The organism is Roseovarius spongiae, from assembly GCF_003651245.1.
In the GTDB taxonomy this organism is placed as follows: Bacteria; Pseudomonadota; Alphaproteobacteria; order Rhodobacterales; family Rhodobacteraceae; genus Roseovarius; species Roseovarius spongiae.
This window is the reverse complement of record NZ_RAPE01000006.1, coordinates 114,402-171,367: the sequence shown is the minus strand read 5'-3', so window position 1 is coordinate 171,367 and position 56,966 is coordinate 114,402. Positions and strand designations below refer to the sequence as shown.

Here is a 56,966-nt window from a genome sequence, read left to right as displayed (position 1 = left end):
ATGACGACGAAGACCCAGAAGGTCGCGCCGATCCCGCGCGGCTTCCGCTCGCTGACCCCGCATGTGCTGGTGGCTGACGTAAGCGCCGCCGCGGCTCTCTACCAGCGCGCATTCGGCGCTGTCGAGGTGGCCGTGGAAACCGCGCCGGGCGCCGACCGCGTGGCGTTCGCGCATCTGCGCATCGGCAATTCCGCCCTGACGCTGGGGCAGGGCGACATGCCTGACCCCGGCCAGATCGGCCTGCATCATTATGTCGAGGATTTCGAGGCCGCATGGGACAGCGCCGTGAAGGCCGGCTTCATCGTGATGCAGCCGCCGCACGAAACCTATTGGGGCGACCGCATGGGGATCCTGATCGACCCTATGGGCGTCCGCTGGAGCCTGGCGCAGCGCGTGGCCCGGGTCACCCCCCAGGAACGCGCCGCGCGCGCGCTCGAGGCGGCGGGCTTCCCCGCCGATCCGGCCCCGCTGAATGAACCTGTAATCCCTTCGGACGAGCCGATCGCCGCCGAACGGGGCTGATCCGCCTCCTTGCCGGGGCCGTATCGCGGCGCCTCCGGGATGACCCGGGGGCGCCGATTTCGTTTCGCGTCAATGCAGGCGCGTGGCGGCGCTCAGAACAGCAGGCTCGGCAGCCACAGCGCGATCTGCGGGAAGAGGAACACCAGCGTTAGCCCGAGGATTTGCAGCGCGACAAACGGGATCGCCGCCCAGTAGATGTCGTTCATGGTGATGTCCGGCGGCACCACCGATCGCATGTAGAACAGGTTGTAGCCGAAGGGCGGCGTCAGATAGGCCGACTGCATGCTGAGGATGAACAGCACCGCGAACCACGTCGAATCGAATCCCAGCTCGGTGATGATCGGCACGTAGAGCGGCACGGTGATGAAGACGATGGCGAAGTCGTCGAGGAACATGCCGAGTACGAAATAGGTGACCAGCATGGCGATCACCACGGTGTTGGGCGACAGCTCGAAATCCTCGATCAACTCGCCCACGACCATGCCGGCGCCGACGCCGACATAGATCTTGGAAAAGAAAACCGCGGCGATGGTGATCCACATCAGCATTCCCATCAGCTTGGCGGTGGATAGCATCACATAGCGCAGCATGTCCCAACTGAGCCGGCGCTGCAGCCCGGCGATCAGCAGCGCGCCGAAGGCGCCGATGGCGGACGCCTCGGAGGGCGAGGTGACGCCGCCGATGATGCAGCCCAGCACCGTCACGATCAGCAGGCCCGGCGCGATCAGGAAGCGCAGCGACTTGATCTTCTCGACCGCGCTGAACTGTTCCTCGGCGGGCGGACCGAGGCGCGGATCGATGCGGCAGCGGATCAGGATGTAGCAGATGTAGATCCCCGCCAGCATAAGCCCCGGCATCAGCCCCGCGGCGAACAGCTTGCCCACCGAATCGCGCGACAGGAAGGCGTAGATGATCATCAGCACGCTGGGCGGGATGAGAAACCCGAGCGCCCCGCCGGCCATGATCGTCCCTGTCACCAGACGCTTGTCGTAGCCGCGTTTCAGCATGGCGGGCAGGGCGATGATGCCGAGACTCACGGTAGCGGCGCCCGAAACGCCGGCCATGGCGGCGATGAGCGCGCAGATCACCACCGTTCCGATGCCCAGCCCCCCGGGCAGGCGGCCCATCAGCTTGTGGATCATCTCGAACAGGTCGTCGGTGATGCCCGAGCGTTGCAGCACCAGCCCCATGAAAATGAACATAGGCAGCGCCACCAGCAGGAAATTGTCCATCGCGCCGTAGGTGGCGGAGATCAGCAGGTCCAGCCCGCCATGGCCGAAGATCATGTAGGCGCTGCCCATGCCGCTGATCAGCAGCGCCCAGGCCAGCGGCGCGCCAAGCGCCATCAGCGCCAGCATCGACAGGAACATGATGCTGGTGATGGTCAGCGGATCGAGGTCTTGCATCTGGGTGTTTCCCTGTCTTGGATCCGGCTCCGGGGTCTGCAGCCCGGCTCAGCGTTGCGGCGGATGATCGTCGCCCACCATCTCTTCGGCATCCGCGTCGAGCAATTCCGGCAGCAGCTCGGGATCGATGTCCGAGGCGCTTTCGCCCGTGCGCGGATCGTCGAAATCGACGCCCAGCAGGGTGAGCGCGGCCCGCAGCAGCTCCGCGATGTTCTGCAACAGCACGAGGCCCACGGCGACCGGTATGACGGTCTTGATCGGATAGACGGCGGGCTGCCAGACGCTCTTGTTGGAATATTCGCGCACCGCCCAGCTCTGGGCGGCGAAATCGAAGGCCATCTTGAAGAAAATCGCCAGCACGATCAGCCCGACCGAAAAGATGATGGTGTCGCAAAAGGCCTGGCCGCGCTTGGGCAGCGCGCCCCAGATCACCTCGCTGCGGACATGGCCGCGATGGCGCAGCGTGTAGGTTCCGGCCAGCATGCAGAACGCGCCGTAGAGCATGGTGCTGGTCTCGTGCGCCCATATGGTCGGCGAGTTGAGAAAATAGCGGGCGACGATCTCGATCATCAGGATCCCGATCATCCCCAGCGAAAGCCACATGATGATCTGCCCGACAAGGTCGGACAGACCATCCTGTAGCTTCAGGTAGCGCGTGACCGCCGCCATCAGAGGCGGCCCTGGGCCTTCGCGTTCTCCTCGATGATCTCGATGAGCCTCTTGGCGCGGTCCGAACGGGCGGCCTCCTCGGACCAGACCACGTCCTTGGCGGCCCTGGTCATCGCCTTGGAATCCTCGGCCGGCAGTTCGGAGAACTCGAACACGTCACCCTTCTCGGCGACGGCGGCGTTGTTCTCGTCCAGCCAGTCGTAGATATCCTGCGCATAGACCGCGAGCGCGTCCTCGAGGATCTTCTTGTGCTCGTCGGACAGCTCGGCCCAGGTGTCCTTGTTCGCGAGGTAGCTGTCGGTCCAGCCCGGCATCAGGACGTTGAGATAGGTGTAGTATTTCGCCGTCTCGTTCAGCTTGAGCTGCTCGTACTCCACCGGGCCGCCGTAGATGGCGCCGTCGATCACCCCTGTCGAGAGACCGATATAGAGCTCCTGCGCGGGCAGGAAGACGGTGGGGATGTCGAATTTCTCAAGCACTTTCGCCACGGCGGAAGTGGCGCGGATCTTGCGCGTCTTGAGATCCTCGAGCGAATTCACCGGCTCCTTGGTCAGCAGGTCGTAGTCGTGGCCATAGCCCTTCTGGATGAAATGCGCGCCGGCGTCGCTGTAGGCGTCGGTCAGGATCTGCTGGACCTCTTCCTTGCCGAACAGCTCCTTGGCCTCTTCCACGCTGGTCCAGAACCCCGGCAGCCCCGCGTCGATGTTGCCAATGTCCACCTGGCCCGACCAGTAGCCGCCGGTGCCGTGCACGATGTCCACGGTGCCGGACTTGACCGCGTCGAGCAACTGATCGGTGGGGACCAGTTCGCCGCCGCGGAAATACTGGATGCGCAATTCGCCGTTCGACTTCTCCTTGACCGTATCGCGGAGCTTCTTGGCGATATCGTCGATCTCGGTTCCGTAATAGGTGTGCATGCGCAGCCGCGTGGTGTCCGCGGTCGCCGCGCTCGCCAGGCCGAGCGCCGCCCCAGTCATCGCCGCGAGCGCCGCGCGACGGGACAGAAATCCGTTGAGCATGTGAAATCTCCTCCACTGTTCGGAAGACCGGCCGACACCCGCATTCATCCTGCGGTTGTTCGACTCCTCCATCTTTTCCCGCACCGAAGCGACGGGCGGCCCCGAGGTTAGCGCAGATTTTGCGGACGATGCAAGCGCTTATCGGCGTCCGATGCGGGCGCGAAAGACGGTCGTATTCGACAGCCGCCGGCAACGCAGAGGCTGCATCCCGATGCCGGGGTCGCCCGGGACGGGGACGTGCGCGACGCCAAGGCTGCGAGACGTCGTCTGACAAGGCTGATCGACCGGTGAACCCCCGGGCGTCTTCATGGATAGGCCACGATGCTGTGGGGCTGAACCGGCTCAATATCGCGGGTTTGCGAGGAGCAAATCGAGGTGGCTCAGCTTTGCCCTCGCAAACCTTTCAGCCACGTCTTCTTCTGCGCAGCCCCGGAGCTTTCGCCGCCCGGCGCCTCTGGTGGATTGGACACGTCCGAGCCATTTTCCAGCCCGTCCTTCAGGCGGGCGAAGAACTGATCCGCCATTTTCTTGGCGAATCCTTCGATCAGGCGGTTCCCAAGTTGCGCCAGTTTGCCGCCAACCTTGGCTTCGACCTCGTAACTTAGAAGCGTGCCGCCCTCGGGGCTTGGGTCGAGCACCACATTTGCTGCGCCCTTGGCGAAACCGGCGACACCGCCCTTGCCCTCGCCGGCCAGGGTCATCGATCTGTTCTCGACCATATCGGACATGGTCACATGCCCCGTGAATGTGGCCTTGACCGGCCCGACCTTCTGAACCACCGTCGCGGTATACCCGTCCTGCGGAGTGCCGGTGACCTCGGTGGCGCCCGCGATACAGGCCTTCAGCGTCTCGGGATCCTGGATCGCGGCATAGACGATGGCCGGGGCGGCCTGGATTTCACGAGTATCGCTCATCTGCATGGCATGAAGTCCTCTGGGAGAAGGGAAAGGCGTGATCGTCGGTCAGGATGTGCGGGGTGTCGCCCTTGCCGCGTTGATGGCGCTCCAGATCCTGTCAGGTGTTGCCGGCATGTCGATGCTGTCGACGCCAACGGGCCGCAACGCGTCTATGACCGCATTGATGATTGCTGGCGGAACGCCGACCGAGCCGACCTCGGCGCATCCTTTCGACCCCAACGGATTATGCGTGCAGAGCGTTTCGTGGGTCGAAACCTCGAAAATCGGCATGTCGGCGGCGCGCGGCATGGCGTAATCCATGAAGGACGCGCTGAGCAACTGGCCCGTTTCATTATCGTAGCGCGTGGATTCAAGCAGCGCCTGGCCGATCCCCTGCGCCAGCCCGCCGTGCAACTGACCGTGCACGACCATTGGATTGATGACGCGCCCGACATCGTCCACCGCCACCACGCGCAGAATCTGCACAGTGCCCAGGTCCGGGTCGATCTCAAGTTCGCAGATGTGGCAGCCGCCGGGATAGGTCCAGTTTTCCGGATCGTAATAGGCCGTTGCCGTCAGTCCCGGTTCGATCTCGTCGGTCGGGAAATCGGCCGCCAGATATGCCTTGCCACACAACTCGTCGAAGGGAACGACCTGATTAGTGCCCGCGACGGAGAAAACGCCGTCGTGGAATTCTATGTCATTGCGGTTGACATCAAGGCTGTAGGCGAGGATGGATTTTCCCTTTTCGATGATCTTGTCCAGCGCCTTGACGATCGCCGTGCCGCCGATGACCAACGAACGTGACGCAGCGGTGCCGCGCCCGTAATGCACGCGATCCGTGTCGCCCTGAACGAAAGCCACCTTGTCATAGGCGATGCCCAGCTTGTCGCAGACCAGTTGCGGAAAGGTCGTCTCATGGCTCTGACCGTGGCTATGGGTGCCGCAGAGTATCGTGACTTGCCCCTTGGCCGACACCCGGACCTCGACCGCCTCGAACCGCGCCCCGCGCGCGCCGAGTTGCGCGCTGATGCGAGAGGGAACACCCCCCGCAACCTCGACATAAGTGGACAGGCCCAGACCGCGCAGCTTGCCGTTCTCTGCGGATATCCTGCGGCGTTCCTCAAAGCCAGTATAGTCGATCTTCTCCAGCGCGATATCGAGCGTCGCATGGTGGTCCCCGACATCATAGGTCAGCCCCACCGGGGTTTCATAGGGGAAGGCATCGGGCGGAATGAAATTGCGGCGCCGGATTTCCGCGCGGTCCATGCCGAGGTGGTGGGCGGCCTTGTCGACCAGACGTTCCAGCAGATAGCTGGCCTCGGGGCGCCCCGCCCCGCGATAGGCGTCGACCGGGGTGGTATTGGTGAAGACCACGCGGACGTTGCAGTAGATTTCGGGGATACGGTAGACGCCCGACAGCAACGGAGCGTAGTAGAATGTCGGGATCGCCGTGGCGCCTTGGGACAGATAGGCGCCGACATTCGCGATCGTATCCACCCACAAGCCTTTGAACAGACCATCATCATCCAGCGCCAGCCTGGCCTTGCTGACATGGTCCCGTCCCTGCGCGTCTGTCATGAACCCTTCGGAGCGGTCGCTCGTCCAGCGGATCGGTCGGTCATGGTGCCTTGCGGCCCATGTCACGACCACTTCTTCGGGATAGAGGAAGATCTTGGTTCCGAAGCCGCCTCCCACGTCCGGCGATATGACCCGGAGATCGTGTTCGGGAATATCGAGCACGCCGCCGCACAGCGCGTTCTTGATGGTATGGGGGTTTTGGCTCGTGGTGTAGAGCGTATAGCGACCGCTGGATTTGTCGCGGAAGGCGCGCGCGGCCCGAGGTTCCATCGGGTTGGCGACCAGGCGATTGTTGACGATCTCGATCTCGACGACGTGAGGCGCAGCATCCAGGGTGGCGCGGGTGGCTTCGGAATTCCCGATTTCCCAGTCCGCACAGGTGTTCCGCGCTGCCTCAGGCCAGACCTGCGGCGCGGTATCGGATGGTGCGGCGGCGGTGTCGACGATCGCGTCGAGCTCCTCGTAGTCTATGTCGACGGCCTCTGCGGCATCCTTCGCAAGCGCGGTGCTGTCGGCGATGACGACCGCCACGGGGTCGCCGACATGCCGTACCGTATCGATGCAGAGCGGGAAATGCGGCGGCTCCGCCATCGGGCTGCCGTCCTTGCTATGCAGTAACCAGCCGCAACCGATCGATCCGACGCCGCTCTCCTGCAAGTCGCGCCCGACATAGACTGCATGCACCCCCGGCATCGCTACGGCGGCCGATGTGTCGACCGACGTGATCCTGGCGTGGGCATAGGGGCTGCGCACGAAAATTGCCCGGAGATCCCCGGCTTCACCGAAATCGGCGACATACCGCCCCTTGCCTTTCAGGAAGCGTTCATCCTCGCGCCGCTTGACAGACTTGCCAATCGAAAAGGCATCACTCTTAAACTGTTCCATCTGGCAGGTTCCCTCGACATGGTTATGCGGACCTCGGATGAACGGGCTTCCCTGCGGAATTCCGGGCGCTCATCACTCGATCAGCAGGTTCTCTGCACGCAGTTGTTCCTTGAACTGCGAAAGATCCCCTTCGTAGTCCCAGACCTGTACCGTCTCATGCGGGCAGGCAATGAATATATGATCCTCGGTAAAGGACAAGATACGGTCGATCTTGATCACTTTCTCCACGAACTCGCGCGGTTCGAACTTCTTCGTGCGAAGCTCACCCTGCTCGTCATAGCCGAGGTGAACATGTCTGGGCCGGATACGTGCGACGATGTATTTCATGATGTGTTCCTTCATTGTTGGTAGTGCATCGATTTTGGTTGTCTGATGTCGGCGCCGATGTCGGGGCCGGTCCGGTCAGGGGCTGTTGACCAGATGGCATGAAACGCGCGTTCCGGCGCGCCCCGCGGGTTCCTTGAGGGCGGGTTTCTGCTCGGCGCAAATCGGCATCGCGAAGGGGCAGCGCGACCGGAACCGGCACCCCGACGGGGGATTGATGGCGCTGGGAATATCACCCTCGATGGGCACCCTCTTGCGCCGTGGAACGCTGGGCGGATCGGGTTGGGCAATCGCTGAAAACAGGGCCTGCGTATAGGGATGCAGCGGCTCTTTCCACAGCGCGGCCTTCGGTGCGTCCTCGACGATTTCGCCGAGATACATGACCGCGATCCGGTCCGCCATGTATCCGATGACCGAAAGATCATGCGAAATGAACAGGTAAGCGGCGCCGCTGCTGGTCTGGAGGCGGCGCATCAGGTTGATGATCTGCGCCTGGACCGAAACATCGAGCGCCGAAACCGGCTCATCGCAGACCACGACATTCGGATCCAGCGCTATGGCGCGGGCGATGGCGATCCTCTGGCGCTGCCCGCCCGAGATTTCATGCGGGTAGCGTTCCGCGAAATCGCTGTGCAGGCCGACCTTCTCAATCAGATCATCCACGATCTGCCGCCGCTCCTTGCGGGTCCCGATACCATGGACCGAGAACGGCTCGGTCAGGATCTGGCGGATCGAGCGGCGCGGGTTGAGCGAGGCGAACGGATCCTGAAACACCATCTGAAGGTCGCCCCGCAGCGGGCGCAATTCCTTGCGATTGAGATGTGCGATGTCCCTTTCGCCGTAGCGGATGCTGCCCTCATCGGGTTCATGGAGGCGGATCAATGTCCGCCCCAACGTGGATTTGCCACAGCCCGATTCCCCGACCAGCCCCAGCGTTTCGCCGCGCCGGATGCTCAGATCGATCCCGTCGACAGCGCGCACCACGCCGCCCGCCGTATGATGCAGTTTGGTCAGGTCGCGGGCCTCGATCAGAACGTCGTCGGTCATGACAGGTCTCCTGCATTGATACAGGCGACACCTCGACCGGGCGCGACCTTGACAAAGTCGGGCACCGCCTGCGTGCAGTCCGCGGTCCGGTAAACGCAGCGGTCCGCAAAGGCGCAACCCGGCCCCAGCTTGTCCAGCGGCGGCACGGTGCCTGGGATTTCGACCAGCGGTGCGAACTCGCCGCTGTCGATCTGGGCGTCCGGCCGGGGAACGCTGCCCAAGAGCGCACGGCTGTAGGGGTGTGCCGGCCCTTGGAAGAACGTCTCGGCATCGGCCTCCTCGACCTTGCGCCCGGCATACATGATCATCACGCGCTGCGCCCATTCCGCGACCACCCCGAGGTCATGGGTGATCAGAATGACCCCCATGCCGATCTCGGTCTTGAGATCGTCGATCAGCCTGAGCACCTGCGCTTGTATGGTCACGTCCAGCGCCGTAGTCGGTTCGTCCGCGATCAGCACCTTGGGCCTGCACGCCAGCGCGATGGCGATCACGATCCGCTGCCGCAATCCGCCGGACAGTTGGAAAGGGTAGTGATGCGCGCGCACCGCCGGTTCGGATATCCCGACGAGGTCCATCAGTTCGACGCTGCGCCGTTTCGCGTCGGCGATGCTGATATCCTCATGCTCGAGGATGCTCTCGGCGATCTGATCTCCGACGGTCATCAGCGGATTGAGGCTCGTCATCGGCTCCTGGAAGACCATTGAAATGTCGTTCCCGCGAACCTGGCGCATTTTCACATCTGAAAGTGCGGTCAGATCCTGGTCTCCCAACAGGACCTGGCCGTCTCTCAGGCGCGAGATCTTCTTGGGCAGCAGTCGCAGGACCGAATGGGCCAACATGCTCTTGCCGCAGCCGGATTCCCCGACTACCGCCAGCGTTTCTCCCGGTGCGACCTCCAGATCGACGCCGTTGACGACCGGGAACCAGGTCTTGTCGGACGCAAGGAATTCCGTGCGCAGACCCCTGACGGAGAGGACACTCGAATTTGTCGTCATCGCTTGGACCTCGGATTGAGTGCTTCGTTGAAGGCGTCACCAAGCAGGTTGATCGCCAGCACGGTGAACAGGATGGCGAGGCCGGGAATGGTGACCATCCACCACGCCGTGCGGATCGCGGCCCGGCCTGCACCGACCATGAAGCCCCATGTCATGATATTGGGATCACCCAGCCCGAGAAAGGACAGGCCGGATTCGAACAGGATAGCGGTCGCCACCATCAGCGATCCCGCGACCACTACGGTCGACAGGACGTTGGGGAGGACCTGCACGATCAGGATCCTGATATCGCTCATCCCAAGGGCGACGCAGGCTTCGATATATTCTAGGTTCACCGTTTTCTTGACTTCGGCGCGCACCAACCGCGCGAGCGGCGCCCAGGACACGATGGCGATCGCACCGATAACGTTCGGCAGGGTCGGCCCGAGAATGGCGACGATGACGATCGCACCGATGAAGGTGGGAATGGTCTGGAAGAATTCAGTCACGCGCATCATCAGGGTATCCACCCAGCCGCCGTAGTAGCCCGCTAGCCCCCCGATCACCGTCCCCAGCAGGACGATGATAAAGGTGGCGACCAGCCCGACCAGCAGCGAAATCCGCGCGCCATATGCGATGCCCGCGGCGATGTCGCGGCCCAGCATATCGGTGCCGAAAATGAACTCGCCGAAGGGCGGCATGAAGGGATTGCCGACCATTTCAAACGGTCCGTCGGGATAGATCACCGGCGCGAAGATCGCCAAAATGACGATGATACCGAGGATAACCAGGCTGATCACGCCCGACACGTTCGTGAGGATCTTCCGCGGCACCGAATTCTTGCTCAGCAAATCAGCCATTGCGCGTCTTGCTCCTCAGTTGAATTCGCGGGTCGACCATCGTGTAGATCACGTCGACGATGGCATTGGTGATCACCACCAGGATGGAACTAAGAAAGAAAATCCCCAGCAATAGATTGAGATCGCGTGCGAAAAGGGATTCGAATGCCAACAGGCCGAGCCCGGGCCAGCCAAAGACGGATTCGATGATCACCGATCCACCCAGCATCGCCGAGACCTGCACCCCGGCCATCGTCAGGACAGGCATGATCGCGTTGCGCAAGGCGTGTTTCTGCACGATCCGGCCTTCGCTGATTCCCTTGGCTCGGGCGGTCTTGATGAAATCCTGGCCCAGCGTCTCGAGCATCGAGGCGCGCATGAGGCGCGTGTAGAGCGCCATATAGAAGAACGACAGCGACAGCGCCGGCAGCACCAGGTGATGCGCGACATCCACCGCGCTGTCCCAGAAACCCATAGGTGCGCCGATCGTCGCCATCCCGCTGGTCGGGAACCACCCGAGGTTCAGCGAAAAGACGATGATCAACATCAGGCCGACCCAGAACAGCGGCGTCGCGTAAGAGACGATCGCGAGGATCATGATCATGTTGCTCAGGAACGTGCCGTCCCGGATCGCGGCGATGGCCCCGAGAAGTATTCCGAACCCGACCGACAGCACCATCGACGCCCCCATCAGCAGGGCAGTGGCGCCAAGACGTTCGACAATCAGCGCCGAAACTTCGCGGCCATGGCGGAAGGAGTAGCCCAGGTCGAAGAACACCAAATTCTTCATGTAGCTCAAGAATTGGACGTAAAGCGGCTGGTCCAATCCGAACTGTTGCCGAATCTGGCGCATGTATTCCTCGGTCGCGGCGCCGGACTCACCCGCAAGCACCTGCGCCGCATCACCCGGCGCGAGCCGGACGAGAAAGAAGTTCACGACCACGATCGCGAAGATGATCGGCAGACCGTGCAAGACACGGCTAAACACATATCTGATCCGTGCGCCCCACATCATCCCGTCCCTTCATTGTTATTCCAGCGCAGCACCGGCCAATGACTGATGGCCGGTGCTGCAGTGCGTGGTTATTCGGAGACCCACATATCGTAGACGCCATCGCGAATTCCGAGCGGCGACGTGATCAGGTTCTGCACCCGGTCGTTGTTCACCGCCACGAGGTCCATCTCCATCAACCAGATCAGGGGGCTGTCCTCGACCAGCTGGCGTTGGAGGTTGTGGAAAATCTCGTTCCGCTTTTCAGGATCGGCCTCGGTTTGCGCTGCTTCCCACAGGGCGTCGGCTTCGGGACTGCTGTAGCCGGAAGCGTTCCCATAGGGCACCTTGGGGTTGATCATCTGCGACCAGGTATTGCGCTGCACGCCAAGCGTCGGATCCGCCATGCCGATATACCACGAAGAAGTCATGTCGAAATCGTACTCGCCATGCACCATCCGCACGAAGGTCGGATAATCACGATTGCGAAGCTCAACCTCGATGCCGACTTTCGAAAGCGCCTGCTTGAGATACTCACCCATGCGACGCCAGTCTTCGCCGAACGGGCCGATATCATGCACGATCTTCAAGCGGACGCCGTCTTCGTCGGGGGTATAGCCGGCTTCGTCGAGGAGCCTTTTGGCGATGTCGAGACGGTCCTCGACCGTGAAGTCGACAACCCCCTCCTTGGTGAACACACCGCTTCCCTCAAGCGCCGAGGAGATCGGACCGACGGCAGGTTTGCCGAAGCCATACCAGATTCGGTCGGTCAGGAACTGGCGATCGATCGCGTAGGCGACGGCCTGGCGCACGCGCTTGTCGTCGAACGGCGCGCGCCGGTTGTTCAGCTCAAGCAGCATCATCGGGGTGATGGCCTCGTAGCCGCCGGGCGTGATGGAGATGTTCGACAGGCCTTCCAGACGCCGCATCTCGACAGGGTTGATCGAGCCGAACGTGGCGACATCGATCTCACCGCTTTCGATTCCGGCGGCCCGCGTCGCCGCGTCGGCGATGAAGCGGAAGATGAGACCGTCCAGATAGGGCATGCCCTCTCGCCAGTAATTCTCGTTGCGCTCGAGCCGGATATGGCTGCCCTTCCTCCATTCGACGAACTTGAACGGGCCGGTGCCGATCGGATCGTTGACCGCAGGGTTGTTGCGGAAATCTGTCCCCTCGTAGATGTGGCGCGGGATGATGGGCGCCTCCAGGCTGGACAGCGCGCGCATCAGGGGCACATAGGGATGCTCAAGATGGAACACGGCAGTGTAATCGTCCGGCGTTTCGATGGATTCGAGCGGGCCGAGGTTGCTCTTGCCGCGCGGGTGATGGGACTTGACCACTTCCATCAGCGAGAACTGGACATCGGCCGAGGTAAACGGCTCTCCGTCATGCCAGGTCACGTCATCGCGCAGATTGAACGTCACCGTCTTCCCGTCATCGCTGATGTCCCAGGATGTCGCCAGGGACGGCTGCGGATTGAGGTCCATGTCATATTCGAGCAGACCATCGAAGATCTTGGTGGCCACTTCGTTGGTTACCGGGGCCGAACTCATCGCGTTGGTGAGGATCGGCGGCTCGGGCGTCGATGCGATCACGACGGTGCCGCCGCGCTTGGGTTCTGCCGCCACCGGTAGGGCGAGCATGGCCGCACTCGCGAGGCCGGCAATCGCCGCCTTGCAGAGCGCCCTTCTTCTCATGGTAAACATTTCAACCTCCTGTGGTTTTCCAAATAGCCGAGAATTTTCACTATCAATGAAATCGCGATCCGCCGCCGATTCTCGAGAACAATGCCAGGATGCTAAATATTACAGCAAAATCGCATATTTCTCTTCATCGCAGAGCAAGAACGAGTCCTTTGACGTTCCTCGTCGCTCACTATTTTCTCATATGGATATAAATTTCAAGAAAAATATTGTTAATCTGATGATAAATCCTGTATCACCACATGATAAAGGTAGACCATCAGGTATCGAGCCATACCATTACTTACAAGTGATACGACGCCCCATGACCCAGACACAGGACGATTTCAACGCCGAGACCTTGCGCGGCATAGGCGACCGGATACGCGCGCTCAGGACCGGCCGCGGGCTGACGCTCAGCGCACTGTCCAAGCAGAGCCAGGTTTCCGTCGCGATGTTGAGCCACATCGAACGCGGTCGCACATCGCCATCCATCAAGGTGCTCGACCGGCTGCGGATCGCCCTTGGCGTCCCGCTCGCGGATTTCTTCAGCGACGCGGAGCCGCGCACCGGCGAACAGAACGTGGTGACGCGCCGGCACAAGCGCCCTGTGCTGGATTTCGACGCGGTCGGGCTCACGAAGGAGTTGCTGTCGCCCGAACGAAACTCGGAACTGGAATTTTTCCTGCTTAAGCTCGAGCCCGGGGGCAACTCGGGGCCCGAGCCGTTTCACCGTATCGGCGAAAAGTGCGGCATGGTCCTTTCAGGACGATTCGAGTTGATGATCGGGGATCATTATCATGACCTTGAAGCCGGTGACGCCTTTCAGTTCGATAGCAGCCAGCCCCATTCGTTTCGCAATCTGGCCGAGGGTGAGACCCAGATCATCTGGGTGATCCGGTCGCGCGAGATCGGATGAGGTCAGGAAAGACGGCACCATAGCAGGAAGCGAGAGGCGCACATGAACAAGCTAAGCATGACCGTGAACGGCAAGCCGGTGACGGGCGAGGTCGAGGGGCGCAAGCTTCTGGTCGAGTTTCTGCGCGAGGACCTCGGGCTGACCGGCACACACGTGGGTTGCGACACCAGCCAATGCGGCGCCTGCGTGGTGCACGTGAACGGAAAGGCCGTGAAATCCTGCACCATGTTCGCCCTGGAGGCCGAGAACGCCGATGTCGCCACCATAGAAGGTCAGGCCGCCGAGGATGGGACGCTGAACACGATCCAACAGGCGTTTCAGGACCATCACGGGCTGCAATGCGGCTACTGCACTCCGGGCATGGTCATGAGCGCAGCGGCATTGCTGCGCGACAACCCCAGGCCGGACGCCGACGAGATTCGCGAATATCTTGCGGGGAATCTCTGCCGCTGCACGGGGTATCACAACATCATCCGCGCCATCCTCGCCGCCTCCGGGCAGGAGGTCGCGCCGCTCGCAGCCGAGTGACAGGGCCGAAGAGACGCAGACAATCCGCTGTTTCACGTTTGACCGATGGAGAGAAGTGAGATGTACGATTTCGAGTTCGACCGACCCCGAACCATTGCGGAGGCCGTCGATGCGCTCAGGCAGGAGGACGCGCAAGCGCTGGGAGGTGGGCAAACCCTGATCCCGACGATGAAACAACGCCTCGCGATGCCGTCGCGGCTCGTATCCGTGCGGGAGATCGCGGAGATGCGTTTTGTCAGGCCCGCTGACGGGATGATCTGCATCGGCGGCGCGACGGCGCACGCCACGGTTGCCGCGGAGGTTGCCGCAGTCTTTCCCGCCCTGGCCGCTCTGGCAGGGCAAATAGGCGACCCTGCCGTCCGAAACCGGGGAACGATCGGCGGCAGTCTGGCCAACAACGATCCCAGCGCCTGCTATCCGGCTGCCGTTCTGGCGAGCGACGCCATCATCGCGACCGATCGGCGGGAAATCGCGGCAGACGACTATTTCCAGGGGATGTTCACGACGGCGCTGGATGAAGGCGAACTGATCACCGAAATCCGGTTTCCCGTGCCCGAGCGCGCAAACTACCAGAAGTTCGAGCAACCTGCCTCGCGGTTCGCACTGGTCGGGGTCTTTGTCGCACAACGCGCGGGCGGCGTCCGAGTGGCTGTGACGGGTGCGTCGGATGACGGCGTCTACCGCTGGGTCGAGGCCGAAGAGGCCCTTACGCAGCGGTTCCATGGCGACGCCATCAAGGGGATTACCGTGCCTGAGGACGGCATGATTTCGGATCTGCACGGGTCTGCAGCCTACCGCGCACATCTGGTCGCTGTTCTGACAGCGCAAGCCGTCGCCGCCGCAGGCTAGCATCTTTGCGGATGGGTGGATGTCATTGCCCGGACGTCATGCCCGCAATCCCTGCGGGCTGCGAGGAAAAGACATGAAGACCGAATTGCATAACCCGTTGCCCTTCCCTGACGCCGAGTATCAGCAGCGTGTTGCGAAGATCAGAGCGCAGATGCGCGAACGCGGCCTCGATGCGCTGCTTATCTGCGTGCCACAAAACTATTACTACCTGACCGGGTTCCTCACGGGCTGCGCGCATTCGCTCATGTTTCTGGTGCTGCCGCTCAAGGGTGATCCGTTGTGGATCACGCGCAAGACGGAGATGAGCAACGTCCGGGCGCTGGCTCCTCATATGTGGGCGAAACAGGGAATCGGCGTCGCCGACTCCGAGGATCCGATCGCGGTCTTGGCCCAAAGCCTGCGGGACATGGGATTTGATCGGGCGCGGCTCGGAATCGAAAAGGCGGCGCTGTTCTTCACCATCGCGCAATATGAACAACTGACGGCGTTGCTTCCCGACGCGACGTTCCACGATATCACTGGTCTGATCGAGTACGAAAGACAGGTGAAAAGCGACCGCGAGCTCGACCATATGCGCCGGGCCGGCGCAATCACCAGCCGGGCGATCGAGGCGGGTTATAATCTGCTGAAGGAGGGAGTAACGGATTCGGATCTCGTGGCGGCGATGCTGTCCCGCGCCATTCACGACGGCGGTGACCGGATGGGAATGCTGCCGTTCGTTTCGGCAGGGTCGCGCAGCTACTGCGCCCACGCTTCCTGGATCGGCGCGCCGATCGGGCGAGGAGAGATCGTGAACGCGGAAATGGCGGGCGCCTACAGGGCCTACCATGTTCCGGTCTTCCGCGTTTTCTCCATCGGCCAACCCTCCGACGCCGTCCTGCGGATGCAGGAGGCGTCCGAAGCCGGACTGCACGCCGGATTGGAGGGAATTCGCGTCGGGATGACATCGCACGAGGCCGACCGCGTCGTGCGCAGCGCGATCGAACGGAAAGGCTACGGCGAGAATTTCGTCGTGCGGGCGGCCTACGGCCTGGGGGTGGCTGTCGCACCCGGCTGGGGCGAGCCCGCCGTCATGCAGATCATGCCCGAGGACCAGCGGGTCCTGGCGCCCGGCATGTGCTTTCACCTCGTACCCGCGATCTATGTCGAGGGCGTCGGCTGTGTCTGTTGTAGTATGCCGCTGATCATGACCGAGACCGGCATCGAGCGCCTTACCGATCTGGAGCCGAAGCTCTTCGTCAAGTAAGACGCCCCTCGCAGTTGGACACCGTTTACCCCGAAGGGGGCAAACGGCGAATTTGCGGCCTCTCTCATTTCGGGCTGAGATAATCCAGCGCGCTCAGGGTATGCACCCGAACTACATGCAGGAAATCCTCGATCACAGCGGATTCATTGGGGGCGCTGACGTTGCGGGGCGAGGTTCCGTAGACGAGCGCGGGCACGCCGCGTTCGCGCCAGAACCGGCAATCGGAGGCCGCAACCATCGGAATGCGCACCGGTTCATCGTAGCCAAGCGCCGTGACGTTCGCAGACAGCAGCTCTGCCATTTCATGTTCGGGATCCGAGTAGAGCGCGGGGCCACCGATGATGTCGCTGATCGTGGCCTCTGGATGGGCGTCGACGATATCTTGCACCATTTTGAGGACGTCGTCCCGCTCGACCCCCCAGGGTATCCGGATATCGACCTCTATCGTGCAATCCGAAGCCACCATGTTGACCTTGGAGCCACCCTTGATGGTTCCGACGTTCAGCACCACGGCGGTGATCGCCTCGTTGGTTCCCTCACCCATCGTTTCGTCGATCACAGCCTGCGTCTTGCGATCTGCCAGCCTGGTCGCGATCTCGGGCGGTAGGTTCTGCTCTACCCTGGTGACGGCTTTCAGCTCGTTCATGATATCGGACATGATGTTGATCGCGCTCGGGCTGAGATGCGCATAGGGGCCGTGCGCCCCGCGCGTTCGAACCTCGATCGTGAACTGCAGAATGCCCTTTTCACCGAACCGGATCGTCTTGACCCCGACCGGCTCACCCGAGAGCAGGCAATCGCCCAACGCCGCGTCGCCGAGTTGCTCCAGAATATACCCGGTGCCCCATCGTCCGCTCGTCTCTTCGTCCGAAACCACCATGAGGGACAACTTTCCGGCCAGCTTGTCGCGAAGGCGGTGCAGGTATCGATAGGCGAAAATCGCCGCCGTCGTCCCACCTTTCATGTCGGCGGCGCCGCGCCCGTGAATGACGCCGTCCTCAATGTCGCCGCTCCAGGGATCGCGGTCCCATGCCTTTTCATTGCCAACGGGAAAGACATCGACATGCCCGTTGAGGACCAGGTGTTTGCCTTCGGCGCCACCATCGAACGAGGCCACCAGGTTGGGCAGGTGCTCCTTCGCCGTGAGCTCGTCGAATGCCAGCCCTTCTTCCTCGAGGAACTTGGAGACCAGGCTCATCACTTCGCGGGTGTCTCCGGGCGGGTTGGGAGATTTTGCGCGGACCAAGTCCTGAAAAAAGCCGATCAGCTTTTGTTCGTCTTCTTCGATCCAGTCGAGAACCTGTTGGCGCAATGATGTCATGGTGTCCTGCCTTACAATGCTGCACCTCAAGTCCGCGTCCATCTTTCTGGATCCACTGGAGGCGCTAAGAAAGTGGATGATGTTATCAATCGTGACATATCATCAAACGAAGCGCAAAGGAAATCACAGGTGGTCAATGCGCAAATTGTGACGTGTGAACCATCGGTAAAGTATGAAAAATTTCATTTTTCTTACTCACTCTGTTGACAGAGACAAAAAAATAATCGGTAATCGGTGCAACAGGGACGAAACAGGTGATATGTTATGACTCGCGCCGAAACTTCGACGAAATCGCGCGGGGTCGAAGTCGCAAAGCCGTGGATCCTGCTTTCGCCATCCCTTGTAATACTGTTTTGTTTCATGGTCTTGCCCATGACGATCATGGGCGCGTTCACTCTGTTCCTCTATGTCGACATAGGGGTCGACGCTCCTGATCTGGGGCTGCGGAACTGGAATGTGTTCTTTACGGATCCGTACTATCACTACGCAGTCTGGAAAACCGCGCGAGTCGCCCTGATCACCACCGTGGTCTGCGTGGTGGTCGGCTACGTGCCCGCCTATGTCATCGCGACGACACGCTCGCGGCATCGCTGGTTGCTCATGCTGCTGCTGCTGCTGCCATTCTGGATCAGCTTCGTCATCAGAACGATGTCGTGGATACATGTGCTGGGGGCGCATGGTGCGGTCAACACGTTCCTGATGTGGATCGGATTGATCGACGCCCCGCTCGAAATGCTCTACACCGAAGGCGCGGTGATCATGGGATTGGTCCACTTCCTGATGCCGTTCGCCATCCTCAATATCTTTGTTTCCATCGAGTCGAGCGACCGCAGCCTGGTTGCCGTGGCGCGCACCCTTGGGGCCACGCCGGTCGGCGCCTTCTTCAGCGTCACCCTCCCGCTGTCGATGCCGGGCGTCGCCACGGGCGCGCTCCTGGTCTTTGTGCTCTCGGCCGGCTCCTACGTGACGCCGATCATCCTGGGCGGACCCGACGACTTCTTGTTTGGTAACCTGATCTTCGAAACCATCATGACGCAGTTGAACTGGCCGATGGGGTCGACGCTGGCGATCGCGCTCGCGCTCATCCTGGGCGGGATCATAATGATCTACAGCCGGTATTTCGGCCTCGAACGTCTCACGAAGGGGCTGACATGAGCGAGACCCCGACCAAGAGAGAGCTGCGCCAGTGGGGGGATTACCTACTGAACGGCTTCACGTTTCTTGTCTACGTGTTCATGTTCGCGCCAATCATCGTGGTGATCCTGCTTTCCTTCAACTCGTCGGAATTCGGCTCGTTTCCGATCGAAGGGCTGTCGTTGCGCTGGTTCGAGAAACTGCTCGCAAACGAGGTCATCATCCGGGCATTCCTGACGTCGGCCTCGCTGGGCATCCTGACGGCGCTGATCGGCACTCTGGTTGCGATGATGAGCGCAATGGCGCTCGTGCGGTATCGCGTGCCGGGGCGCAAACTCTTCAGCAGCCTGACCATCGCGCCGCTTCTCATCCCCGAAACCGCGCTTGCCGTTGGGTTGCTTCTATTGTTGCGTTCGCTCGGCCTGCCGCGCACCTACATGCTGCTGCTGATCGGGCACGTCCTGATCACGCTGCCCTTTGCCTTCCTGGTCATCCAGGCCCGTCTTTCCGGGCTCGGCAGAACTTATGAGGAAGCCGCCTCAAGCCTTGGCGCAAATGCGTTGACAGTCTTTCGGGAAATCACCCTGCCGCTGACTGCGCCCGCACTTGTCGCGGCGCTACTATTCGCCTTCACCATTTCGTTCGACAACCTCACGGCGTCGCTTTTCTGGCGGCCGAACGGGATCGAGACCGTCCCAACCCAGATCTTCGCCATGCTCAAGGATTCGGTGAGTCCGGAGATCAACGCGCTCGGCACAGTCATGGTCAGCATCACCATCGGCCTTTCACTTCTGGCCGGCGCAATCGGCAGCCGACTGGCGAGTCAGGCCGCCGCAGGCCCCGATAACTAGACCAACGACCATCAACAGCGGAGAAGAAAATGACAAGATACCCAACGACGAACTACCTCGAGGATCTCAGGCAGCGATACAAAGACGGGGATATCGACCGGCGGTCATTCCTGCGGTCGGTTGGTATGGCCGGACTTTCCGTCGGTATTGTCGGCCTGCCCGGCACATCGCTCGCCAAGGAGAAGGTCGACGAGATCAAGTATCATTCATGGGGCGGCGTGGTGCAGGAAGCCATGCGCCGGACGGGCATCGCGTCGTTCGAGGACGCCACCGGCGTCAAGGTGGTCGAGGGCACCTTCGGCCTGGAAGAGGAAGTGCTGGCCAAGGCGCGCGCCGGGCAGCCGGGTGACTACAATATCATCAACTCTGCCGGCAACTCCTGGTACAAGCGGTGGATGGACGCCGGTTTCGGGGTCAAGCTGAATCTGGACAATATTCCCAACGCGAAAAATGTCATGCCAGCGCTGATGCAGCCTTTCTGGGACATTACGCCAGACGGGCTTTCGGCGTTGCCATTCAGCTACGGCAACACCGGGATCGCTTACAACAAGAAGTTCATCAGCGAAGAGCAGGCGCTGGAACAGCGTGAAGGTTTGCTTATCAATCCCGATCTGGCCGACAAGATCAGCGGACACAACGATTTCCAGACCAGGATGTGGGTCGCGGCCCTGCAGTCGGGTCAGAACCCCAACAACATCGAGGATCTCGATGCGGTATGGGCGAAAATTCGTGAAAACCGGAGCTTGGTAAAGAAATACTGGGGCTCGGGCGCCGAGTCGATCGAACTGCTCGCATCGGGCGAAGTCTATGCCAGCGACATCTGGTCTGGACGCGCCACATCGCTGATCGAACGGGATCCAGATTTCGGGTATGTGGATTACTCGAAAGGCTACTGCTGGTGTTCAGATCTTCTTGTTCTCAAGGGATCTCCGGTGGAAGTCTGTGAGGAATTTCTCAACTTCATCCTTGATACGGATGTCATGATCGCCACGGCCGAGGCGCAGCTCTATCCGCCGTCCGTGGATCCGACCAAGGTGGAACTGACTGACAAGATCAGGTCGTTCCCTAATTTCGATCCGACAGGGACCCTCGAACAGTTTGCTTTTTCTGATCCGTTCTACTGGACGAAACACGAAAAGGACTGGAAACCCAAATACGCCCGGATCGAAAAAGGGTTTTGATACGATGAATGCGTCATCATCCCGGGAACAGGGACAACCTGGCACGACGTCGCCGCTCGGAACCGAGCGGCGACATCATGCTCACGAGGCGAATGGCGATCATGTCGTCGAATTGAGGGGCGTCAGCAAACGGTTCGGTAGTGTTACTGCCGTCGAGGATGCCAATCTGGCTCTGCGCGAAGGTACGCTGACAAGCCTTTTGGGCCCGTCGGGATGCGGCAAGACGACGTTGCTGCGGTTGATCGCCGGTCTCGAAAATTGTTCAACCGGGACGATTACGATCAAGGGGCGGTCGGTCGACAGGCTGCCGATCCACAAGCGGAACATCGGTCTCGTTTTCCAGAACTACGCCCTGTTCCCGCACAAGACCATCGGCCAGAATATCGCCTTTGGACTGAAACACCGGAAGGTCCCAAAGGCCCTGACGATGGAAAAGGTCAAGCGGGCGCTTGAAATCGTCAGGCTGCCGGGTATCGAGGATCGGTATCCCAACCAGTTGTCGGGCGGTCAGCAACAGCGCGTCGCGCTTGCGCGGGCGGTGGTGTTCGAACCTGATGTCCTGCTGCTGGACGAACCTCTCTCGGCGCTCGACGCGAACCTGCGCGAAGAGATGCGTGTCGAAATCAAGCTTATTCAGCGGGCGCTGGGGGTCACGACCATCCTGGTGACACATGACCAGCAGGAGGCGCTCGCAATGTCCGACGAGATCGTCGTTATGAACCAGGGCAGCATCCAACAGGTCGGCCATCCCAAGGATGTTTACCGCCGCCCCTGCAATCCGTTCGTGGCAGGCTTTCTAGGGCAGGCAAATGTGTTTCCCTGCACCATTATCGGCGGTGTCGAGTCGTCCGGCGATCTGCTGCGGGTGCGGCTCGAGAACGGGATGGAACTGATCGGGGACGCCAGCACTTCTGACGCGACCGCGGCGGCGAAAGAGGCGGGTAAAGCGGCAACGATCGTTATCCGGAGTTCTGAAATCAGCCTGTCGCCGAACGATGTGACAAGTGGTGACGGCAATGCCGCGAAAGGCGTCAATCAGTTCTCGGGCCAGATCGTCGATTCCAGCTATCTTGGCGATGATGCTCATTACCTGGTCAACGCCGGTGATCTCAGCGTGAAGGTCATCTCGCGGTTCGGGCGCAAAATAGGCCAGGATGCCGATCAGATGCTGGACTCTGACGCGCCGGTGGGCATGACCGCCCCCCATGAAGCGTGCCGCATCCTATTTTCCACCTGAAAGGGGCATGATCGTGACTAAAGAAATCGTTTGCTTTCGCAATGCCGACTGGATCGTCGGCTGGGACGACGATCGCGGCACGCATTGCTACTATCGCGACTCGGACCTCGCGTTCAGCGGAGAGAGCATCGTCTTTGCCGGCCCCGGCCGGTATGAAGGGGACTGCGATCGCGAAATTTCGGCTGTCGGTCAATGCCTGATGCCCGGGCTGGTGAACCTGCATACGCATACTGCCTCAATGCCGGCATTCCGGGGCGTCCGCGAAGAAATGGGGAACCCCAACTTCTATTTCAGCGGTGTTTACGAAGGATGGGGTCTTTTCATGCCCCCGGCGGAAACCAGGGGCACGACGACAAGGGCCGCGATCTGCGAAATGCTGCTGAGCGGGGTCACGACCTGTGTGGACATGTCCTACCCGTATCCTGGCTGGATCGATGCCGTTGCCCAATCGGGCATACGTGCATTCGTCTCGCCGCTTTTCGATTCCGCCAAGATAGCGGCCGCCAACGATCACGCCCTTGAATACCGCTGGGCGGAAGATGGCGGCGCAGCGGATTTTGCCGCGGCGGTCGAGCTGCTTGAGATGGTGGATGGCCATGCCAGCGGGCGCCTGTCTGCGATGATGTCACCCATGACAGTCGATGCCTGTACGCCCGAACTGCTACACCAGGCCCACGACATCGCGACCGAACGGAATTGGCCGTATCACCTTCATGCGGGAATGTCGGTGATCGAATTCCACGAGATGGTGAAACGCACCGGACAGACCTCGATCCAATGGGCGCATGATCAAGGTTTGCTTGGTCCCGGCACCATCATCGGGCACGGGGCCGTTCTCGATCACCATTCCTGGGTGCATTGGCATACCAAGGACGACATCGACATTCTGGCGGAGTCCGGCGCGTCGGTTTCGCATTGTCCGGTTGTGCTAAGCCGCTATGGCGTCACCCTGGAAAGTTTCGGCCGCTATCGCAGGGCGGGGATAAATTTAGGGATCGGAACGGACTGTCATCCTCACAACATGCTGGAGGAAATCCGGGAGGCGGCGATCCTCTGCCGCGTTGCAGAACAGCACATGTTTTCCGCGCTGACGGCGGATGTGTTCGATGCGGCGACGGTGGGCGGCGCGAAGGCGCTATTGCGCGACGATATCGGCCGGCTCAGCAAAGGCGCCAAGGCCGATATCGTGGTCGTCGACGTGACCCATCAGATGATGCTGCCACTCTATGATCCGCTGCGCAGTTTGATCTTCAGCGCCTGCGATCGTGCGGTGAAGGACGTCTTTGTCGGTGGGCAACAGGTCGTCGGTGATGGTCAAGTTCTAACGATGAACCATCAACAAATCGCCGAAGGCGTTTCTGAAATCCAGGCGGCGGTCGTGCGCGACATGCCCAACCGCGACCGTAAGAACCGCACGGCCGAAGAAATTGCCCCCAGGACCTACTCTAGCTATGAATCGTGAAGGCAATCGGAGCTAACTGCTGGAAAAAGAGGAAGCTATGTCCGAGCGCGACATGAGGACCGGTAGCGCTCTGGTCGTGCGATCAATGGCTGATGAAGCCTACAATACCATAGAGGTATTGATAATCCGCGGAGAAATTCCTCAAGGAAGCATGATCTCCGAAGTCACGCTCAGCAAGACTCTGGGTATCGGGCGCACACCCGTGCGAGAAGCCTTGCAAAGGTTGGTCCGAGAACGCATGGTCACACCGATCCCGAGACAGGGAATCCGGGTCAATGCGGTAGATATTGACCAGTTTCTCGAGGGTTTGGAAATACGCCGGGAGATTGAGCGGGTTCTTTTCGAGATTATCTCGCGAAAGGCCTGCAGATGGCAACGACGTCTCCTTTTGCGCCTGTCTGAACGCATGGCGCAGGCGGCTGACACCGCCGATATCAATCTCGCGCTGGAAACAGACCGGCAGTTCAAACAGATCCAGATCGAAATATCCGACAATCCGTTTCTTACAATGGCTGTTCGGCCGTTTCACGCGATTAGTCGGCGCGTTTATTTCACAGAGGCTCGGACGCCCGTCAGAAAGCTCGCCACATCGATCTCAGAGATAATGAAGCATTGCGCGCATGGGGACACAGATGCGGCATTATCCACGAATGACAAAATCATCAACGCGCTGATCCGATTCGGAATTCAGAGCCGGGAACGAAGTGCCGCGCGCGCAAACAACAGCCTTTCTCCGGATCCCAAAGTCAATGCCAACGATGTCCAACGACTGTCATCTATTGCGTATAACCAGATCGAGGACCGGATCATTGCCGGTCGCTACCGCGGCACTGAGAAACTCAGCGAAGGACGGCTTTGCGAAGACCTCGGATTGGGTAGAACGCCGGTGCGAGAGGCCCTTCAGCATCTGGCGGCTCGATCACTCATCACGATTCTTCCGCGGCGAGGTGTCTGCGTTGTCAATTTTGAGAGGCTGGATTTCTCCGGACTGATAGAGGCCCTGAGGCCACTGGAACGGATGTTGGCGCTGCTGGTCTGCCGGAATGCTTCGCCCGCCTTTCGTCGTTATTTGCTGCGAACAAGTGCGCTGTTGAAGTCGCCACGCGACATTTGCCGCTCGGACGTCGCGATACTATTGGATCGCAGGCTGGAAAAGCTACTGGTGAGGGTCGCAGATCAAATGTATCTGCAGGATGCGATAGTTCCGCTGCACAGTTTGCTGCGCGGGTATCTGAACCATGCACAGGTAGGCATTTCTGCGGATATCTTGATCGTTTTCTCAGAGGTTCTGGACGCCGTAGCAACCGGAAAGGAACATGAAGCCCGCCTGAAGGTCGAACAGCTGCTTTCCGAGATCGTCTACGTGGTTCGAGCCGACGTTGACTGAAGCCAAAGTCGGAAGCGCGAGGATCTATCAAAATGCTCCAGCGCGACTAGGTCCGGGAAAATCCGCTGTCGAATGCGAAGAGCGTGACGTCATTGATAGGAGATGCGGCAATCCCCCCGAAATCTGGGAGATGCAGATGAGCGAGAGCGTTCCGATATCATGCACCCTCTGGTCGGATCGGATGCGACCTGTGTCTGGATCAGCTTTGGCGCGCCGTCGGGTAGCAGCACCATACCAGGGCAATGGCCTGCAATCCAATCAGACCTCCAAACGCCAGCAGATAAGACGCAGCCGGATCCGCTTCGCCGGCCCAAGCGAGAAAGACCCCGAGACCGAATTGGATGGTGAAGGTCACGAGGATGACCATGCTGTTCATGAGCGCGTTCGAACTACCGACGCCCTCGGTCGGCTGTGCCCGCGCGACATGCGCGTAAGACAGCGTCACCACGTTGTAGGTCAAGGCAAACAACAACCACGGCAAGAACGACCGATCCGGAGGCAAGATCGCCAACCCGATTTCCGCCAGGATGAAAAGGCACGCACTTCCCAGTATGACATGCTCCAGCTTGAATCCCCGACGCTCCAGTACGAGACTGAGGACCCCGCCGACCGCGGAGCCGACAGTCAGGGATAGCGCCATCATTGCCAAGGTCCACCCTATGGCGTTCGCATCATGACCGGCGACGGCTCGCATCCAGTCGGCAGCCCAAAGCCCCTGCATCGCCGATCCGGTCCCGAAACAAAGCGCCGTTAGCGGAAGATACCGCCACAGACGTCGATTACGCGCGACCATCGAGAGGGTGCGCAGCCGGGTGCGCCAGGACAGCTTGCTAGTTGAAGCGGGGTCGGGCGTGACTGCCGCAATCCCGCCAGCAAGAGCCAACGTCACCACAGCGATCAGCAGAAACATCTGTTGCCAGGTCAGGAACTCAAGCGCGAAATTCACCGGCGCTGTCGCGGCGAGCGCGCCCAGGCCTCCGGCCGCGAGGTAGAGACCGTTCGCCATCGGAACCTTGTCCGCCGATAGCCAGAGCATGGAAACCTGAAAGGCCGACATCAGGCATCCGGCCAGCCCGATTCCGATCAACGTTCGCGCAAGGACCAGGAGCGGAACCGAATCCGTCAGCCCGAATATGGCGATGCCCACCGCGGCAATGCACAGGGTCACGCCTTGTACGCGGCGCGGCCCGTAAGCATCCAGACAGATGCCGATGGGGATTTGCGCCAGACCCACACCAAAGAAGTACGCCGCAGTGAGCAATCCCAGCGATGCAGTGTCCAACCCGAGATCTGCCTCGAGCCTCTCCGAGAGGATTGCATTGACCGTGCGGAAGAAGAGCGAGAGGAAGTAGGCGACGCCGAACAGGACCAACACTACTGGCAGCCGCACCCCATGCGGTGCTGTTTGGTCCGCCCGGGGCATTGGTCAATACACGAGGTTTGGCAGGAAGAGCGCGATTGCCGGAAAGATCGTCAGGATCACCACACCGAGAAGCAGCAACAACCAATAGGGGAACGAAGCATGCGCCGCCTGCATCAGCGTGACCCGATTTCCGGTAATTCCCGAGAGGATATAAAGGTTCATTCCGACCGGAGGGGTCAACATACCGACCTCGATCAGAATCGTCACCACGACACCCAACCAGACCGGATCGAAGCCGACTCCGGTCATGACCGGAAACACGATAGGCAGGGTCATCAGCATCAGTGAAATACCGTCGAAGAAGCACCCCAGAACGAGATAAAACACGCTCACGGCGGCCAGAACCGCGATCGGTCCCATGTTCATCGATTCGATCCAGGTCAGCACTTGCAGCGGCAGGCCGAGAATCGAGATGGCCTGCGCCAGGATCAGGGCCCCGAGGATGACAACTCCGATGGTCACGAAGACCTGAACTGAATCGTTGAACGCCTTCCAGAGTGACCGAAAGGTCAGGTCGCCCCAAAGGAAACCGAGAATGACAGACGCGAGCACGCCAAGGCCAGCCGCCTCGGTCGGGGTGGCGAGCCCCATATAGATTGTGCCCAGCACCGAGAAGATGAGAAATCCGACGGGCCAGATCGGCAGCAGCGTCAGAAACGACCGCCACCATCCGATCCATTTGGCGTCCTCGGGCACGACGCCCTCGCGACGACTGATGACCAGCCAGACATAGGCCATCATCATCAGCGCGAGCATGATTCCCGGCAGTAACCCGGCAAGAAAGAGCTGTCCGATGGACACCTGCTGCGTGGCGCCGAAGATCAGGAGCGCGAGGCTCGGCGGAATCAGCAGGCCAAGTGTTCCTCCGGCGGCGAGCGTTCCGACGACGGTGGCGGGTTCATAACCGCGCTTTTCCAGCTCGGGATAGGCGACCGACCCGATGGCGGCAGCGGTGGATGTGCTTGTCCCCGATACGGCGCCAAACACCGCGCTGACCGCGATGTTGGTGTGAAGAAGTTTTCCCGGAACCTTCATGAAAAGCGGGGCGATCGCCGAATACATCCGCCCGCTGACGCCGCTGACCAACAGGATCTCACCCATGAAGATAAAAAGCGGGACCGCGCTGAGTGTGAATTCGTTGAACACGTTCCAGACGGCGTTGATTGCCAGATCGGTTGCGTCGCCCACGACCACATGCAGGATGGTCATCCCAATCAGCGCCAATCCGATGCCGATAGGCACGCCGATGAGAGCGGTCAGAAAGAAGCCGCCTGCGATGATCGCCCACACCATTATTGCGAACCTCGATGAACGGCGTCGGCCTTGCTCAGGTCATAGGGGATGGCGATGCGGATCAGGGCCGCGAGACCGGCCATGAAGCACGATAGCGGCAGGGCGGCGGTCCAGGGCCAGAGAATGAGCTGGACGCCCGAGCTGCGCGCGTTGAGCGAGATGGTCAACTGCATGTAATCCCAGGTCAGCTTTCCGAACCATATACAGAAAAACAGGATCACCGCATGTGCGAGCCGGTCCAACTGGCGTTGCGCCCATTTGGGCAGAAGGTCCGGAATGATGGTGACGCTGATATGGGAACGCCGCAACGTGCACGCGGGAATGCCGGCAAAGATCATCGCGGTGAATAGCAGGCCGACCAGTTCCTCGGTGAACGAGAACGGAGCGCCGAAGAGATACCGCATGATTGCAGAGAGGGCGACGAAGCCTGACATGGCCACGGCCAGGCCCGCGGCGACCTGCGCGAGCAGGTTGGCGATCGTGTCGGCCCAACGCAAAATTCCTTGCAAGATGACGGCCTCCTTGAAGCGGTTCGGTATCCGGAGCGGAGTGCGAATCGAAAACGGGCCGCGTCAGACGCGGCCCGCCTTTTATGAATGATCTATTCGATGGCCTTGCTCAGTGTTTCGTAGTTCGCCTGAGCGGCTTCGCCATTTTCGTTCGAGATCGCTTTCCATGTTTCCCGCGCGGCATCGACAAATGCCTGCCTGTCCTCTTCCGGGAACGGGTCGAGAAGCGTTCCACCATCCTTTTCGAACTGTTCAAGCGCCTTGGTGTCATTGACGCCGCTCAGGTAGGATTCGAACGACTCCTCCTCAACCTCTGCGGCCGTATCCATGACGACTTGTTGCACTTCCGGCGACAGTTCGTCGAACGCGGATTGCGACACGATCAGGTTGAGAGGATGCAGCACGTAGGGGAAGAGATAGCTGGCGTAGGGTGCAACCTCTTGCAGCGATACCGTCACTGCAAGACCGATGGGATAGACGGCACAGTCGACAACCCCGGTCTGCATGGCGACATATAGGTCATTCTGTCCGATAATCTGCGCTGAGACGCCCAGCTTTTCGAAAACGTCTACGTGGAACTGCTCCCAAACGCGAAGCTTCTTGCTGCGCAGTTCTTCCAGCGTGTTCACCGGCTCCTTGCACATGATGTGCGTATCGCGGACAGCGTGCCCTACGAACCCTAGCAGCTTGATTCCGGCTTCGTCGTAGGTTCCTTCGTAGATGCTCCGCAGATCGGGAAGGATCGTCTTCAGCTTTTCCGGCGAGGATACGACGCCAGCCGGCAATGTGTATGCATATTGCGGCTTGTCGCGCGTCAGGTAGCCCGGGTAGAGGCCCGCCGCCTGGATAATGTTGCCGCGCGGCAGAATGCGCAGCATGTCGGCATCCTTTACGCCTAGGCTGCCACTGTTGAACAACTGGATGTCGAGCGCGTCTCCGGCGCTTTCCGATACGTTATCGGCGAATTTCTGATAGGCCTTCGCCTCGGGCCGGGCCGGAACCCAGACCATGTGCATCTTCCACGTGGTGTCAGCGGCCTTCGCCGGGGCGGGGACAAGAAGTCCCGCACCAGCCACCGCTACCGCTGCGATGGCGGCCTTTAGCGTTATCTTTCTTAGCATTACGTTATCTCCTCCGTTGGTGTTTAAGCTCGTTTCGCCTCATTGACAGGCTCTACGTCGAAAGCCCGTAGAGCTCTCTCGCCTTCTCTGCGCTGACCTTGCCGTTTGCCACATCCGTCCTGACCTGGTCTCGGCAGCGTTCGGAAGGGGGTCCGAAGCCGCCACCGCCGGCAGTCTGGATCAGCACCCGATCGCCCGGGAAAAGACGCGTCACCAGTTTGGATTGGACAATCTCTTCGGTGCCGTCCGCGCGGGTGATGACGGTGCGGGCGGTCATGCCCTCTTCCCCGCCGAATGCACCCGAGGGCGCGCAGAAGTGGCGTTCCCCCCGATGGGTAAAGACAACCTCACCCTCGAGGATCACATATTCGCGGTCGATGCCCAGACCGCCACGCTGACGTCCCGCTCCGCCTGAATCGCACCTCAGGGCGGTTTTGGTGAGCCGGATCGGCGCATCACGTTCGAAGGCTTCGACCGGCATGTTCATGCAGTTGGTGGCATCGGTTTCCACCACGTCGACCCCATCGGATGCGGGTCCGGCGCCGCTGCCTCCGGCGAGCAGTTCGCCGACGACGTAGCGTTTGCCGTCGGTTCCTGTTCCGCCGAACATCAGAGCCAGCATCTCGCCCGCCGCATCGGCGCCCACGACGTCGGGTAGGATCTCGCGCATTGACCCAAGAATGGCTCCTGTGGCGCGCTTGATCGTCGCGGTACGGGAATTGACCGGAGCCGGTTCTACCGGGTTAAGGATGCTCCCCTCGGGAAGAACCAGATCGACCGCGCGGAAGCAGCCGCCATTGGTCGGGATGTCCTTGCCGGTGATCGTACGCAATGCAAAGTAGGCCGCCGCCTGGCTGCCCGAGGGAACGACGTTGAACGGCCCTCGCACCTGTTTGTTGGTTCCGGTGAAGTCGCATTTAAAGCGTCCGTCTTCCAGGGTGACGGTAACCTCGATGCGAATCCGCTTGTCCAGTTCGATGCCGTCATTGTCGTTGAAATCGACGTAGGAATAGGTGCCTTGCGGCAGCTTCAACAGCGCGTCTCTCGTCATTTTCTCGGAACGATCCAGAAGCTCGGCGAACAGGGCCAGCATCATGTTGGCTCCATGCCCGCCGGCCAACGTCCCCACGCGGCGGGCGCCCACCGTACAGGCGGAGACCTGTGCGTTGATGTCTCCCATAAAGGTATCTGGGATTCGACTGTTCAGCCGAAGGATCTTGATCACCGTCTCGTCGAAGTCCTCGGCGCCGTCGCGGAATTTGAGCGGCGGCAGACGCAGGCCCTCTTGATAGATCTCGGTTGCGTTCGTGGGGATCGACCCGGGGGACATTCCACCAACGTCCTGATGGTGGGTCATCGTCGCCGCGAATGCGATCGGCTGCCCGTCTGAGAAGATCGGCATCACCAGCGCGATATCTGGCAAGTGCGTGCCGCCGAGGTAGGGGTCATTCATCAGGTAGATGTCGCCCTCGCGCATTTCGGAGGGCGGAAATTCGGACGCGATCCGCTTGACCACCGGGATCATCGTCGCAAGGTGAATGGGAATGGCGATTGCTTGCGCCAGAGATTCACCTTCGAGCGTGAAGAGACTGGCCGAGGCGTCCAGCCCCTCTCGCACGATTGGCGAGAACGACGAGCGCAGCAACGTGGACTGCATCTCGTTGGCGATACCCTCCAACTTGTTGCGGACCACCTCCAGCGTGATCGGATCGATGTCTCGTTGCGAGCTCATTCCGTGTCTCCCCCTTCAAAAACCATAAGCAGATTACCATCCTTGAGCGCCCGGACGTTCCATCCCGGCGGTACGACGGTCGTGGTGTCGGATTGCTCAAGAATGGCGGGGCCGTCGATTCTCGTGTCGGGCGCGATGAGTTCGCGATCGTGTATCGCAGCCTTCAGACGCCCCTCGTGCCCCTGAACGATGATATCCCGGGTACCTTTCTGAGAGGGCGCGCCAACTCGGTCGGCCGAGATGTCATCGAGCACCCGTTCACCCCCGGCACGGTGGATCGCGCGAAGGTTGACGATTTGCGCCGGGCTTTTGGCCGCGTGACCGAAAATCCTGTTATGCGCTTCACGGAACCCGTCATAGAGCTTGCCGGCAACGTCACCGTCGAGAGTGAGCGGAATCTCGAGATAATGCGACTGCCCGACATAGCAGACGTCGGCGAAATAGCGGATCTCGACATCTTCGGCGCGCACATTCTCGTTTTTCATCAACTCGCTGCAACGTTCATCGAGCTCCTTCAGGGTCGCGCGCGTGTCTGGCAGCGACAATTCCGCGATGGGCTGCGCGAATGCGGCCGAGGTTTCGTGCTCGATCGGCGCGGATAGAAGGCCGGTTGCAGACAGGACGCCGGGATGGCGCGCTACAACTATCCGGCTGATGCCAAGTTCCGTCGCAAGTGCGGCGGCGTGAATGCCACCTGCTCCGCCCAGCGGCAGCAGCGCGAATTCGCGCGGATCGTAACCCTGCCGGATAGAGACCAGCCGAATGCCTTCCGTCATCTGGGTGTTCACCACTTGATGGATGCCAAGCGCGGCCTGTTCGACCGTGAGCCCCAGGGGCTTGGCTACCTTCTCCTCGATCACCTTGAAAGACAGATCCGGATTCAGCCGCAGGGTTCCACCTGCGAAGTAATCCGGATCGAGATATCCGAGCACGATCGATGCATCAGTGACAGTAGCCTCCTCGCCTCCGCGACCATAGCAGGCCGGCCCTGGCTCGGAGCCTGCCGAGTGAGGCCCGACCCGCAGCCCTCCAGCCGAGTCGATCCACGCGATCGAACCGCCTCCGGAGCCGATGGCGTTCACATCGACCATTGGCACCCGGATATCATATCCCGCTACCTGCCCCTCCGGCCGGATCAGCGGTTCACCTGCTCGTATCAGGGCGATATCCGAGCTTGTGCCGCCGATATCCACGCTGATGATATCCGACATATCGGCAGACTCGCCGACCATCTGCGCGCCGATCACGCCGGCGGCGGGCCCGGACAGGAACAACCGCACCGGCCGCTGGCGGGCTACCTTGCTGGACGCGATACCGCCCCGGGACTGCATGATCTGCAAGGGAGCGGGCACGCCGATTTCGGCGAGGCCGGCCTCCAGATTGTTTAGATAGCGGTCGATGACCGGTTTGATATAGGCGTCGAACGCGGTGACCACGGTGCGCTCGTACTCGCGGAACGCCGGATCGACTTCGCAGGAAAGGGACAAGGCCAGATCGGGATACTCTTCGCGAATGATCTCGGCGGTGCGCTGTTCGTGGTCAGGGTTGACGAATGAGAAGAGATAACAGATCGCGATGGTCTCGACACCGTCGGCCACCAGCTTTGCGGCGGCGTCGCGCACGCTCTGGTCGTCGAGCGGTTCGATGACCGAGCCGTCCTCTGCTACGCGCTCGGCGATCTCACGGCGCAGTGCGCCGGGGGCGAGATATCCGGGCTCTTCCGGCTCGAGGATCGCAGCATAGAGCGTATGTCGGATCTGGCGACCGATCTCGAGGATATCCTTGAAGCCAGCTGTGGTAAGTAGACCCGTTTTCGGGCCCTTTCGTTCCAGTACCGCGTTGGTGGCGACCGTGGTGCCATGCACGAAACGGCTCACGTCCGCTGCTGCGACGCCCCACTCCTCGCTCAATTTTTGCGCAGCCTCAAGCACGGCCTTGCTGGGATCATCGCGCGTTGTCGGCACTTTCATCACGCGCAGCGCCTCGCCCGGCGCACGGCAGACTACGTCCGTGAACGTGCCCCCGATATCCACTCCAATTTCAACCATGGTTCCTCACTGATTTTCCTATTGTTCAAACGAGTCGCGCAACTGGTAGTAGCGCGCCATCATCTGCATGCCTGTCCGCCGCAATGCGTGGAAAGGAACCGATCCGAAACCGGCATCCTCCATCGGACCCATATCCGTTCTGTCGCCTGCGATGCGTTCAGCCAGGCGACGGCCCATGATGCTGCTCAGCGCAACACCCCGTCCGCCATAGCCAAGCGCATAGTGGACGTCTTCATCCAACCTCCCGATATGCGGGAATGAATCGAGCGTCACGGCGACCTTTCCGGACCATCTTTCGTGAATTTCGATCCCCGCAAGATGCGGGAAGGTCTCTGCAAGCTGTTGCTCGAGCGGTCGGTAAGCCGCCTCATCCTTGCGACGTCCGGTGATATCGCCGCGGCCTCCGAACAAGAGTTGGCCGGTCGGCAGCATCCGGAAGTAACGAACAAGACGCCGCGCATCGGTAACTGGCAGGCCGATAGGCAGCGTCATCTTTCTTTCCGTATCATTCAGCGGTCGGGTCGTGATGACGGAAGAACTGACCGGAATGATCCGGCGATGCAGGGTGCTCCCTTCGACAAGCGGCGTGGTATAGGCATTGCTTGCCAGGACGACATGCCGCGCGCGCACGGCGCCTTCCGGTGTCTGCGCCAGCCATCGCCCATCGTCGCGGACCAGTGTCTTGACGGGCGAATCCACAAAGATCCGTACGCCGCGGCTCGCAAGCGCCGCCGCCAGACCGTGGGTGTAATCCTTCGGGTGCAGGCACGCGGCGCGCGGATCCAGATAGGCGCCGCGATACACGGGACTTCCGAGCGCATCGGCGGTTTCTTCCGCATCGAGCACCCTCACGGCTGTGTCCCCCGCCACGTCCCTTAGCCAGGCCTGGTCTTCCTTTAGCCCGCGCAGCGCCTTAATGGTGTGGGCCGGGGTCAGATGACCGTCCCTTTGAAACCCGCAATCTATGTCGAATTCGGCCACCGTCTCGGCAATGCTGTCCACGGCTTCGATCGCCTTCCCAAAGAGGTCGAGAGCCGTCTTTTCGCCGAAATCGCGCGCCAGGTCCGAATAATTCATCTTGAACCGCGGAACGGCAAATCCACCCGTGCGTCCGCTGGCGCCCCACCCGATGTCACGTGCTTCCATAACTATGCAGTCAACATCGCGTTTCAGCAGATCGCGCGCAGTGGAAAGCCCAGTGAACCCACCACCTACGATGAGGACGGTCGTCTCGACATCCTGCCCGAGGGTCGGGAAAGGATCGCGGCGTTTGGCGGTTTTGCGCCAGAACGAACGAGGATCCTTATCGATTTGTGATAGCTTGTTCATCAACTTTGTCGTATCAGCGATTTGCACCGTATTCAAATCTTAGAGGAAAAAAATGCACTATCAATCAAATTATGATAATAGATTTGACGATGCCATCAACGCATGCTGTCGTATGTGATCAGTGGAGCCGGCACATGACGCAAGAAAATCAACCTGATGAACAACTGGGGAGCAGTTTGCGGCAGTATCGGACGCAGAAAGCGCTCAGCCTTCAGGAGGTTGCGAGTCTGACCGGGCTTTCCGTCAGCATGATCAGCAAGATCGAGCGTGGGCTTTCTTCGCCATCGGTGAAGTCGCTCTATGCCCTTAGTCGCGGCCTCGATCTTCCGCTGGGATCGCTTTTTCACGGCCAGAACGGCGATCCGCAGGAGCTTCCTAAGACAAGCTCCATAGACGAGGAGGCGACCCTTGTCGTGCGCAAGGACATGCGTCGTTCGCTGGACTTCGGTGAAAAACGGCTCGTGAAGGAGCTGCTGACGCCGCAACCTATCGGTAATCTCGAGCTCTTGATGATTGTGCTGGAGCCCGGCGGCTCGACAGGCGATGACGTATTTTCGCATGACGGTGAAGAGGGCGGGCTCGTCCTGGAGGGGGCGCTGGATCTCTGGGTCGATGACTGCCGCACGAGGCTGTACCCCGGCGACAGCTTTACCTTTCGCAGCCGAAGAAGGCACCGGTTCGCCAATGCCGCGAATGAAACCACTCGGGTCGTGTGGATAAACACGCCGCCGATCTACTGACTGAGATCCACCGTTCGAGGAAAGACGCCGCATCATTTGTCCGTCCGGGTCTCGCTCAGGAACGAGGCCAGGGCCGGGTTCGCACTGTTCTTTTTCCATATTACGGAAATGACCACTGGGCGTCCGATGTCCTCGATCGGCACGAAATGCAGGCCCGGGCGGGGGGCGTTGAGGATGCACTCGGGGTAGATCGTGACGCCGGCCCCCGCCAGCACGAAGCCTAGGATGCCGTCACGGGTCCGGGAGGTTTGCGAAATCCGCGGCACGAACCCCTGTTGAACGCAGAGTTCGACAAGCAAATCCGTATAGTGGAACCAGTTCTCATCTCCGGTCACAAAATTCTCGCCGTTCAGTTCAGCCAGCGCGATTGCCTTTCTTCCGGCAAGCCTGTGGTCCGCCGGCAATACACCCACCAGCCGTTCGCGAGAAAGTTCGCGCTTCTCGAGATCCGCGATGTTCGGCGCGCCGCTGATGAAGCCAACATCGATCTGTCCCTTGGTCAGAAGTTCGACCTGGTCCTGGGTCATGTGCCACTGTGCGTCGACCCGGACGCGCGGATTCTTTTCGGTGAACCGGCGAAGAATGCCCGGCAACTGCCCGACGACCGCGAAATCCATATAGCCGACCCTGAGTTCGCCGGAGCGGCCATCCGCTACATCGCGCGTCGACGCCACCGCCGCGTCCAGTTCGCTCAGGATGCGCACGCTGCGCGCATAGAGTTCGCGGCCGGCGCTGGTCGGATTGACGGATCGCGTCGTCCTGTCGAACAGTTGCCGGCCAACGATCTCCTCGAGTTGCTTGATCGTCCGGCTGAGAGCCGGTTGCGAGGAATTCAGAAGCGTGGCGCTCTTGGTCACGCTGCGTTCCTCGACGACCGTCTTCAAAACCACCAGATGACGGATCGTGGGTCGCAGCGACATGTTCTGGCAATCTCCGCCTTTGGCCTGGATTGAGGTCCAAGCGTCAGGGACGATGCCGCCAAAAGTCATCGTCATCAAGTCGCTGGCGAATATTCTGTCTTGGTGTCGGCCGCCAAAGCCATCGACTCCGTCATTTCCTCGTTCGACATCAATGTGATCGTCTTGGAGTATTTCGCCAATCCATATGAATCGGTCAGATGCAGGTTGGCCGCCAGATGTGCGTTATCGGGCATTTCGTAGATGTAAACCATGTCATACTCGCCGAAGGTGGCGTACTGGGCGATCGGCACGCCGCCGAAATCGGCGATGGCCTTGCGATGGATGGCCGCACGTTCGCGCATCGCTTCGGATTTGAGCATGGCTGCCTTCTGATCGTTTTCATATTTCACAAGGTAGAGAACTTTGACACTCATGACGGGGATCCTTCTTCCGGTTTCATGCCAGACCGAGACGCCGGTCTGCTTCTTTCAGTCGTTCGGGACGGTCGGTCGGATCGCCGTAACCCGCGCCGCCGCCGGTCCGCACCACCAGAAGGTCGTCCTTCTTCAGGCTGCGGCTCGCCCTTGACGTCAGCGCGATTTCCTTGCCGTCGCTCTCGACATGGATAGAGCATGTCGCGCCGGGTTCACCGCCGGCCAATCCGCGAGGCTGGATGTTGAAGCGGTCCGTATAGGTCGAGAACAGGACGCCGTCCTCGAGCATCCGGTAGCTACGCTCGAACCCGTGCCCGCCACGCAGGCGCCCTTTGCCGCCCGATCCGGGGCGGAGTGAATAGTTCTCGATCCGCATGAAGGGATAATCCATCTCGAGCGCCTCGATCGGGATATTGGCGCAGTTCGAGAGCGGGCAGTCGACGCCATCCGCGCCGTCATTCTGCGCCCCCGCGCCGTAACCGCCGCCGAGAATCTCCAGGTAGATGTTGTATCCTGACGCACCTTGGTGCGACAGGCAGATCGGTGTCGTCGTGTCGAAGCCCTCGGCGATGACCTGATCGGGGCAGACCTCCGACAAGGCGATCATGATGCTGTTGAACACCCGGTGACTCGCCAGCAGCCGGGCGCGCACCGCCGCCGGCGGCCGCGGGTTCAGGACTGAACCCAGCGGCGAACTGACCTTGACGGCGCGGGCGATGCCGTCATTGAAGGGCACGTCATCGCTGGTCAGAACGGACTTTACACAGGCGATCGCGGCGGCGATCGTCGATGCGTAGGGACAGTTCAGATTGTTTTTCAGCTGTTCGTCAGTCCCATCGAAGGTGATCTCCATCTGATCGCCAGAAATCCGGATCTGCGTGCGGATCGTCGTGGTCGGCATATCCGCGGTCGCGCCTTCGATTTCGGCTTCGGCCGTGTATGCGCCATCCCGCAGATCGACGATCGCGTTGCGCATCCGGCGCTCCGAATAATCGAGCGCACCGGCCATCGCTGCGAAGAGCTTGTCGACGCCATACTGTTCCGCGAGGGCGGTCAGACGTTTCGCGCCAATCAGGTTCGCGGCGAACTGTGCATTGAGATCGCCGATGGTGGACTCCGGAAGACGGACATTGGCCGCGATCATCCTTTCGAACGGTCCGCCGTTCCAATCTCGCTTGAAGCTGTATTTGGTCGGCGGAAAGATCAGCCCTTCCTGGAAGACGTCGCGCGCCTCCGCGTTAAGGCCAGGTGCTCCGCCGCCGACATCAATGTGATGCACGACCGATGCGCTGAACCCGATGAGCTGCCCCTCGTGGAAGATCGGCGTGAACAGGAAGATATCCTGCACATGCTGCCCGCCGTTGAAGGGGTCGTTGTTGATCAGGAAATCATCCGGCGTCAGCGTGTCGGCCGGAAACCGGGAAAGGCAGGTTTCGAGCGTGTGCGAGATCGAGCCGAGCTGGATCGCCGTCAGTTCGGCTTGCGCCACGACGCGCCCCTGCGGATCCGTCAGCGCCGCAGAGCAATCCTGCGCCTCGCGCACGATGGGCGAATGCGCGCTGCGGATCAGCTTGGCGCCCATCTCATGGCTCGCCGCGATGAGCGCACGGTTGAGAATGGCATGGTCCACATCTGAAAGCGTCATTGATCCCCCCCTTCAAGCACGACATGTTGCGAAGCATCGCGCCGCGCAGTCCAGTTGCTCGGCACCAGGATCGTGGTGGTGCCATCCTCGATGAGCAGCGGACCACTCTCGGCCTCGGCTCCCAGGTGATCGGAACGCACGACCCTGCATTTGAGTGTCTGCCCCTTCTCCCGTAGCTCGATCTCCTGCTCGGGCGGACCGGGATCGTCGCCCCTGTCGATCATCGGACGGACGACTTGCGCAGGGATGCGCGCACCGACGCGGAAGGACACGATTTCGGCCAGCGCATCCGCCGGTTTGGAGAATTCGAAAATCCGGTGATGCTCGGCCGCAAAGGCCCGCCCGATCGCTTCGACGGTGAGCGCATCGTCAATATCGTTGAGCGCCACGGGTATTTCGAAGGCTTGGCCGACATAGCGCATTTCCAGGAACACCTCGAAGTTCGGGGCGCCGGATACCCCCTCGTTGACCAGATGATCGCGCGCCTTTTCCTTCAGTCCGTCGATGACGCCGCGGATCGTGGCGAGGTTCTCCACGGCAAGCCGGTAACGCTGTGTGGCGACCGTGTAGTGCACGTAATCCGAGCTCAGCAAACCCGCGGCCGACACCACGCCCGCATTCATCGGCACCAGCACATTGCGGATGTTGAGTTCCTCTGCGACGCGCGCGGCGTGAACGGCGGCGGCCCCTCCGAATGCGACGAGCGTAAAGCGACGCGGATCATTGCCGCGTTCGGTCGATATTTTCTGGATCGCGCGGACAATATTCGATTCTGCAACTCGTATGACCGCGTCCGCCATATCTTCGTTCGACAGCGACAAGGCGTCGGAAAGAGGCGCGAACGACGCGAGCGCCGCTTCTTCGTCCACATCGATCCCCTGATCCCTCAAGGAGCCGGCGCGCAGGCTGCCGCGAACCAGATTGGCGTCTGTGACCGTCGGTTCTGTCCCGCCGCGGCCATAGCTGGCGGGACCCGGAACCGCGCCGGCGGACCGTGGCCCGACCCGAAGCATCGCGCCATCGTCGATCCAGGCGATGGAACCGCCGCCGGCGCCAACCGTGACGATGTCGACAACGGGCGTCCTGATCGGCAGTCCGTCGATCTCCAGTTCGGCCGTCAGTTCGGGCCGGCTATTCTGGATCATGGCGACATCCGTGCTGGTGCCGCCCATGTCCAGCGTGATCAAGTCTCGGAGACCCATAGATTCAGCCGCCTTCACCGCTCCGACGACCCCGGCTGCGGGGCCGGACAGAAGCGCGGTAATCGGCTGATCGCCGACAGCTGCGGCCGGCATGCGACCGCCATTCGACTGCATGACGCTCAGCGCCCCGTCAAAACCATCTTCTGCGAGGCTTGCGGCAAAACGGTTGAGATATCCCTTGATCACAGGTTGCACGAATCCCGCGAGAGCCGTCGTCGACGCGCGCTCGTATTCCCTGAACTCCCGCGAAACCTCGTGCGAGCAGATCACCGCGAAGGATGGATCAATGGTCCGGACAATATCCTTGATCAAGATCTCATGAGCAACGTTCACGTAGCTGTTCAGCAGACAGATCACGATGACGTCGTAATCGCTGGAACGGACGATCTTCTCAATCAAGTCCCGGTCATTCTGCTCGTCGACTGGCTCGACGATCTCGCCGTCTGCGGCGATGCGTCCGCTGACCTCGAATATGTTGTCGCGCGCGACAATCGGTTCGGGCTTGCGGTATTGCAGCTTGTAGATCGACTTGCGGTCATGACGTTGCAGCGACAGGACGTCGCGCGTGCCTTTCGTGACCAGCATCGCGATCCGTGCGCCCTTGCGCTCCAGTACCGCGTTGGTCGCGACGGTGGAGCCATGCACCAGTTCGCTGACGGAAGCGGGGGCGATCCCGAGCTTGGACAGCGCGTTGATCGCTCCGACATCCGGAGAGGCAGGCGTGCTGGGCACCTTCGCCACGCGCATGCGCCCGTTGGTGATGGCGACGATATCGGTAAACGTGCCTCCGACTTCGATTCCGACACGGGTGTTCTTTTCCGTCATGTGTTGGATATCCTAGATGATGATTCAGGTTGTCAGATGACCGCGCTTACATGACGAAGCGGGGCAGATAGGTTGCGAGGGCAGGGAACGCGACGATGAACGAAAGGCATATGAGATCGGTCGCGATGAACCACGAAACGCCGCGGAAGATCGTATTCAGACTCACCGCGCTGCCCACCGCGCTGTTGATCACATAGACGTTAAGCCCCACCGGAGGCGTCATGAGGCCGATTTCAAGCAACTTCACGATGATGATGCCCAGCCAGACCAGATCGATGCCGTAAGCGTCCACCAGTGGCATGATGATCGGCAGCGTCAGCAACATCAGCCCGATGGAATCGACGAACATGCCAAGGAAGATATAAACGATCGCGATGGCGATCAGCAGCGTGTAGGTTCCGACGCCGGCTTCTATGATACCCGCCGAAATGGTGGTCGGCAGTCCGGACAACGCCAGGAAGTTGGTGAGCATCGTAGTTCCGATGAGGATCAGGAAGATCCCCGCCGTACCGTGCAGCGTTTCCTCGACCGCGTTGCGCAATGCATTGAACGTCAGTGTTCCACGCACCATTGCGATGAGGCAGGCGACGAGCGCGCCGATGGAACCGGCCTGCGTCGGCGTGAAGATGCCGACAAAGATGCCTACCATCACGCTCACGATCAGAACTGGCAAGGGCCAGACATCCTTGAGCGCGGAGAGGATCTCGCGCAGGTCGGGATGATCGTGGACCGGGGGTGCGAGTTCGGGCTTCAGCTTGCAGCGCAGGATGATCATCACCGAATAGAAGACCATCGTCAGCATGCCCGGGATGACGCCGGCAATGAAGAGCTGTCCGATGGAAACCTCGGCGTAATATCCATAAAGAAGCAACAAGATGCTGGGCGGGATCATCGACCCCAGCGTACCGCCCGCGGCGATCACGCCCGTCGCCAACCCGGGATGATAGCCGTGCCTGAGCATTTCGGGCGTGGCGATCTTGGCCATCGCGGCCGAGGTGGCGATGCTGGATCCCGACGCCGCGGCGAAAAGGCCGCTGGCGCCGACGCTCGACACCGCAAGCCCGCCCGGCAGGCGCGAAAGCAAGAGCCGCGCCGCGCGGAACAGTCCTGTCGTGAGGCCGGTTGCGCTGGCCACGTATCCCATCAACAGGAACATCGGGATCGCGGATAGATTCCAGTCCCCTACGAAAGCGAAGGGAACTGACGCGATCATGCTCATCGCGGCCTTGAGATTCGCAATCCAGATGAATCCCAGGAAGGAGACGATGATTAGCGCCAGCCCTATGCTGAGCCGCAAGAGGATCAGCACGAGCGCCATCAGCATGCAAATGACGCCGATCATTTCACCGGACATCGTCGTCTCCTCCGGAAATGCCGGTGGCTGCCTGGCGGATCAGACGCAACGTTCCGACCAAGACGCAGATCAGAAAGAACAGGAAGCCGGCAAACAGGATCCAGCGGCTGGGCCAGATCTGGATCATCGTCGTGCCCATCATCATCTCACCGCGCTGGGTCGCCTGCACGGCCTTGTCGAACGACACGTAGGTCAGAACGCTGAGCATCGCAATCCCGACAAGCCCAACCAGCCCCTGACAGGCCATGTTGGCGCGCTTCGGCAGTTTCTGCATGAGGATATCCGTCTTGATGTGATCGTCGCGCAACTCGGTGCTGCCCAGCGGCAGGAAAACGATCCCCACCATCATGTAGAATGCGACGATCTCGATCACGTTCTGGATAGGCCGGCCCAATATGGTGGCGGAAGCGACATCCGCCGAGACCAGAAGCATCATGCCGAGCAGGACGAGACCTGAGATTGCCATGACGACGGCGCTCAGACCTCGCAATAGCCGAGTTGCAATGGAGATCATGTTCCCGGCCCCCGCTCGGATGCGTCAGTCCATCGAGTAGGTCGATGCGTCGACCTTGCCGAACAGCTCCTTCCGGGCGATCTCGACCAGAGCATCCCGGTCATCGCGATCGACCCCTTCGAGCCGGTCTTCCCATTTCGCCATGATTGCTTCGAAACCGGAAATCAGCTTGTCCGGATCGTCCAAGCCGAATGTGTCGCTGCCCAGTTTCACGGCGTTACCGCGCACAACATCGGCGAAATCGTTCACGGACTTGGTAAGATCGTCAGCAGGTGTGATTACTGTGACCCCATGATCCGGCGCTTCGGCCAGCGCCTCGGCATCGCCGTCCGTGTACTGGATGGTTTCGTCGATCATCGCCTCGGGTAGCGTGTCGAAGAACGCCTGCCGCTGGTCGTCCGACAGGCTCTGCCAGAAATCACGGTTCGCCCCCTGGGAATAGCCCGACCAGTAAAGGCCGAGATTGACGAGGGTGACGTGATCGGCAACGTCCCAGAGCGAGCGGCTCTTCAGGTCGATCGCCGAGATGGCCGCACAATCCAGCTGCCCCTTGTCCAGACCATCGTACATCTCGCTCGAGGGGACGTTGACGGGCACGCCGCCGACACTGGCCAGCCAATCGGACTGCGCAGCGCCCGGTACGCGCACCTTCTTGCCCTTCATGTCGGCGAGCGTTTCAATCTTGCTGGAACACAGAAGCACATAGGGCGAAGTGGCATAGCCGCCGAGATAGGCGATATTGTTGTCTTTCCACTGCTGCTGCAGTTGCGGCAAGGTCATGTTCGCCTCGGTGATCGCAAACGCGGCCGGAAACGGATCCGAAGCCCCGAAGGCGACCTGCGCGAGCACGTTGTCTTCCGGTATGTCCGAAGGGGTGTAGGTGCCGGCATGATACCCGATCTGCGCGATCCCGTCGCGGATGCCGCTCAGATGCTCGCCCGGCGCCAACAGCACCGGCCCGGTGAAGAGCGTAGGCTTCAGCGTCCCGTTCGATGCGGCCTCGAGGCGAGGCAGCCACTCCACGTATGAATGCTTGGACAATGGATGGGTCGCAGGCAACCATGCGCTCGCGTTGAATTCGACAACATCATCGGCAGCGGCAATTCCCGACGTCGCGAAGAACGCTGCAGTCGCCGCCAGCGCCGACAACGTTCCTACGGATCGCTTGTTCATAACACTTCCTCCCAGTTTTTATGGCGTCGCTTTGAAAGTGAATAGGATTGGCATTGATAAATCAAATACCTAATTTTTATTTATTTATATCAGTATTGATATTGAACTGCCGTCTGACAACAGTCGGACAGGAAGCCTGAGCCGGTACTGGTTTTCCGGTCAGTTCAGGAGTGAACCGATCAAGGCGGCGAAACTGGGGCGGCCGTGGTTCTAAGGCCCTTCCTTGACGTTGTCACCCAGCACGTTCTCGACGTAGAGCATCCGCACCAGGATGATGATGACCAGCATCAAGGGCGTCGCCAGCAGCGCGCCGAGAAGGCCGAAGAGGCCGCCCAGTGCGACCACCGCGAGAATCGTCAGGACCGGCGGCAGCGAGGTGGCCCGCTTCTGAATGAGCGGCATCAGCAGGTTGCCCTCGATCTGCTGGATGAGAAGGAACAGGCCGGCGGTGTAAACCGCATCCATCGGGCTTTGGGAAAATGCGATCAGGGTCGCCGGAATGCCGCTAAGGAAAGGGCCGAGATAGGGGATGAAGTTCGTCAGCCCCGCAATCAGCCCGAGCGCGAGCGGCACCGGCACGCCGATCAGCCACAGGCCCAGGCCGGTCATGATCGCGACCGCCACCATGTCGATCGACTGGCCGAGCAGCCACCGCCAGAGCCCGCTGCCAAGCGTGTCCAGCACCTCGCGCGCGCGGGCGCGCCCCGCCTTGGGCACCAGATGCAGAAAGCCCCGCCGATAGAGATGGGGATCGACCGCGAGGAAGATCGCCACCGTGAACACGATCACCAGATTCGCAAAGAGCGCCGCCGTGGTCGACGCCGTGCCGCCAAGCATCTTGACGATGTTCCATTGCGTGCCGCCCTCTTCACGGGAAAGAAAATTCAGCAGATATTCGCCCCATTCGGTCTGTCCGATAAAGGACCGCATGTCGCTCAGCGCGCGCGGCAGGCTTTCCAGAACCTCCATCAGTTCCGATGCGACGCGAGGGCCGGCAAGGATGGCGAGAAGAACCGTGACCGCGATGATGCCGCCGAAAACCACCACGAGGCACAAGCCGACTGGCAGCGACGTGACATTCGACAGCGTCAGCGCCAGGTGCCGCAGCAGCACAGACAACAGCAGGCCGGCGAAAGCCAGCAGCAGGACCGCGGCGAATTGCCAGGTCAGCAGCGCCACCGCGATGACCAGCAGGATCGCAAGCGCGGTTGTGAAGGCAGGTCTTTCCAATCGAACGTCTCCCGCAGGGCAACCCGCGTCTGGGACGTGGGTTCCAATTCTCGCCGATTGCCGCGCCGCGGGAACCCTGGCCGCGGCTGCAGCGTTTCGGAATCGATTGCCGCCAGGCATCAGGCTGAACGGATGGTGGAAAGGCATGGCAAGATCCCCGCACCTGTGCGTGTCAGCTCTGTTCCTGATCGCGATTTCCTCGCTCTGCGCGAGCGGTGCGGTCGGCCAGGAAACGAAGACGAAGAGCAGCGCATCGGCTGGTCGGCAGCTCTTTCTCTCGACGGGTTGCGGAGCCTGCCACCGGATTGCCGGAACCGACGCGCAGGGTGAGATCGGGCCCGACCTGACCCATCTCGCGTCGCGCGCCACCATCGGCGCGAACATCATGCCGATGACGTCGGAGAACCTTTCGAAATGGATCCGGCATACGCAAATGGTGAAACCCGGCGCGCGGATGCCGTCCTTCGGGATGTTGCCGGTGGCGGAAACGGACGCGATCGTGGACTACCTGGTGACGCTCAAATGAAGGCTTCCGAAGACAAGCCACGGCGCAACCGCGCTGTTTTCCGGCTGCTGCGTCTGCCGCTTGGGGTGATTGCGGCGATGGCGATCCTTGGCGTCGTCCTCGTCTATTTAGCCGCTCCGCTCAATATCGCGGCGCGGATCGGCCCTTATCCGGGCGTCGCGTGGGTCCTGCATACCTACATGAAGCAATGGGCGCGGAACTGGTCCTATTGGGTCGAGAAACCGGATTACGTCGATCTGTCCAATCCCGCACTCGTCCGGCTTGGCGCGGGCTATTACGAGACCGGATGCGCCGCCTGCCACGGCGCGCCGGGGCGCGAGCGCAATCCGCTGGTGCGGCTGATGGAGCCGGCGCCGCCATCGCTGGCATCCGAAGAGGTGGCGAATTTCAGCGACAAGGAACTGTACTGGATCGTCTGGAACGGCGTGCGCTACACGGCGATGCCGGGCTGGACGGGCGACAACCGGCAGGACGAAGTTTGGGCGATCGTCGCGTTCATGCGAGAGTATGGCGCCATCGCACCGCGGGATTACGTGCGTCTGGCCTATGGAGAGGTGCAGCCAAAGGGCCTTGGGGGCGGTGGCGCGATGAGCTTTGGCGGACTTGATGACCGGCTGGACAAGACCGTGCAGGACTGCGCGCGTTGTCACGGGCGTGACGGTATGGGCCGTGACGGGACGGCCCCGAAGCTTGCCGGTCAGACGCACGAATACCTGGCCGCGACGCTTGACGGCTATGCCTCGGGCAAGCGGGCGAGCGGGATCATGCAGCCGATCGCCGCGCCGCTGTCGGGGGACGAGGTTGAAAGGCTTGCCGCGCACTATGCCGATTTGCCGTCCCGCGCGGTTGCGAGCGAAGCGCAAGCTCCGGCCAGGGCGGCGGCGGACGTGCCGGATGGCGCCCTGGTGGCGCTGGGGCAGCGCATTGCCGCAGAGGGCGATCCGGACCGCTTCGTTCCCCCTTGCGGCGCGTGCCATGAGGGCAGCGGCGCGGTGCGGCCTCGCGCGGAGTATCCGCGTATTGCCGGGCAGGACAGCCGGTTCATCGAGGCGTGGCTGCGGCTTTACCGTGACGGCCCCGCGGGCGGCACCGATTTCGCCGAAGTGATGCATGTCTCCGCCCAAGGGTTGACCGACCGCCAGATCAAGGCGCTCGCCGCGTGGTATTCCTCGCGTCCCTATGACGCCCAGGCGGGCGCGGTGGAGCAGGCACGGTCCGGCGATGCCGCCGCAGCGCCGCCGTATTAGGGAGCCGCCCGCGGATCGGAGCCGGAGCCAAGCAGCCGGGCCGCAAAATACAGCGCCGCCGCCAGGTAGCCGAGGCCACCGCCAAGCGCCATGATGATTCCGCCAAGACGCTGATCGCTCAGGGCGTCCAGTCCGAAAGCGCCGCCGCAGATCCCCGACGCATAAATCTGCCCGGGCGCCAGCGCCAGCAGGACGCCAAGCATCGTCATGTGAATGAAACTGCCGAGCATGGCGAGCGCGCCGGCGGCCGCGCCGCGCCGGGTGCGGTCGGCAAGGCCCGGCAGCCAGACCAGCATGCCCGTCACGAGAAAGCTGAGTTGCTGCAACGCGAAGGCGCGCCCGTCGAGAGCCGCCGCTAGATGCAGCGCGGGCGTATGCCAGGACCAGACCACCAGCATCTCGACCCCCGAGAACCCCAGCGCCGCGCCGATCCCGAAGCGCAGGTTCCGCAGCGCGCCGGTTCGCGCAAACGCCAGCCCCGCCAGCGGCGCCGCCCCCAGGACAAGCGCGAGATGCAGCACCATGTGCGTGGTGAATGAGACCGAAGCGATGCGCGGCAAGGGCCCCAGCCAGAGCGCCAGGAGAAGGCAGGCGGCGGCCGCAGCAGGCCAGAATCGCCGCAGGCGGTTCGGCCATGAGGACGCCATCGGAGGATGGCGGGATCGCGCGTTCAGACCGGACACATGCCGCCCCAGAAAATCGGGATGGAATTGGCGATGATCGCAACCACGCTGACCAACGCCACGAACAGCCCGCCGAACGCCATCCAGTGGACACGCCCCTCACCGGCGCTGATCGCGCCGCCCTCCGGAGGGTCGGCAGCCTGGTGCGAGCGGCGCATGTTGACCATCGTGAGGACGGTTCCGGCAATTCCCAGCACAAGCGCCGCGACGTTGATCCATCGGATCGCGGGCCCGGCCCAGGTGAGCGACGTCAGACCCGTCGCCTCCCCCCCGGGCGCAAGACAGGCCAGGCCGGAAAGCGATGCGATCGCGGCGAGTTGGAGCGCCCAGACGGTAGGCGCCAGCAGGAACGAGAAGACCAGCAGCCAGTCGCCTACCTTGTGACGTCCCGGCGCGGGGTGGCCGATGTCTGTCTCGGTTCGTGTCTCTTCTTCGGCCATGCTGCGACCTCCGCTTCAGTTGAAGAGGTGGGGCGTGACGTAGATCGTCGTGAACACGGCGACCCAGACCACGTCGACGAAATGCCAATAGAAGGCGGCGATGCTGACCGGATCGCGGCGGTGGGCGTCGAACTTGCCCAATGCCGTCCAGAGCGCAACGGCGAGCAACATGATGACGCCGCCCACGACATGCGCCATGTGAAACCCGGTGACCGTGAAGTAGAGCGACGAATAGGAATCCGTCGAAATCGTGAAATCCTTGTCGGCCCATTCGGTCGCCTCGAGCGCCACGAAAGCGATACCGAGCAGCGCGCCCCCGGCAAGCGCGATCGCGCAAACGGCGCTGCGCCCCTGCTTGATGCCGCGCTCGCCGATCCAGACGACAACGCTGCTTGTAAACAGCAGCGCCGTCATCGGGATGGAGAACTTGAACCCCGGCAATTCGGGCGGCAGCCAGTCGCGTCCATAATGCAGCGCCATGTAGTAATAACTGAACAGCAGATAGGCGAAGAGGCACGCCTCGGTCGTGACCAGCGCCGCCATGCCGAACCAGCCGTTGCCGCGCGCATCGGTGCTGCCAAGGGTAAGCCGGCCGAAAGACAGATCGGCCTGCGTGTCGGGAATCCGATGGGTCGTCTCAGTCATCGCGGACCTCCCTGACCTGTCCGAGGCTTGCGCGCGGCCAGTTCCAGAAAAGACCGCAAAGCAGCGTGACGATCCCGAGCGCCGCGGCCGTCCATGTCCAGTGGTAAAGGAGCGCCGCGAAGAAACCGGTCATGGCCAGCGTGGCGAAGAACGGCCAGAGCGAATCCTCGGCCACCTTCGATACCAGCAACGGTTCGCCGTCGAGCATGCTGGTCACGAGCTGTTCCTTGCCTCTGTCCAGAACGGGACCGTGATCGAGCGAGGAGCGCCCGGTGGCTTCCCCGCCGAGGCGGCCCTCCCACAGCGGATGCCGGCCGGCGACCACCGGCTGCACCGCGAAGTTGTAGGCCGGCGGCGGCGAGGACACCGCCCATTCCAGCGTCGGCGCGTCCCAGGGGTTGGGGGCGGCCCGCCTGCCGAACCAGCGGCCCTGCGCGACGTTGATCAAAACCAGCAGGATACCCGCCGCCATGACGAAACTGCCGACGGTGGTGAGCATGTTCAGCCAGCCCCAGCCGGCGGCGTCTGGGTAGGTATAGATGCGCCGCGGCATGCCCATCAGCCCGGTCCAGTGCATCGGCAGAAACGCCAGGTTGAAGCCGAGGAACACGCACCAGAAGGCGATCCGGCCAAGGCGCTCGTCCAACATCCGCCCGGTCATCTTGGGAAACCAGAAGTAAAGCCCGGCAAGAACGCCGAACAGGTTGATGCCGACGATGGTGTAATGCAGATGCGCCAGCACGAAATAGGTGTCGTGCAGTTGCAGATCCGCCGGCACGCTGGCCGTCATCACGCCCGAGACCCCCGCGATCACGAACATGACGATGAACGAGGACGCATAGAGGAACGCCGTCTTGATCACCGGACGGCCCCACCAGATCGTCGCGACCCAGGCAAAGACGGAAACCGCGCTGGGGATCGTTATGATGAAGGACGCGCCGCTGAAATAGGAAAGCGACAGGAACGGGATGCCGGTGGCGAACATGTGATGCACCCAGACGCCGAAGCCCAGTATCATCGTCGCCACCGTCGCAAGCACGACAAGGCTGTAGCCCACCAGTGGTCGGCGGCAGAAGACCGGCAGGATGTCCGACACCATCCCCATCGCCGGCAGGACGATGATATAGACCCAAGGGTGTGCGAAAAGCCAGAAAAGATGTTGCCATAACAGCGGCTTGCCGCCGTCCTCGACCCCGTAGAAATGCGTTCCGTACTGCCGGTCGAGCCATAACAGGAAAAAGGCGAGGCTGACCGCCGGGACCGCCAGCAGGTTGCCGACCGAAATGGTGGTGGTGCCCCAAAGGATGACCGGCGTGCGGTTGAACGACATCCCCGGCGCGCGCAGCCGCAGGAAGGTGATGACGAAGTTGATCGAGCCCGTCGTCGTCGAGATCCCCAGCAGGATCATGCCCAAGGCGTAGAAATCCATGTTCATGCCGGGGTTGAACTGCTTTAGCGCATAGGGCGGATAGTTGAACCAGCCCGCGTTCGGGACCGCCCCGGCGAAAAAGCTGGCATAGATGAACAGCCCCGAAAACAGGAATACCCACCAGGAAAAGGCGTTGAGCCGCGGAAACGCCATGTCGCGGGCGCCGATCAGCAGCGGAAACAGAAAGATCGAGAATCCCGAAAGGATCGGCAGCGCATAGAGGAAGATCATCGTGATCCCGTGCATCGAGAACAGTTCGTTATACTGCTCGGGCGTCAGGAACGTCTGGTCGGGACCGGCAAGCTGAACCCGCATCGCCAGCGCCTCGATGCCGCCAAGGAGCAGGAAGACGAACGCGGTGATGATGTAGCGAATGCCGAGGATCTTGTGATCGACGGTGCCGAACCAGCCGCGCAGGCCCGATCCGCCCTCCCATATCCGGTCCAGCCGCTCGCGCAGGTCCGGTGTGACCGGCTCGATTGCGGGTTCCCGGGTATATCTGGCGGGCAATTCGGGCACGACCGCTACCTCGTCTCGTTGTTGGATGGCTCGGCGGGTCCGGACGGTGCCGCTTCTGCCCGCTGCTTGAGCCAGGCGTCGAAGTCCTGCGGCGGAACGGCCCGGAGCTCGAAGGCCATCTTCGCGTGCTGGAGCCCGCAATATTCAACGCACTGGCCGCGATAAACCCCGGCGGCGTCGGCGCGCAGCCAGGCGACGTTTTCCTGCCCCGGTATCATGTCGGTCTTGCCGCCCAGCAGCGGCACCCAGAAGGAATGGATGACATCGGCCGAGCGCAGCACGAAGCGGACAGGTTTGCCGACCGGCACGCGGATCTCGTTGGCTGTCTCGAAGAGCGTCGCGCCGTCGGCGTCCTTGTAGGCCACCTGCCACCAAAATTGATGGCCTGTCACCTCGACGGTTGCGGCCGGCGCGGCGCGGGGCGTCTGGATCGCGGCCATAGTGGTCACCGTCCAGAAGACGAAGACCAGCAGGATCGCGACGGTGGCGGCTACGCCGGCGTAGATCCAGCGCAATGCCCCGGTGTCCCGTCCCGCCACGACCGAGCCGGTATCGGTGTTCATGTCCTCGACGCGCCTGCCGCGCCGCAGCACGGCGATCAGGACAAGCGCGGTGATGATGACGACCACCGCAACCGAAAGCCAGCCGAGAGCCAGCAGGATCGGCCGGATCTCATGCGCCGGGGCACCGAAGCTTTCAAGGTAGTTCAGAGGGCCATGGCCGCCCGTCGTGGCCTGCATGTCCGCCTGTGCCCGCGCGGCAAACGGTGCGGCCAAAGCGAATAGGACGACAGTGCAGCGCGAAAGATTTGTCGCGGCGGGCGGCAGGTCTAAGGGCCGGGTTGTCCTGTGCCGGGAAGCCCACGGCCAAATCGCCCGAAAAGCGGTCCGTGAGGAGAACCTGAATCTGAAGTTGAAGCGAAACATCCCCGGCCGCGTCCTCTTTCTTGCTTAATCAACCTGCGCGAACAACGATTGGTTCCGCGCGTTCCCATTGCCCGAGAGCCTTTGGCGATTGACGGTGTCCTTCTCGCTCCCGACCGCTCTCGCACCCGCGCCTGCGTCTTATCCGTGCCCGTAGCGCTGTGCGTCCTCGTGCTTGCGGTCCGATCTTTCGAATTCCAGCGTTGAGTGGGAGATGCCGAACTCATCCTCGAGGCGCGCCTTGATGGCGTCCTTGATGTCTTCGATATTGCTCCACTGCTCCTTCGAGACCACGACATGTGTGTCGAGGGCGGCGGCGTGTTCGCCCATCTGCCAGAAATGCGCGTGGTGCACTTCGCTCACGCCGCCCACCTCTTCGACCGCGGCGATCACGGCGTCGGTGTCGATGTCCGGCGGGCTGCCCAGCATCAGCGTGCGGATCGGCCCGCCGATCTCGGCAAAGGCGAGCCAGAGAATGTAGATCGCGATCCCGATGGTGATCGCCGGATCGACCCAGCGAAGATCGTAGAGCAGGATCAGCGCGCCGCCGACGATGACCGCGACCGAGGCGAGGGCGTCCGACAGGTTGTGCAGGAACAACGCGCGGATGTTCACGCTGCGCTTCTGCATCGACCAGGTCAACCCGGCGGTCAGCGCATCGACGGCCAAGGCGACGCAGCCGAGGATCACGACCGCCCAGCCGGCCACCTCGGGCGGGTCGATCCAGCGCATCACGCCTTCATACGCCAGATAAGAGCCGATCAGGATCAGCGACGTGTAGTTGATAAGCGCCGCCACGATCTCGGCTCGGCCATAGCCGAAGGTCATCTTCGCATCGGCCGGGCGCCGGGCGATCTTGCGCGCGCCGAAGGCGATCACCAGCGACGCCATGTCCGAGAAGTTGTGGATCGCATCCGCGATCAGCGCGAGACTGCCCGACAGGATGCCACCCACGATCTGCGCGACGGTCAGCAGACCATTGGCCCAGATGGCGACGGCGACGCGCTTGTCGCCGGATTCGGGATCGATATCGCCATGGTCGTGCGGCACCGGCTTTTACTCCTGTTCACCGCCGCGCTTTGGGCGCTTCGATCAGCGCGCCCCGCGATCATCCGCCGTCAGGCGAAACGCTTCGCCCTCAACTTGCAGGAAAACCTGGCCAAGCCGCGCCACGGGCCCGTAGAAACCGCCGGCGCCGGCGGCCTCGAGATCCGTCAGAAACTGCGCGGTCCAAGGGATGATGTGCCGGTCGAAGAAACGGCGCTGCGTCTCAGGTTCGCGCCCGGCGGCGAACTGTCCGCGAACCAGCCCGGCCATGATGGCGAAAAGCGTCGCGGCGTGATCCTCGGGTTCGCCCTGACCCGGCGCGCGTTCAATCCCCAACGCGTTCATGTCGCCGCGCAACCGTGACAGCGATTGTCCGTTGAGATGCCCGTCGCGGTAGACACTGGCGAAGGGCAGGATCTCGCCGCGTCCGAGGCCGATGAAAAGCGTATTGTATTCCCGCTCGACAGTCCGCGCATCGGTCTGCGCCGCGGCGCCGGCAAGTTCGGCCAGCGCGTGTCCGAGCTGCGCCGATCCGCCTGTCATGGCTGCCAGGGTCCTCAGCGCCGGAGAATCGGGCGGGGCGGACAGAAGCGACGCGAGAAGCTCGTAGAGCGCGGCGCGGCCTTCCTCTTCGGCGGCGATGGCGGGCCGAGGGGCGGTATCCATCATCGCCCGCCGTCCTCGGGTAGGGCGAACCGCATGCGGCGCGGGGTGGGTCGAGGATGGTCAATCGGCGGCTCCTGCGTGGCCAGGTCGACCGGCCCGGCGACTTCCTGCGCCTCGAGGACGGGCGCCGCGGGCTCGGCTTCGCGTTCACGCGCCGGCGCGCGAACACGGGCTGCGAACCCGTTCCCGATCTCCCAGGCGGTCCGCAGGGTCTCGGGCACCGTCGCGGCGTCGGTATAATCGTCGTCATAATCGACCAGCCCGTCGAGCCGCGCCAGCGCCGGGTTCACCCGCCAGAGCGTGCGCAGCGCCCGGCGGCGTAGCGATGGGGGAACGTCCGCGCGCAGGAAGCCGCTGAAATCGTCCCCCGCGGACAGCGCCGCGGGATCCGGCAACCCGAGCCGGTTCAGGGTCTCCGCCTCGGACTCCTCCGGTTCATCGTTTTCGGCCCGAACGCCCATTGCCGGCGTATCGCCGCTCTGGCGCGCCCTCTCGCGTTTGCGGCGCGACCAGCGGTTCAGGCGTGATTCACTGTCATTCTCCGGCATCTGCCCCACCTTGGGTAAAATCTGAACCAACCCGTCTCGAACTTGGAACGCATTCGCGTCCCGGACGTTCCACACAGAGCCACTTGTTTACATAGGCCCGCACATGACCAAGCCCGATCGTCTGTTGCTGTGCAGTTGCGCTGGCAGCATGAGCATCGATGCAAAAACCGCGCAGGCCGCCACGGGCGCGGGAGAGGTGCGTCAATGCAGTGCGCTCTGCACTGCCGAACTGGACGTTGCGCGGCAGGCATTGGCCGGTGATGGCGTAACGCTGATCGCCTGCGGGCAACAGGCGCGGCAATTCGAGGAACTTTCGGACGAACTGGGCGGGTCGGGTGAGTTGCGCACCACCGACATTCGCGACCGCGCCGGCTGGAGCGACGGACGCTCTGCCCACGCCAAGCAGGCGGCGTTGCTGGCCGAGGCGATGCTTGATGGCCCCGACATTCCGCTGCGCGAGATCGTCTCCGAAGGCGTGTGTCTGATCCTCGGGAGCGATGCGGCGGCTCTCGATGCCGCGCGCCGCCTGGCAGGGGAGCTGGCGGTGACCTGCCTGATGGACCCGGCCCCGCGTGACGCGCCGCCCGACGGCGCGTTCGACCTTGCGGCGGGACGTGTGCGGCAGGCGACCGGGGCGCTCGGGGGGTTTCGCGTCACCGTGGACGGCTACGCGCCGGCCGATCCGGCGGGGCGCGGAGCGGCCGGTTTCGCGGCGCCAGTGGACGGCGCGGAATCGGCCTGTGACATCATCCTCGACTTGCGACGCGATGCGCCGCTGTTCCCGGCGCCGGAGAAGCGTGACGGTTATCTGCGCGCCGACCCGCGCCGCCCCGGTGTGTTGGAGCGGGCGGTCGCCGCCGCGGCCGATTTGCGCGGCCGTTTCGAGAAGCCGCTGCATATCCGGTTCGATCCCGATCTTTGCGCTCATTCCCGCGCGGGGCAGCCGGGGTGTGAGCGGTGCCTTTCGGTCTGCCCGACCGGCGCGATCCTGCCTGCGGGCGATACCGTGGCGATCGACCCCGATATCTGCGCCGGCTGCGGCGCCTGCGCGGCGGTCTGCCCGTCAGGCGCGGCCACCCGTGACGACCCGCCCGTCGGTTTCCTGTTCTCGCGGTTGCGCACGCTGGCCTCGGCCTATCGCGCGGCGGGCGGCGGGGCGCCGCGTGCGCTTTTTCATGATGAATACGGGGCTGAGTTGATCCGCCTCGCGGCGCGCTTCGGCGACGGTCTGCCGCCGGATGTGATCCCGGTCGCCGTCCCGTCGATCGAGGGCGTCGGCCACGCCGAGATGTTGGCCGCCGTGGGAAGTGGTTTTTCGTCCGCGCTGCTGCTTTGCGGGCCGCGCGACGAAGTGTCGACGCCGCAAGCGGAGTTGGCGCTGGCGCAGGCGATCCTGGCCGGGGCAGGGGCCGATCCGGAGCGCCTGTCGCTGATCGAGGTGGAAGACCCCGACGCGCTGCCGCGATGCCTGCGCGAGGATCGCTGCGACGACGCGCCCGCCTGCGAACCCGTCCTGGCGATGGGCGGCCGGCGCGAGGTCGTGCGGCTTGTCGCGCGTGCGCTCGCAGATGACGACGCCGAGGCGCACGCGCCCGAGATCCCGCTGCCTGACGGCGCGCCCTATGGCGCCGTGGTGCTGGACAGCGACGCCTGCACGCTCTGCCTTGCCTGCGTGTCGCTCTGCCCCTCGGGCGCGCTGGCCGACAACCCGGACAAGCCGCAGCTCCGGTTCCAGGAATCCGCTTGCCTGCAATGCGGCATCTGCGCCAATATCTGCCCCGAGGATGCGATCACGCTGGCGCCGAAACTCGATCCGGCGCCGGGGGCGTTGTCCCACCGGGTGCTGCACGAGGAAGAGCCGTTCAACTGCATCGCATGCGGCACGCCCTTCGGCGTACGCTCCACCATCGAGCGGATCGCGAAGAGCCTGGAGGGCAAGCACTGGATGTTCGAGGAGGACAGCGGCCGCGCCGACCTGATCCGCATGTGCGAGGATTGCCGGGTGCGCGCGCAATTCGGCGGCGAGGGGCGCGTACTGGCCGGAACGCCGGAACGGCCGCCCGCGCGCACCTCGCAGGATTACGCCAACGGGCTCGCGCCCGCTGATCACCGCAGGAAAGGAAAAAGCCGATGACCGAAGACAGTTTCAACATGTCGATGCGCAAGTTCCTCAAGCTCGTGGGCGTCACGTCCCAGCAGCAGATCGAGGAGGCCGTGCGCGACGCCCGCGCGGCCGGAACGCTGCCCGATGGCCCGCTGCGCGCCGAGGTGACGCTGACGATCGAGGGGCTCGACCTTTCACACCGGATCGACGGCGACATCAGCCTGCCCGACGATGCCTGATACCCCCGACGAGGGCGCCATCCGCGCGGCGCTGGCCAGTGTCACGGATCCCTCCAGCGGGCGCGATATCGTCGCGTCGGGCTATCTGCGCGGCGTTTCGGTGGCGGACGGCTCCGCCTCGATCGTGCTTGAGGTCGATCCGGCGCGCGGCTCCGCGTTGGAGCCCCTGCGCGCCGCCGCCGAGCGCGCGGTCGGGGCGCTGGACGGGATCGACGCCGCGTCGGTGGTCCTCACGGCGCATACGCCCGCCGGCAAGGCGCGCCCCCAGTCCGCGGCGCCGGCCCCGCCCGACCTGCGCCCGGCGAAGGCGCAGCCGCCCGCGGGGCCGGCGCCGATGGACGGGATCGGCCGGATCGTCGCCGTAGCCTCGGGCAAGGGCGGCGTCGGCAAATCGACCGTGGCCGCCAACCTGGCGGTCGCGCTGGCCGCCGAAGGCCAGCGGATCGGCCTTCTCGACGCCGACGTTTACGGTCCCAGCCAGCCGCGCATGCTGGGCGTCGGCGGCCGCCCGGCCAGCCCCGATGGTCACATCATCCTGCCGCTTCGCAATCATGGCGTGACGCTGATGTCCGTCGGGCTGATGGTGGGCGAGGACCAGGCGCTGGCGTGGCGCGGGCCGATGCTGATGACTGCCTTGCGCCAGATGCTGGGGCAGGTGCAGTGGGGCACGCTCGACCAGCTTATCGTCGATCTGCCGCCGGGCACCGGCGACGTGCAGATGACGCTCTGCCAGACGGTTCGCGTGGATGGCGCGCTCATCGTTTCGACGCCGCAGGACATCGCGCTGATCGACGCGCGCAAGGGGGTGGACATGTTCCGACGCATGGAGGTTCCGCTGCTGGGAATCGTGGAGAACATGGCCTGTTTCGTCTGCACGGATTGCGGCAAGGTGCATCATCCGTTCGGAGAGGGCGGCGCGCGGGCCGAGGCCGGGCGTCTGGATGTGCCGTTCCTGGGGGAAATCCCGCTCGACGCCACCGTCCGGCGCGCGGCGGACGGCGGCGCGCCGATCGTCGCGAGCCGCCCGGACAGCCCGCCGGCCGCCGCGTTTCGCGCGCTTGCCCGCGAACTGACGGGGCAGCGCGCATGAACCTCGCCCGCGTGATACGGCTCGACGAAAGCGATCCGCGGGTGATGGCGCCCGCCGCCGAGCCGGGTGAGTGGGCGATCTCGGGCGCCTTCGAGTTCACCCAATGGCGCGAGGACGATTTGCAAGGACCGCGCGCGCAGGCCTTCGCGAACGGCTGGCTGGGGCTGGAGAGCTTCGGCCGCGCCACGCTCGTCGCCGTGACGCCGGTGACGGAGGGCGAGTTGACGGCGCTGACCGGGCGGCTGACGCAACATTTCCTCACCCGCTACGACGCCCCGGACGAGGCGGCGGCCCGAAGTGTCGCCGAAGAGGAACTGGCGCAGATGCGCGACCTTTGCGACGGGCAGGAGGCGAACACGATCCTCGTGGTCGAGCGTGCGCTGGAAGAGATCGGCGTGCGCGAAAGGGTGCGCGTGATCCAACCATCCGATGCCCC

Annotated in this window: 53 protein-coding genes (1 of these 53 only partly in view); 18 read left to right on the top strand and 35 right to left on the bottom strand. The window is 62.2% G+C overall.

Annotation, left to right across the window (positions count from 1 at the left end):
* The gene (locus D6850_RS17250) at positions 1–522 is read left to right on the top strand and encodes a VOC family protein (RefSeq protein ID WP_121168857.1); all 522 of its coding nucleotides are present in this window, start codon (positions 1–3) and stop codon (positions 520–522) included.
* A gap of 92 nt (positions 523–614) precedes the next feature.
* Here the strand turns inward: D6850_RS17250 and D6850_RS17245 are convergent, their stop codons facing one another.
* The 11 genes from D6850_RS17245 to D6850_RS17195 all read right to left on the bottom strand — a co-directional run bounded on the left by D6850_RS17245 (position 615) and on the right by D6850_RS17195 (position 12,862).
* A complete protein-coding gene (locus D6850_RS17245; RefSeq protein WP_121168856.1) occupies positions 615–1,928 on the bottom strand; it encodes a TRAP transporter large permease in 1,314 nt (437 codons plus the stop codon).
* A gap of 48 nt (positions 1,929–1,976) precedes the next feature.
* Positions 1,977–2,597, bottom strand: coding sequence for a TRAP transporter small permease subunit (locus tag D6850_RS17240; protein ID WP_121168855.1), 621 nt, complete (start codon positions 2,595–2,597; stop codon positions 1,977–1,979).
* A complete protein-coding gene (locus D6850_RS17235) occupies positions 2,597–3,616 on the bottom strand; it encodes a TRAP transporter substrate-binding protein (RefSeq protein ID WP_121168854.1) in 1,020 nt (339 codons plus the stop codon). Before D6850_RS17235 ends, D6850_RS17240 begins: the two co-directional genes overlap by 1 nt.
* 380 nt (positions 3,617–3,996) lie before the next feature.
* Positions 3,997–4,536, bottom strand: a complete 540-nt coding sequence (locus D6850_RS17230) for an SRPBCC family protein (protein WP_121168853.1) — start codon at positions 4,534–4,536, stop codon at positions 3,997–3,999.
* A gap of 42 nt (positions 4,537–4,578) precedes the next feature.
* The gene (locus D6850_RS17225) at positions 4,579–6,978 is read right to left on the bottom strand and encodes a xanthine dehydrogenase family protein molybdopterin-binding subunit (protein WP_121168852.1); all 2,400 of its coding nucleotides are present in this window, start codon (positions 6,976–6,978) and stop codon (positions 4,579–4,581) included.
* 72 nt (positions 6,979–7,050) lie between these two features.
* Positions 7,051–7,305: a hypothetical protein gene (locus tag D6850_RS17220; RefSeq protein WP_147438919.1), complete on the bottom strand. Its 255-nt coding sequence runs from the start codon at positions 7,303–7,305 to the stop codon at positions 7,051–7,053.
* A 75-nt stretch (positions 7,306–7,380) separates the two neighbouring features.
* A complete protein-coding gene (locus D6850_RS17215) occupies positions 7,381–8,349 on the bottom strand; it encodes an ABC transporter ATP-binding protein (protein ID WP_121168850.1) in 969 nt (322 codons plus the stop codon).
* Positions 8,346–9,347, bottom strand: coding sequence for an ABC transporter ATP-binding protein (locus D6850_RS17210; protein WP_121168849.1), 1,002 nt, complete (start codon positions 9,345–9,347; stop codon positions 8,346–8,348). Before D6850_RS17210 ends, D6850_RS17215 begins: the two co-directional genes overlap by 4 nt.
* Positions 9,344–10,186: an ABC transporter permease gene (locus D6850_RS17205; protein WP_121168848.1), complete on the bottom strand. Its 843-nt coding sequence runs from the start codon at positions 10,184–10,186 to the stop codon at positions 9,344–9,346. The genes D6850_RS17210 and D6850_RS17205 overlap by 4 nt, the downstream gene beginning before the upstream one ends.
* Entirely contained in the window at positions 10,179–11,153 is a 975-nt protein-coding gene (locus D6850_RS17200) for an ABC transporter permease (protein ID WP_245964231.1), read from the bottom strand. Before D6850_RS17200 ends, D6850_RS17205 begins: the two co-directional genes overlap by 8 nt.
* Positions 11,154–11,248: 95 nt before the next feature.
* Positions 11,249–12,862 carry an ABC transporter substrate-binding protein gene (locus D6850_RS17195; protein ID WP_121168846.1) on the bottom strand — a complete coding sequence of 538 codons (1,614 nt, stop codon included), beginning with the start codon at positions 12,860–12,862 and terminating at the stop codon, positions 11,249–11,251.
* 301 nt (positions 12,863–13,163) lie between these two features.
* Here D6850_RS17195 and D6850_RS19570 point away from each other — a divergent pair, with 301 nt between their 5' ends.
* The 4 genes from D6850_RS19570 to D6850_RS17175 all read left to right on the top strand — a co-directional run bounded on the left by D6850_RS19570 (position 13,164) and on the right by D6850_RS17175 (position 16,380).
* Positions 13,164–13,757 (top strand): helix-turn-helix domain-containing protein, encoded by a 594-nt coding sequence (locus tag D6850_RS19570; RefSeq protein WP_166434112.1) that lies wholly within the window; start codon positions 13,164–13,166, stop codon positions 13,755–13,757.
* Between the two features lie 42 nt (positions 13,758–13,799).
* A complete protein-coding gene (locus tag D6850_RS17185; RefSeq protein ID WP_121168844.1) occupies positions 13,800–14,285 on the top strand; it encodes a (2Fe-2S)-binding protein in 486 nt (161 codons plus the stop codon).
* Positions 14,286–14,345: 60 nt separating this feature from the next.
* Positions 14,346–15,134 (top strand): FAD binding domain-containing protein, encoded by a 789-nt coding sequence (locus D6850_RS17180; protein ID WP_121168843.1) that lies wholly within the window; start codon positions 14,346–14,348, stop codon positions 15,132–15,134.
* A gap of 73 nt (positions 15,135–15,207) precedes the next feature.
* Entirely contained in the window at positions 15,208–16,380 is a 1,173-nt protein-coding gene (locus D6850_RS17175; RefSeq protein WP_166434111.1) for a M24 family metallopeptidase, read from the top strand.
* Between the two features lie 64 nt (positions 16,381–16,444).
* Here D6850_RS17175 and D6850_RS17170 read toward each other — a convergent pair whose 3' ends face one another.
* Entirely contained in the window at positions 16,445–17,743 is a 1,299-nt protein-coding gene (locus D6850_RS17170; protein WP_121168841.1) for a M20/M25/M40 family metallo-hydrolase, read from the bottom strand.
* A 330-nt stretch (positions 17,744–18,073) separates the two neighbouring features.
* Between D6850_RS17170 and D6850_RS17165 the strand changes: the two genes are divergently transcribed.
* The 6 genes from D6850_RS17165 to D6850_RS17140 are packed head-to-tail and all read left to right on the top strand — an operon-like array spanning position 18,074 to position 24,953.
* Positions 18,074–18,856 (top strand): ABC transporter permease, encoded by a 783-nt coding sequence (locus D6850_RS17165; RefSeq protein WP_245964230.1) that lies wholly within the window; start codon positions 18,074–18,076, stop codon positions 18,854–18,856.
* Complete coding sequence (locus D6850_RS17160; protein ID WP_121168839.1) at positions 18,853–19,686, top strand: ABC transporter permease; 834 nt, start codon at positions 18,853–18,855, stop codon at positions 19,684–19,686. The genes D6850_RS17165 and D6850_RS17160 overlap by 4 nt, the downstream gene beginning before the upstream one ends.
* A gap of 29 nt (positions 19,687–19,715) precedes the next feature.
* Entirely contained in the window at positions 19,716–20,867 is a 1,152-nt protein-coding gene (locus D6850_RS17155) for an ABC transporter substrate-binding protein (RefSeq protein ID WP_121168838.1), read from the top strand.
* A 4-nt stretch (positions 20,868–20,871) separates the two neighbouring features.
* Positions 20,872–22,104: an ABC transporter ATP-binding protein gene (locus D6850_RS17150; protein WP_121168837.1), complete on the top strand. Its 1,233-nt coding sequence runs from the start codon at positions 20,872–20,874 to the stop codon at positions 22,102–22,104.
* Complete coding sequence (locus D6850_RS17145; RefSeq protein ID WP_121168836.1) at positions 22,073–23,566, top strand: amidohydrolase family protein; 1,494 nt, start codon at positions 22,073–22,075, stop codon at positions 23,564–23,566. The genes D6850_RS17150 and D6850_RS17145 overlap by 32 nt, the downstream gene beginning before the upstream one ends.
* 37 nt (positions 23,567–23,603) lie before the next feature.
* Entirely contained in the window at positions 23,604–24,953 is a 1,350-nt protein-coding gene (locus tag D6850_RS17140) for a GntR family transcriptional regulator (protein ID WP_121168835.1), read from the top strand.
* A gap of 199 nt (positions 24,954–25,152) precedes the next feature.
* Here the strand turns inward: D6850_RS17140 and D6850_RS17135 are convergent, their stop codons facing one another.
* The 7 genes from D6850_RS17135 to D6850_RS17105 form a co-directional block, all read right to left on the bottom strand.
* The gene (locus tag D6850_RS17135) at positions 25,153–26,328 is read right to left on the bottom strand and encodes an MFS transporter (RefSeq protein ID WP_166434110.1); all 1,176 of its coding nucleotides are present in this window, start codon (positions 26,326–26,328) and stop codon (positions 25,153–25,155) included.
* 51 nt (positions 26,329–26,379) lie between these two features.
* On the bottom strand, positions 26,380–27,669 hold the full coding sequence (locus tag D6850_RS17130) for a TRAP transporter large permease (RefSeq protein WP_121168833.1): 1,290 nt from the start codon (positions 27,667–27,669) through the stop codon (positions 26,380–26,382).
* A complete protein-coding gene (locus D6850_RS17125) occupies positions 27,669–28,178 on the bottom strand; it encodes a TRAP transporter small permease (protein ID WP_147438918.1) in 510 nt (169 codons plus the stop codon). Before D6850_RS17125 ends, D6850_RS17130 begins: the two co-directional genes overlap by 1 nt.
* 92 nt (positions 28,179–28,270) lie before the next feature.
* Positions 28,271–29,299, bottom strand: coding sequence for a TRAP transporter substrate-binding protein DctP (gene dctP / locus D6850_RS17120; protein WP_121168831.1), 1,029 nt, complete (start codon positions 29,297–29,299; stop codon positions 28,271–28,273).
* A gap of 52 nt (positions 29,300–29,351) precedes the next feature.
* Positions 29,352–31,031: a hydantoinase B/oxoprolinase family protein gene (locus D6850_RS17115; RefSeq protein WP_121168830.1), complete on the bottom strand. Its 1,680-nt coding sequence runs from the start codon at positions 31,029–31,031 to the stop codon at positions 29,352–29,354.
* Positions 31,028–33,079: a hydantoinase/oxoprolinase family protein gene (locus tag D6850_RS17110; RefSeq protein ID WP_121168829.1), complete on the bottom strand. Its 2,052-nt coding sequence runs from the start codon at positions 33,077–33,079 to the stop codon at positions 31,028–31,030. The genes D6850_RS17115 and D6850_RS17110 overlap by 4 nt, the downstream gene beginning before the upstream one ends.
* A gap of 18 nt (positions 33,080–33,097) precedes the next feature.
* The gene (locus tag D6850_RS17105) at positions 33,098–34,408 is read right to left on the bottom strand and encodes an NAD(P)/FAD-dependent oxidoreductase (RefSeq protein ID WP_121168828.1); all 1,311 of its coding nucleotides are present in this window, start codon (positions 34,406–34,408) and stop codon (positions 33,098–33,100) included.
* Positions 34,409–34,542: 134 nt separating this feature from the next.
* On the opposite strand from D6850_RS17105, the gene D6850_RS17100 reads away from it, so the two are divergent.
* Positions 34,543–35,148: a cupin domain-containing protein gene (locus D6850_RS17100; protein ID WP_166434109.1), complete on the top strand. Its 606-nt coding sequence runs from the start codon at positions 34,543–34,545 to the stop codon at positions 35,146–35,148.
* 32 nt (positions 35,149–35,180) lie between these two features.
* Here D6850_RS17100 and D6850_RS17095 read toward each other — a convergent pair whose 3' ends face one another.
* From D6850_RS17095 to D6850_RS17060, 8 genes are all read right to left on the bottom strand, one after another.
* Entirely contained in the window at positions 35,181–36,143 is a 963-nt protein-coding gene (locus D6850_RS17095; protein WP_121168826.1) for a LysR family transcriptional regulator, read from the bottom strand.
* Complete coding sequence (locus D6850_RS17090; protein ID WP_121168825.1) at positions 36,143–36,481, bottom strand: GYD domain-containing protein; 339 nt, start codon at positions 36,479–36,481, stop codon at positions 36,143–36,145. The genes D6850_RS17095 and D6850_RS17090 overlap by 1 nt, the downstream gene beginning before the upstream one ends.
* Before the next feature lie 22 nt (positions 36,482–36,503).
* Positions 36,504–38,126, bottom strand: a complete 1,623-nt coding sequence (locus D6850_RS17085) for a hydantoinase B/oxoprolinase family protein (RefSeq protein ID WP_121168824.1) — start codon at positions 38,124–38,126, stop codon at positions 36,504–36,506.
* Positions 38,123–40,153, bottom strand: coding sequence for a hydantoinase/oxoprolinase family protein (locus tag D6850_RS17080; RefSeq protein ID WP_121168823.1), 2,031 nt, complete (start codon positions 40,151–40,153; stop codon positions 38,123–38,125). Before D6850_RS17080 ends, D6850_RS17085 begins: the two co-directional genes overlap by 4 nt.
* Positions 40,154–40,199: 46 nt before the next feature.
* A complete protein-coding gene (locus D6850_RS17075; protein WP_121168822.1) occupies positions 40,200–41,507 on the bottom strand; it encodes a TRAP transporter large permease in 1,308 nt (435 codons plus the stop codon).
* Positions 41,497–41,973: a TRAP transporter small permease subunit gene (locus tag D6850_RS17070; RefSeq protein ID WP_166434108.1), complete on the bottom strand. Its 477-nt coding sequence runs from the start codon at positions 41,971–41,973 to the stop codon at positions 41,497–41,499. Before D6850_RS17070 ends, D6850_RS17075 begins: the two co-directional genes overlap by 11 nt.
* A gap of 72 nt (positions 41,974–42,045) precedes the next feature.
* Positions 42,046–43,194, bottom strand: coding sequence for a C4-dicarboxylate TRAP transporter substrate-binding protein (locus tag D6850_RS17065; RefSeq protein ID WP_121168820.1), 1,149 nt, complete (start codon positions 43,192–43,194; stop codon positions 42,046–42,048).
* Between the two features lie 210 nt (positions 43,195–43,404).
* A complete protein-coding gene (locus D6850_RS17060) occupies positions 43,405–44,424 on the bottom strand; it encodes an AI-2E family transporter (RefSeq protein ID WP_121168819.1) in 1,020 nt (339 codons plus the stop codon).
* A 145-nt stretch (positions 44,425–44,569) separates the two neighbouring features.
* Here D6850_RS17060 and D6850_RS17055 point away from each other — a divergent pair, with 145 nt between their 5' ends.
* Together D6850_RS17055 and D6850_RS17050 are read left to right on the top strand one after the other, a co-directional pair.
* Complete coding sequence (locus tag D6850_RS17055; RefSeq protein ID WP_206019310.1) at positions 44,570–44,950, top strand: c-type cytochrome; 381 nt, start codon at positions 44,570–44,572, stop codon at positions 44,948–44,950.
* Positions 44,947–46,197 (top strand): c-type cytochrome, encoded by a 1,251-nt coding sequence (locus tag D6850_RS17050; protein ID WP_166434107.1) that lies wholly within the window; start codon positions 44,947–44,949, stop codon positions 46,195–46,197. The genes D6850_RS17055 and D6850_RS17050 overlap by 4 nt, the downstream gene beginning before the upstream one ends.
* Here the strand turns inward: D6850_RS17050 and D6850_RS17045 are convergent.
* From D6850_RS17045 to D6850_RS17010, 8 genes are all read right to left on the bottom strand, one after another.
* Entirely contained in the window at positions 46,194–46,844 is a 651-nt protein-coding gene (locus D6850_RS17045) for a cytochrome c oxidase assembly protein (RefSeq protein WP_121168817.1), read from the bottom strand. The two genes, D6850_RS17050 and D6850_RS17045, sit on opposite strands and share 4 nt — an antisense overlap.
* Positions 46,845–46,867: 23 nt before the next feature.
* Complete coding sequence (locus D6850_RS17040; RefSeq protein ID WP_121168816.1) at positions 46,868–47,320, bottom strand: hypothetical protein; 453 nt, start codon at positions 47,318–47,320, stop codon at positions 46,868–46,870.
* Between the two features lie 15 nt (positions 47,321–47,335).
* Positions 47,336–47,965, bottom strand: a complete 630-nt coding sequence (locus D6850_RS17035) for a cytochrome c oxidase subunit 3 (protein ID WP_121168815.1) — start codon at positions 47,963–47,965, stop codon at positions 47,336–47,338.
* The gene (locus D6850_RS17030; RefSeq protein ID WP_121168814.1) at positions 47,958–49,913 is read right to left on the bottom strand and encodes a cytochrome c oxidase subunit I; all 1,956 of its coding nucleotides are present in this window, start codon (positions 49,911–49,913) and stop codon (positions 47,958–47,960) included. The genes D6850_RS17035 and D6850_RS17030 overlap by 8 nt, the downstream gene beginning before the upstream one ends.
* A 5-nt stretch (positions 49,914–49,918) precedes the next feature.
* Entirely contained in the window at positions 49,919–50,653 is a 735-nt protein-coding gene (coxB, locus tag D6850_RS17025) for a cytochrome c oxidase subunit II (RefSeq protein WP_166434106.1), read from the bottom strand.
* A gap of 324 nt (positions 50,654–50,977) precedes the next feature.
* On the bottom strand, positions 50,978–51,886 hold the full coding sequence (locus D6850_RS17020; protein ID WP_121168812.1) for a cation diffusion facilitator family transporter: 909 nt from the start codon (positions 51,884–51,886) through the stop codon (positions 50,978–50,980).
* A gap of 42 nt (positions 51,887–51,928) precedes the next feature.
* Positions 51,929–52,552 carry a TorD/DmsD family molecular chaperone gene (locus tag D6850_RS17015; RefSeq protein ID WP_121168811.1) on the bottom strand — a complete coding sequence of 208 codons (624 nt, stop codon included), beginning with the start codon at positions 52,550–52,552 and terminating at the stop codon, positions 51,929–51,931.
* Positions 52,549–53,097, bottom strand: a complete 549-nt coding sequence (locus tag D6850_RS17010; RefSeq protein ID WP_121168810.1) for a DUF3306 domain-containing protein — start codon at positions 53,095–53,097, stop codon at positions 52,549–52,551. The genes D6850_RS17015 and D6850_RS17010 overlap by 4 nt, the downstream gene beginning before the upstream one ends.
* 103 nt (positions 53,098–53,200) lie before the next feature.
* On the opposite strand from D6850_RS17010, the gene D6850_RS17005 reads away from it, so the two are divergent.
* The 4 genes in view from D6850_RS17005 to D6850_RS16990 are tightly spaced (each overlapping or abutting the next) and all read left to right on the top strand, a layout consistent with a single transcriptional unit that may run on beyond the window.
* Positions 53,201–55,231 (top strand): 4Fe-4S binding protein, encoded by a 2,031-nt coding sequence (locus tag D6850_RS17005; RefSeq protein ID WP_121168809.1) that lies wholly within the window; start codon positions 53,201–53,203, stop codon positions 55,229–55,231.
* Entirely contained in the window at positions 55,228–55,440 is a 213-nt protein-coding gene (locus D6850_RS17000; RefSeq protein WP_121168808.1) for a DUF6494 family protein, read from the top strand. Before D6850_RS17005 ends, D6850_RS17000 begins: the two co-directional genes overlap by 4 nt.
* Positions 55,433–56,530, top strand: coding sequence for an Mrp/NBP35 family ATP-binding protein (locus D6850_RS16995; RefSeq protein WP_121168807.1), 1,098 nt, complete (start codon positions 55,433–55,435; stop codon positions 56,528–56,530). Before D6850_RS17000 ends, D6850_RS16995 begins: the two co-directional genes overlap by 8 nt.
* Positions 56,527–56,966 carry the 5' portion of a DUF6505 family protein gene (locus tag D6850_RS16990; protein ID WP_121168806.1) on the top strand. The gene runs 31 nt beyond the window's last position, so 440 of the gene's 471 nt are visible here — the first part of the coding sequence; its start codon is at positions 56,527–56,529; its stop codon lies off the right edge, out of view. Before D6850_RS16995 ends, D6850_RS16990 begins: the two co-directional genes overlap by 4 nt.

Excerpts from the sequence above, each read along its gene's own strand:
- D6850_RS17045 (WP_121168817.1), bottom strand. The coding sequence starts at position 46,844 with ATGGCGTCCTCATGGCCGAACCGCCTGCGGCGATTCTGGCCTGCTGCG.
- D6850_RS17035 (WP_121168815.1), bottom strand. The coding sequence starts at position 47,965 with ATGACTGAGACGACCCATCGGATTCCCGACACGCAGGCCGATCTGTCT.
- D6850_RS17185 (WP_121168844.1), top strand. The coding sequence starts at position 13,800 with ATGAACAAGCTAAGCATGACCGTGAACGGCAAGCCGGTGACGGGCGAG.
- D6850_RS17155 (WP_121168838.1), top strand. The coding sequence starts at position 19,716 with ATGACAAGATACCCAACGACGAACTACCTCGAGGATCTCAGGCAGCGA.
- D6850_RS19570 (WP_166434112.1), top strand. The coding sequence starts at position 13,164 with ATGACCCAGACACAGGACGATTTCAACGCCGAGACCTTGCGCGGCATA.
- D6850_RS17005 (WP_121168809.1), top strand. The coding sequence starts at position 53,201 with ATGACCAAGCCCGATCGTCTGTTGCTGTGCAGTTGCGCTGGCAGCATG.
- D6850_RS17130 (WP_121168833.1), bottom strand. The coding sequence starts at position 27,669 with ATGGTGTGGGCGATCATCGCAGGCGGCTTCTTTCTGACCGCTCTCATC.
- D6850_RS17115 (WP_121168830.1), bottom strand. The coding sequence starts at position 31,031 with ATGAGCTCGCAACGAGACATCGATCCGATCACGCTGGAGGTGGTCCGC.
- D6850_RS17180 (WP_121168843.1), top strand. The coding sequence starts at position 14,346 with ATGTACGATTTCGAGTTCGACCGACCCCGAACCATTGCGGAGGCCGTC.
- D6850_RS17165 (WP_245964230.1), top strand. The coding sequence starts at position 18,074 with ATGACGATCATGGGCGCGTTCACTCTGTTCCTCTATGTCGACATAGGG.
- D6850_RS17105 (WP_121168828.1), bottom strand. The coding sequence starts at position 34,408 with ATGAACAAGCTATCACAAATCGATAAGGATCCTCGTTCGTTCTGGCGC.
- D6850_RS17090 (WP_121168825.1), bottom strand. The coding sequence starts at position 36,481 with ATGAGTGTCAAAGTTCTCTACCTTGTGAAATATGAAAACGATCAGAAG.
- dctP (WP_121168831.1), bottom strand. The coding sequence starts at position 29,299 with ATGCTAAGAAAGATAACGCTAAAGGCCGCCATCGCAGCGGTAGCGGTG.
- D6850_RS17160 (WP_121168839.1), top strand. The coding sequence starts at position 18,853 with ATGAGCGAGACCCCGACCAAGAGAGAGCTGCGCCAGTGGGGGGATTAC.
- D6850_RS17010 (WP_121168810.1), bottom strand. The coding sequence starts at position 53,097 with ATGCCGGAGAATGACAGTGAATCACGCCTGAACCGCTGGTCGCGCCGC.
- D6850_RS17145 (WP_121168836.1), top strand. The coding sequence starts at position 22,073 with ATGAAGCGTGCCGCATCCTATTTTCCACCTGAAAGGGGCATGATCGTG.
- D6850_RS17110 (WP_121168829.1), bottom strand. The coding sequence starts at position 33,079 with ATGGTTGAAATTGGAGTGGATATCGGGGGCACGTTCACGGACGTAGTC.
- D6850_RS17140 (WP_121168835.1), top strand. The coding sequence starts at position 23,604 with ATGTCCGAGCGCGACATGAGGACCGGTAGCGCTCTGGTCGTGCGATCA.
- D6850_RS17055 (WP_206019310.1), top strand. The coding sequence starts at position 44,570 with ATGGCAAGATCCCCGCACCTGTGCGTGTCAGCTCTGTTCCTGATCGCG.
- D6850_RS17100 (WP_166434109.1), top strand. The coding sequence starts at position 34,543 with ATGACGCAAGAAAATCAACCTGATGAACAACTGGGGAGCAGTTTGCGG.
- D6850_RS17235 (WP_121168854.1), bottom strand. The coding sequence starts at position 3,616 with ATGCTCAACGGATTTCTGTCCCGTCGCGCGGCGCTCGCGGCGATGACT.
- D6850_RS17225 (WP_121168852.1), bottom strand. The coding sequence starts at position 6,978 with ATGGAACAGTTTAAGAGTGATGCCTTTTCGATTGGCAAGTCTGTCAAG.
- D6850_RS17205 (WP_121168848.1), bottom strand. The coding sequence starts at position 10,186 with ATGGCTGATTTGCTGAGCAAGAATTCGGTGCCGCGGAAGATCCTCACG.
- D6850_RS17240 (WP_121168855.1), bottom strand. The coding sequence starts at position 2,597 with ATGGCGGCGGTCACGCGCTACCTGAAGCTACAGGATGGTCTGTCCGAC.
- D6850_RS17070 (WP_166434108.1), bottom strand. The coding sequence starts at position 41,973 with ATGGCAATCTCAGGTCTCGTCCTGCTCGGCATGATGCTTCTGGTCTCG.
- D6850_RS17040 (WP_121168816.1), bottom strand. The coding sequence starts at position 47,320 with ATGGCCGAAGAAGAGACACGAACCGAGACAGACATCGGCCACCCCGCG.
- D6850_RS17000 (WP_121168808.1), top strand. The coding sequence starts at position 55,228 with ATGACCGAAGACAGTTTCAACATGTCGATGCGCAAGTTCCTCAAGCTC.
- D6850_RS17080 (WP_121168823.1), bottom strand. The coding sequence starts at position 40,153 with ATGACGGAAAAGAACACCCGTGTCGGAATCGAAGTCGGAGGCACGTTT.
- coxB (WP_166434106.1), bottom strand. The coding sequence starts at position 50,653 with ATGCAGGCCACGACGGGCGGCCATGGCCCTCTGAACTACCTTGAAAGC.
- D6850_RS17015 (WP_121168811.1), bottom strand. The coding sequence starts at position 52,552 with ATGATGGATACCGCCCCTCGGCCCGCCATCGCCGCCGAAGAGGAAGGC.
- D6850_RS17085 (WP_121168824.1), bottom strand. The coding sequence starts at position 38,126 with ATGACGCTTTCAGATGTGGACCATGCCATTCTCAACCGTGCGCTCATC.
- D6850_RS17195 (WP_121168846.1), bottom strand. The coding sequence starts at position 12,862 with ATGTTTACCATGAGAAGAAGGGCGCTCTGCAAGGCGGCGATTGCCGGC.
- D6850_RS17230 (WP_121168853.1), bottom strand. The coding sequence starts at position 4,536 with ATGCAGATGAGCGATACTCGTGAAATCCAGGCCGCCCCGGCCATCGTC.
- D6850_RS17220 (WP_147438919.1), bottom strand. The coding sequence starts at position 7,305 with ATGAAATACATCGTCGCACGTATCCGGCCCAGACATGTTCACCTCGGC.
- D6850_RS17050 (WP_166434107.1), top strand. The coding sequence starts at position 44,947 with ATGAAGGCTTCCGAAGACAAGCCACGGCGCAACCGCGCTGTTTTCCGG.
- D6850_RS17075 (WP_121168822.1), bottom strand. The coding sequence starts at position 41,507 with ATGTCCGGTGAAATGATCGGCGTCATTTGCATGCTGATGGCGCTCGTG.
- D6850_RS17170 (WP_121168841.1), bottom strand. The coding sequence starts at position 17,743 with ATGGACGCGGACTTGAGGTGCAGCATTGTAAGGCAGGACACCATGACA.
- D6850_RS17245 (WP_121168856.1), bottom strand. The coding sequence starts at position 1,928 with ATGCAAGACCTCGATCCGCTGACCATCACCAGCATCATGTTCCTGTCG.
- D6850_RS17065 (WP_121168820.1), bottom strand. The coding sequence starts at position 43,194 with ATGAACAAGCGATCCGTAGGAACGTTGTCGGCGCTGGCGGCGACTGCA.
- D6850_RS17175 (WP_166434111.1), top strand. The coding sequence starts at position 15,208 with ATGAAGACCGAATTGCATAACCCGTTGCCCTTCCCTGACGCCGAGTAT.
- D6850_RS17250 (WP_121168857.1), top strand. The coding sequence starts at position 1 with ATGACGACGAAGACCCAGAAGGTCGCGCCGATCCCGCGCGGCTTCCGC.
- D6850_RS17215 (WP_121168850.1), bottom strand. The coding sequence starts at position 8,349 with ATGACCGACGACGTTCTGATCGAGGCCCGCGACCTGACCAAACTGCAT.
- D6850_RS17210 (WP_121168849.1), bottom strand. The coding sequence starts at position 9,347 with ATGACGACAAATTCGAGTGTCCTCTCCGTCAGGGGTCTGCGCACGGAA.
- D6850_RS16995 (WP_121168807.1), top strand. The coding sequence starts at position 55,433 with ATGCCTGATACCCCCGACGAGGGCGCCATCCGCGCGGCGCTGGCCAGT.
- D6850_RS17150 (WP_121168837.1), top strand. The coding sequence starts at position 20,872 with ATGAATGCGTCATCATCCCGGGAACAGGGACAACCTGGCACGACGTCG.
- D6850_RS17095 (WP_121168826.1), bottom strand. The coding sequence starts at position 36,143 with ATGACGATGACTTTTGGCGGCATCGTCCCTGACGCTTGGACCTCAATC.